The 56,075-nt window shown below is 60.9% G+C and carries 52 protein-coding genes, 1 tRNA gene and 1 other RNA gene (1 of these 54 only partly in view); 31 read left to right on the top strand and 23 right to left on the bottom strand.

The genetic code is table 11. The features are described 5' to 3' along the window. On the bottom strand, positions 1-649 hold the 5' portion of the coding sequence (locus WDN02_RS01350) for a hypothetical protein (RefSeq protein ID WP_337291797.1). It extends 236 nt beyond the left edge of the window; the window shows 649 of its 885 coding nt (coding positions 1-649); the start codon lies at positions 647-649; its stop codon lies beyond the left edge, outside the window. A 22-nt stretch (positions 650-671) separates the two neighbouring features. Beyond that, the gene (locus WDN02_RS01345; RefSeq protein WP_337291796.1) at positions 672-1,454 is read right to left on the bottom strand and encodes an SDR family NAD(P)-dependent oxidoreductase; all 783 of its coding nucleotides are present in this window, start codon (positions 1,452-1,454) and stop codon (positions 672-674) included. Positions 1,455-1,666: 212 nt separating this feature from the next. Between WDN02_RS01345 and WDN02_RS01340 the strand changes: the two genes are divergently transcribed. The 4 genes from WDN02_RS01340 (at position 1,667) to WDN02_RS01325 (ending at position 7,791) form a co-directional block, all read left to right on the top strand. Then, a complete protein-coding gene (locus WDN02_RS01340; protein ID WP_337291795.1) occupies positions 1,667-2,878 on the top strand; it encodes an FAD-dependent monooxygenase in 1,212 nt (403 codons plus the stop codon). 74 nt (positions 2,879-2,952) lie between these two features. Further along, positions 2,953-4,242: an MFS transporter gene (locus tag WDN02_RS01335; protein ID WP_337291794.1), complete on the top strand. Its 1,290-nt coding sequence runs from the start codon at positions 2,953-2,955 to the stop codon at positions 4,240-4,242. Between the two features lie 207 nt (positions 4,243-4,449). Further along, complete coding sequence (locus tag WDN02_RS01330; protein ID WP_337291793.1) at positions 4,450-6,144, top strand: carboxylesterase family protein; 1,695 nt, start codon at positions 4,450-4,452, stop codon at positions 6,142-6,144. A gap of 189 nt (positions 6,145-6,333) precedes the next feature. Next, entirely contained in the window at positions 6,334-7,791 is a 1,458-nt protein-coding gene (locus WDN02_RS01325; RefSeq protein WP_337291792.1) for a carbohydrate porin, read from the top strand. Positions 7,792-7,973: 182 nt separating this feature from the next. On the opposite strand, the gene WDN02_RS01320 is transcribed toward WDN02_RS01325, so the two are convergent. Together WDN02_RS01320 and WDN02_RS01315 are read right to left on the bottom strand one after the other, a co-directional pair. Further along, a complete protein-coding gene (locus WDN02_RS01320) occupies positions 7,974-9,629 on the bottom strand; it encodes a choline dehydrogenase (protein WP_337291791.1) in 1,656 nt (551 codons plus the stop codon). Positions 9,630-9,647: 18 nt separating this feature from the next. Continuing rightward, a complete protein-coding gene (locus tag WDN02_RS01315; RefSeq protein WP_337291790.1) occupies positions 9,648-10,910 on the bottom strand; it encodes an MFS transporter in 1,263 nt (420 codons plus the stop codon). Positions 10,911-11,070: 160 nt separating this feature from the next. Between WDN02_RS01315 and WDN02_RS01310 the strand changes: the two genes are divergently transcribed. After that, complete coding sequence (locus WDN02_RS01310) at positions 11,071-12,561, top strand: aldehyde dehydrogenase family protein (RefSeq protein WP_337291789.1); 1,491 nt, start codon at positions 11,071-11,073, stop codon at positions 12,559-12,561. Positions 12,562-12,637: 76 nt separating this feature from the next. On the opposite strand, the gene WDN02_RS01305 is transcribed toward WDN02_RS01310, so the two are convergent. From WDN02_RS01305 to WDN02_RS01290, 4 genes are read right to left on the bottom strand one after another with little or no spacing between them, the layout of a single operon-like run. Then, complete coding sequence (locus WDN02_RS01305) at positions 12,638-13,888, bottom strand: MFS transporter (protein WP_337291788.1); 1,251 nt, start codon at positions 13,886-13,888, stop codon at positions 12,638-12,640. A gap of 22 nt (positions 13,889-13,910) precedes the next feature. Further along, complete coding sequence (locus WDN02_RS01300; RefSeq protein WP_337291787.1) at positions 13,911-14,924, bottom strand: ABC transporter substrate-binding protein; 1,014 nt, start codon at positions 14,922-14,924, stop codon at positions 13,911-13,913. Between the two features lie 26 nt (positions 14,925-14,950). Then, complete coding sequence (locus WDN02_RS01295) at positions 14,951-15,820, bottom strand: polysaccharide deacetylase family protein (protein ID WP_337291786.1); 870 nt, start codon at positions 15,818-15,820, stop codon at positions 14,951-14,953. Between the two features lies 1 nt (position 15,821). Beyond that, positions 15,822-16,529 (bottom strand): fumarylacetoacetate hydrolase family protein, encoded by a 708-nt coding sequence (locus tag WDN02_RS01290; protein WP_337291785.1) that lies wholly within the window; start codon positions 16,527-16,529, stop codon positions 15,822-15,824. A 133-nt stretch (positions 16,530-16,662) separates the two neighbouring features. On the opposite strand from WDN02_RS01290, the gene WDN02_RS01285 reads away from it, so the two are divergent. After that, positions 16,663-17,415: a GntR family transcriptional regulator gene (locus WDN02_RS01285; protein ID WP_337291784.1), complete on the top strand. Its 753-nt coding sequence runs from the start codon at positions 16,663-16,665 to the stop codon at positions 17,413-17,415. A 102-nt stretch (positions 17,416-17,517) separates the two neighbouring features. Here the strand turns inward: WDN02_RS01285 and WDN02_RS01280 are convergent, their stop codons facing one another. The 3 genes from WDN02_RS01280 to WDN02_RS01270 form a co-directional block, all read right to left on the bottom strand. Then, positions 17,518-18,465: an ABC transporter substrate-binding protein gene (locus WDN02_RS01280; RefSeq protein ID WP_337291783.1), complete on the bottom strand. Its 948-nt coding sequence runs from the start codon at positions 18,463-18,465 to the stop codon at positions 17,518-17,520. Positions 18,466-18,513: 48 nt separating this feature from the next. Beyond that, entirely contained in the window at positions 18,514-19,776 is a 1,263-nt protein-coding gene (locus tag WDN02_RS01275) for an MFS transporter (RefSeq protein ID WP_337291782.1), read from the bottom strand. Between the two features lie 99 nt (positions 19,777-19,875). Further along, positions 19,876-23,502, bottom strand: a complete 3,627-nt coding sequence (locus WDN02_RS01270) for a hydantoinase B/oxoprolinase family protein (protein ID WP_337291781.1) — start codon at positions 23,500-23,502, stop codon at positions 19,876-19,878. A gap of 127 nt (positions 23,503-23,629) precedes the next feature. Between WDN02_RS01270 and WDN02_RS01265 the strand changes: the two genes are divergently transcribed. The 3 genes from WDN02_RS01265 to WDN02_RS01255 are packed head-to-tail and all read left to right on the top strand — an operon-like array spanning position 23,630 to position 26,293. Then, on the top strand, positions 23,630-24,169 hold the full coding sequence (locus WDN02_RS01265) for a winged helix DNA-binding protein (RefSeq protein WP_337291780.1): 540 nt from the start codon (positions 23,630-23,632) through the stop codon (positions 24,167-24,169). A 52-nt stretch (positions 24,170-24,221) separates the two neighbouring features. After that, positions 24,222-25,937, top strand: coding sequence for an FAD-binding protein (locus WDN02_RS01260; protein WP_337291779.1), 1,716 nt, complete (start codon positions 24,222-24,224; stop codon positions 25,935-25,937). Continuing rightward, a complete protein-coding gene (locus WDN02_RS01255) occupies positions 25,934-26,293 on the top strand; it encodes a 2Fe-2S iron-sulfur cluster-binding protein (protein WP_337291778.1) in 360 nt (119 codons plus the stop codon). Before WDN02_RS01260 ends, WDN02_RS01255 begins: the two co-directional genes overlap by 4 nt. A 111-nt stretch (positions 26,294-26,404) precedes the next feature. Here WDN02_RS01255 and WDN02_RS01250 read toward each other — a convergent pair. Next, positions 26,405-26,489 (bottom strand) — tRNA-Leu (locus WDN02_RS01250). Positions 26,490-26,644: 155 nt separating this feature from the next. Between WDN02_RS01250 and WDN02_RS01245 the strand changes: the two genes are divergently transcribed. The 3 genes from WDN02_RS01245 (at position 26,645) to WDN02_RS01235 (ending at position 30,668) form a co-directional block, all read left to right on the top strand. After that, positions 26,645-27,655, top strand: coding sequence for a complex I NDUFA9 subunit family protein (locus WDN02_RS01245; RefSeq protein ID WP_337291777.1), 1,011 nt, complete (start codon positions 26,645-26,647; stop codon positions 27,653-27,655). 194 nt (positions 27,656-27,849) lie between these two features. Continuing rightward, on the top strand, positions 27,850-30,282 hold the full coding sequence (gene pheT, locus WDN02_RS01240; protein ID WP_337291776.1) for a phenylalanine--tRNA ligase subunit beta: 2,433 nt from the start codon (positions 27,850-27,852) through the stop codon (positions 30,280-30,282). Next, positions 30,279-30,668 (top strand): hypothetical protein, encoded by a 390-nt coding sequence (locus WDN02_RS01235; RefSeq protein WP_337291775.1) that lies wholly within the window; start codon positions 30,279-30,281, stop codon positions 30,666-30,668. The genes pheT and WDN02_RS01235 overlap by 4 nt, the downstream gene beginning before the upstream one ends. Positions 30,669-30,786: 118 nt before the next feature. Here WDN02_RS01235 and WDN02_RS01230 read toward each other — a convergent pair whose 3' ends face one another. Further along, a complete protein-coding gene (locus WDN02_RS01230; RefSeq protein WP_337291774.1) occupies positions 30,787-31,287 on the bottom strand; it encodes a GNAT family N-acetyltransferase in 501 nt (166 codons plus the stop codon). 29 nt (positions 31,288-31,316) lie between these two features. Here WDN02_RS01230 and recF point away from each other — a divergent pair, with 29 nt between their 5' ends. After that, the gene (gene recF, locus WDN02_RS01225; RefSeq protein WP_337291773.1) at positions 31,317-32,483 is read left to right on the top strand and encodes a DNA replication/repair protein RecF; all 1,167 of its coding nucleotides are present in this window, start codon (positions 31,317-31,319) and stop codon (positions 32,481-32,483) included. An 83-nt stretch (positions 32,484-32,566) separates the two neighbouring features. Here recF and mutM read toward each other — a convergent pair whose 3' ends face one another. Further along, positions 32,567-33,448: a bifunctional DNA-formamidopyrimidine glycosylase/DNA-(apurinic or apyrimidinic site) lyase gene (gene mutM, locus WDN02_RS01220; RefSeq protein ID WP_337291772.1), complete on the bottom strand. Its 882-nt coding sequence runs from the start codon at positions 33,446-33,448 to the stop codon at positions 32,567-32,569. 44 nt (positions 33,449-33,492) lie between these two features. Beyond that, positions 33,493-33,951, bottom strand: a complete 459-nt coding sequence (locus WDN02_RS01215) for a CHRD domain-containing protein (RefSeq protein WP_337291771.1) — start codon at positions 33,949-33,951, stop codon at positions 33,493-33,495. A gap of 167 nt (positions 33,952-34,118) precedes the next feature. Between WDN02_RS01215 and ubiE the strand changes: the two genes are divergently transcribed. From ubiE to WDN02_RS01175, 8 genes are all read left to right on the top strand, one after another. Beyond that, a complete protein-coding gene (gene ubiE, locus WDN02_RS01210) occupies positions 34,119-34,880 on the top strand; it encodes a bifunctional demethylmenaquinone methyltransferase/2-methoxy-6-polyprenyl-1,4-benzoquinol methylase UbiE (protein WP_337291770.1) in 762 nt (253 codons plus the stop codon). Continuing rightward, a complete protein-coding gene (gene ubiB, locus WDN02_RS01205) occupies positions 34,877-36,451 on the top strand; it encodes a 2-polyprenylphenol 6-hydroxylase (protein ID WP_337291769.1) in 1,575 nt (524 codons plus the stop codon). The genes ubiE and ubiB overlap by 4 nt, the downstream gene beginning before the upstream one ends. A gap of 18 nt (positions 36,452-36,469) precedes the next feature. Further along, on the top strand, positions 36,470-37,717 hold the full coding sequence (coaBC, locus tag WDN02_RS01200; protein ID WP_337291768.1) for a bifunctional phosphopantothenoylcysteine decarboxylase/phosphopantothenate--cysteine ligase CoaBC: 1,248 nt from the start codon (positions 36,470-36,472) through the stop codon (positions 37,715-37,717). Beyond that, on the top strand, positions 37,710-38,195 hold the full coding sequence (dut, locus tag WDN02_RS01195) for a dUTP diphosphatase (RefSeq protein ID WP_337291767.1): 486 nt from the start codon (positions 37,710-37,712) through the stop codon (positions 38,193-38,195). Before coaBC ends, dut begins: the two co-directional genes overlap by 8 nt. After that, complete coding sequence (locus tag WDN02_RS01190) at positions 38,192-38,635, top strand: Rrf2 family transcriptional regulator (RefSeq protein ID WP_337291766.1); 444 nt, start codon at positions 38,192-38,194, stop codon at positions 38,633-38,635. The genes dut and WDN02_RS01190 overlap by 4 nt, the downstream gene beginning before the upstream one ends. Before the next feature lie 117 nt (positions 38,636-38,752). Further along, a complete protein-coding gene (locus tag WDN02_RS01185; RefSeq protein WP_337291765.1) occupies positions 38,753-39,388 on the top strand; it encodes a peroxiredoxin in 636 nt (211 codons plus the stop codon). Between the two features lie 99 nt (positions 39,389-39,487). Beyond that, positions 39,488-40,477: a cysteine synthase A gene (gene cysK, locus WDN02_RS01180; protein ID WP_337291764.1), complete on the top strand. Its 990-nt coding sequence runs from the start codon at positions 39,488-39,490 to the stop codon at positions 40,475-40,477. Between the two features lie 195 nt (positions 40,478-40,672). Then, positions 40,673-41,674 (top strand): adenosine kinase, encoded by a 1,002-nt coding sequence (locus tag WDN02_RS01175; protein WP_337291763.1) that lies wholly within the window; start codon positions 40,673-40,675, stop codon positions 41,672-41,674. On the opposite strand, the gene coaA is transcribed toward WDN02_RS01175, so the two are convergent. From coaA to hisB, 7 genes are all read right to left on the bottom strand, one after another. Continuing rightward, complete coding sequence (coaA, locus tag WDN02_RS01170; RefSeq protein ID WP_337291762.1) at positions 41,671-42,648, bottom strand: type I pantothenate kinase; 978 nt, start codon at positions 42,646-42,648, stop codon at positions 41,671-41,673. The two genes, WDN02_RS01175 and coaA, sit on opposite strands and share 4 nt — an antisense overlap. 86 nt (positions 42,649-42,734) lie before the next feature. Continuing rightward, the gene (locus tag WDN02_RS01165) at positions 42,735-43,055 is read right to left on the bottom strand and encodes a phosphoribosyl-ATP diphosphatase (protein ID WP_337291761.1); all 321 of its coding nucleotides are present in this window, start codon (positions 43,053-43,055) and stop codon (positions 42,735-42,737) included. Between the two features lie 7 nt (positions 43,056-43,062). After that, positions 43,063-43,848, bottom strand: a complete 786-nt coding sequence (gene hisF / locus WDN02_RS01160; protein ID WP_337291760.1) for an imidazole glycerol phosphate synthase subunit HisF — start codon at positions 43,846-43,848, stop codon at positions 43,063-43,065. Further along, positions 43,841-44,593, bottom strand: a complete 753-nt coding sequence (gene hisA / locus WDN02_RS01155) for a 1-(5-phosphoribosyl)-5-[(5-phosphoribosylamino)methylideneamino]imidazole-4-carboxamide isomerase (protein WP_337291759.1) — start codon at positions 44,591-44,593, stop codon at positions 43,841-43,843. The genes hisF and hisA overlap by 8 nt, the downstream gene beginning before the upstream one ends. Further along, entirely contained in the window at positions 44,581-45,231 is a 651-nt protein-coding gene (hisH, locus tag WDN02_RS01150) for an imidazole glycerol phosphate synthase subunit HisH (RefSeq protein ID WP_337291758.1), read from the bottom strand. The genes hisA and hisH overlap by 13 nt, the downstream gene beginning before the upstream one ends. After that, positions 45,228-45,734, bottom strand: a complete 507-nt coding sequence (locus tag WDN02_RS01145) for a DUF2628 domain-containing protein (protein WP_337291757.1) — start codon at positions 45,732-45,734, stop codon at positions 45,228-45,230. Before WDN02_RS01145 ends, hisH begins: the two co-directional genes overlap by 4 nt. 122 nt (positions 45,735-45,856) lie before the next feature. Continuing rightward, complete coding sequence (gene hisB, locus WDN02_RS01140) at positions 45,857-46,450, bottom strand: imidazoleglycerol-phosphate dehydratase HisB (protein ID WP_337291756.1); 594 nt, start codon at positions 46,448-46,450, stop codon at positions 45,857-45,859. A gap of 226 nt (positions 46,451-46,676) precedes the next feature. Between hisB and hslV the strand changes: the two genes are divergently transcribed. The 5 genes from hslV to WDN02_RS01115 all read left to right on the top strand — a co-directional run bounded on the left by hslV (position 46,677) and on the right by WDN02_RS01115 (position 51,983). Then, on the top strand, positions 46,677-47,243 hold the full coding sequence (gene hslV / locus WDN02_RS01135) for an ATP-dependent protease subunit HslV (RefSeq protein ID WP_337291755.1): 567 nt from the start codon (positions 46,677-46,679) through the stop codon (positions 47,241-47,243). Continuing rightward, positions 47,240-48,385 carry a hypothetical protein gene (locus tag WDN02_RS01130; RefSeq protein ID WP_337291754.1) on the top strand — a complete coding sequence of 382 codons (1,146 nt, stop codon included), beginning with the start codon at positions 47,240-47,242 and terminating at the stop codon, positions 48,383-48,385. Before hslV ends, WDN02_RS01130 begins: the two co-directional genes overlap by 4 nt. Next, on the top strand, positions 48,382-49,683 hold the full coding sequence (hslU, locus tag WDN02_RS01125; RefSeq protein WP_337291753.1) for an ATP-dependent protease ATPase subunit HslU: 1,302 nt from the start codon (positions 48,382-48,384) through the stop codon (positions 49,681-49,683). The genes WDN02_RS01130 and hslU overlap by 4 nt, the downstream gene beginning before the upstream one ends. 105 nt (positions 49,684-49,788) lie before the next feature. Continuing rightward, positions 49,789-50,823, top strand: a complete 1,035-nt coding sequence (trpS, locus tag WDN02_RS01120) for a tryptophan--tRNA ligase (RefSeq protein WP_337291752.1) — start codon at positions 49,789-49,791, stop codon at positions 50,821-50,823. Positions 50,824-50,903: 80 nt separating this feature from the next. Beyond that, positions 50,904-51,983 (top strand): energy transducer TonB, encoded by a 1,080-nt coding sequence (locus tag WDN02_RS01115; protein WP_337291751.1) that lies wholly within the window; start codon positions 50,904-50,906, stop codon positions 51,981-51,983. An 85-nt stretch (positions 51,984-52,068) separates the two neighbouring features. Here WDN02_RS01115 and WDN02_RS01110 read toward each other — a convergent pair whose 3' ends face one another. After that, positions 52,069-52,908, bottom strand: coding sequence for an alpha/beta hydrolase (locus WDN02_RS01110; protein WP_337291750.1), 840 nt, complete (start codon positions 52,906-52,908; stop codon positions 52,069-52,071). A 146-nt stretch (positions 52,909-53,054) separates the two neighbouring features. Here WDN02_RS01110 and WDN02_RS01105 point away from each other — a divergent pair, with 146 nt between their 5' ends. From WDN02_RS01105 to ssrS, 5 genes are all read left to right on the top strand, one after another. After that, complete coding sequence (locus WDN02_RS01105) at positions 53,055-54,266, top strand: glycosyltransferase family 4 protein (RefSeq protein ID WP_337291749.1); 1,212 nt, start codon at positions 53,055-53,057, stop codon at positions 54,264-54,266. A gap of 213 nt (positions 54,267-54,479) precedes the next feature. Continuing rightward, positions 54,480-55,007, top strand: a complete 528-nt coding sequence (gene infC, locus WDN02_RS01100; RefSeq protein ID WP_337291748.1) for a translation initiation factor IF-3 — start codon at positions 54,480-54,482, stop codon at positions 55,005-55,007. Positions 55,008-55,192: 185 nt separating this feature from the next. After that, complete coding sequence (rpmI, locus tag WDN02_RS01095) at positions 55,193-55,393, top strand: 50S ribosomal protein L35 (RefSeq protein WP_337291747.1); 201 nt, start codon at positions 55,193-55,195, stop codon at positions 55,391-55,393. Between the two features lie 103 nt (positions 55,394-55,496). Then, positions 55,497-55,862 carry a 50S ribosomal protein L20 gene (rplT, locus tag WDN02_RS01090; protein WP_337291746.1) on the top strand — a complete coding sequence of 122 codons (366 nt, stop codon included), beginning with the start codon at positions 55,497-55,499 and terminating at the stop codon, positions 55,860-55,862. Positions 55,863-55,917: 55 nt separating this feature from the next. Then, a non-coding RNA gene (gene ssrS / locus WDN02_RS01085) (6S RNA) lies at positions 55,918-56,070 on the top strand. Positions 56,071-56,075: the final 5 nt, after the last annotated feature.

Here is a 56,075-nt window from a genome sequence, read left to right as displayed (position 1 = left end):
CGCCGGTGGCATGGCGCTCGATGGCGTAGATGATGCTGTCGTTCAGATCCTGCGTATAAGGCATAGCAAACAAGCGAGCGCCGGATGTCATCATCTCGCATGGTATGTCGTCAACATTCCAATCGAACGTATATTCGATGCCGTGCGCGGCGAGATGATCCGCCGTTGTGAGACTTTGGCGTAGGCCGGGGCCGAGCCAGCCACGCGGCCGTTTACCCGTGAAAGCTTCGATCTTGTCGAGAACAGCGCAAATGAGCCCAGACTCATCGGCCTCACCCTGGATCGCCTTCTGGTACATGCCGTGGGCGATGAACTCCCACCCAGCCGTGCGAACGGCCTCGGCGCACTCGGGGTAAATGTCGATCACGCCCGCATTGATGCTCGCGCCGACGGGAATCCTGCGGCTGGAAAATTCGTCGATCAAGCGCTTCATGCCGAGGCGCATTCCATATTCCGCCCAGCAGAAGTTCGGAATGTCGGGGATATGATCGATCCCTTGCGGCGGCGTTACGATCGTCCGCGGCATTTTCCCGCCGAAGAGCCAAGCTTCGATGTTGACGATGAATTGGACGATTAACCGCTTGCCGCGTAGGAGCGGCAGGTTCGCTTGGACCGAACCGAGCTGGTAGGGGATACGCGGGTTTGACATCAAGGCTCCTTGACCGTTTGCGTCATGCCAAGGCACGCGTCGCGCCGCCGTCGATCGTGAGCGACGTGCCGAGCGCAGCTGTAGCAAGGGGCGAACAGAGAAAGACGACGTAGCGCGCGATTTCTTCCGGCTCGTTCAGGACGCCGCGCGGAATAGCGGCGATATGGCCGGCTTCCACGTCCGCAACGCTGCGGCCGCTGTTTGCGGCGGCTTTGGCCATCAAGCCATTCCAGCGGCCGGTGCGCGTCGGGCCGGGATTCACGGCATTGACAACGACACCCTTCGCCGCGACCTCATCGGCGAGGCCTTTGGTGAGCGCGAGGAGCGCCGCATTGGCCGAGGAGCCGGGCAGAAAACGTGCGCCTGGCTGGCGGCCATTGTTGCCGACGATCGTGACGATATTGCCTGAGCCCCGCGCAACCATATGCGGCAGAATCGCGCGCAACATGCGCACGGTGCCCATGAATTTCAGGTTGAAAGCATCGTTCCAGACCTGATCGTCAAGCTCCCAGAAAAGGCCTCCCTGCGCGGCACCGACACTGTTGACGAGAATGTCGGGAACACCGGCTTGCGTGAAAAGATCGTTCGCGACGCGGGCGGCGGCCTCAGGCTCAGACAGATCGGCGCGAAATGTAAGCGGGTTTTCCATGCCGGGCTCTGCACGCAGCGCCGCGAGTCGCGCTTCGTCCCGGCCAACGATGGCGACGCGGCACCCCTCGATGGTCAAGAGGCGCGCAACGGCGCGGCCAATCCCCGCGCTGCCGCCTGTGACCAGGGCAAGCTTACCTTGTAGCTGCAGATCCAAATTCTTTCCTTGTTGAAAAGGAGGCCGGTACTGGACCGGCCTCCGGAGGCAAATGAAAAGCGTGACGGGCTTTTCGACGCGAACGATAGATTGGTTTCCACGCTTCAGCGAGCACGCGACGGCTCTATCTGTTATGCCAAAATGGACATCGACAGTCCTCGCCGTCTCAGTCAGGCTACGCGGGAAATGCTTATTTTCCGCGGAACAAGGCGTTGACTCGCCAATTCAAACTTGTCGTCGTCGGCGCCGGGCCCGTCGGCGTCGTCGCGGCTCTCGCCGCCGCACAGGCGGGCTTCGACGTTACGATTTTTGAAAGCGCGCTCGAAGTTGATCGTAGTCCGCGCGCGGCAACGACGCATCCATCCACCCTTGAAATGATCCATCGGCTGGGCCTGCTGGATCGCTTTCTCGCCGAAGGGCTCGTGGCGCGTGATTTCCAGTTCTGGGATCGCGAGAGTCATTCTCTGGTCGCGACATTCGATCACGCCGTATTACGTGACGACACGCCGTTTCCTTTCGCTGTGCAGACGGAGCAGCACAAGCTCGCGCACATGGGCCTTGATGCCTTACGGAGTTTTGGCTGCGCGATACATTTCGGTACACGCGTCACCTCGTGCGTGCAAAATGCCGATCGTGTCACGTTGGAGGTCGAGACTGACGGCGAACGCGCTACGGTCGACGCCGATTGGGTGATTGCCGCCGACGGCGGCCGCAGCACCATGCGGAAAAATCTCGGCATCGAGTTCGAGGGTTATACCTGGCCGGAGCGCTTTATCGTTCTCACCGTGCTCGACGATATGCAAAAGCACATGAAATGCTGCTATCGCAATTACCTAGCTGGAGAAGGCGAGTGGGTCAGCATCTTCAAGGTCGCGGGCGACGACGGGCAAGGGCGCTGGCGCGTCGTGTCACCGACGCGGCCGGACGAGACTGACGAGGAAGCGCTGTCGGATGCTGCCGTCGCATGGCGGCTTGAGCGCGCCTACCCGCTTGACCGGCCGTATCAGCTCATCCATCGTAATCTTTACCGCGTGCATCAGCGGGTGGCGGCGACGTTTCGGGCCGGGCGCATCCTGCTCGCGGGCGATGCGGCGCATGTCAACAATCCGCTTGGCGGATTAGGGCTCAACTTTGGCATTCATGACGCGATGGATGCTGTGGTTGCGCTCGCCGCCGTCGCCATGCATGGCGCGGATGAGGCGCTGCTCGATAATTACGCACAACGCCGCCGTGCGTTGAATATCGAATATGTCCAGCAGCAGACAATCGCCAATAAAAAGCGCCTCGAGCCCAAGTCGCCGGAGGCGCGACGGGCGGATTTCGACGAGCTGCGTGCGACCGCCGAGGACCGGGTGCGCGCCCGCGCGTTTCTGTTGCGATCATCTTTGATCAGCAGTGTCCGGGAAGCACGGGCAATGGCCTGATTCTTGATTGTAGATCGTCAGACATTCATACAAACGGCTAGTTCCTAGCCGTACTGACGTGAAAGGGTTCGGTTATGACGGAGTTCGCCGTGCGAGGTGAGGGCGATCTGAACAAAAAAAGCGCGGGGCCGTCGGGGCTGGTGCAAAGAGTTGCGCATTCGCCCTTGCGCTGGGTTATCGCGGTCGTCCTGCTCGTTTCGGTCATCACTGGCTTTTTTGATCGGATCAGCGTCGCGGTTCTGTTTACGGACCACGGATTCAATGCCGCGATGGGTACGGACTTTCATCCGGCGGCTCTCGGCATGCTGATGACGGCCTTTCTGTTGGCCTATGCGCTTTCTTCGATCTTTTTGAGTTTCGGCGGCGACCTTTTCGGGCCGCGCCGGACGCTCGGCTTTGCATCGGGCGTCTGGGGCGTGTTGATGTTCATCATGGGTGCCTGCGGTTCGTATGGCAGTATGATTTTCTATCGCGTGTTGCTCGGCCTCAGCGAAGGACCGCAGTTCTCTTTGATTTCGAAGACCGTCCAGCGCTGGTTTCCGCGGCATGAGCAGGCGCGGGCCAATGCGCTCTGGATGGTTGGAAGTCCGATCGGGTCTGCGATCGGCTTTCCTTTGACTATCTGGCTCGTCTCGAATTACGGCTGGCGCGCCTCGTTCTATGTGCTTGGCGCATTCAACTTTTTGCTGGTCATGCCGCTGATCCTTGGCGTGGTGAAGGATAACCCGCCGGTGGCGAACGATGCGCCGGTCGAAGTTAAGCGCAGCGCCGTCCGTCTCGCCGATGTGCGCCTTTTGCTTGCCGACAAAAAGGTCTGGATGCTGACCGGCTTTGGCACGGGTCTGCTGACCTATCTCTGGGGCCTGAATAGCTGGCTGCCGACCTATCTGCAGCGCGTCCGTCATTTCGATCTGCATCATATGGGGATTTACTCGGCGCTTCCGTTCATCCTCATGTTTTTCGCAGAGCTGATTGGCGGATATATCGCCGACCGGACAGGCAAATATGCGCTCTTGAGCAGTTCCGGCCTGTTTGCGGCTGGTGTCCTGATGTATATCGCGACGCAGGTGGAGCAGCCGCAGCTCGCGGCGGTGATTATTGCATTCAGCGCTGCGGCCTGGGGCTTCGGCATTCCTACGCAATATGCACTGGCGCTGCGTGTACTTCCGGTAGGCACGACGTCGACGGGTATCGGCATCATCAACGGTATTGGCAATCTTGTCGGCGCCTGCGCCCCGGCAGTGATCGGCTTCATCGTTGCGGGGACGGGCAGCTACAAAGCCGGCCTGCTTGTGATCGTCGTCGCAAGTGTGCTCGGATCCCTGGCGCTTTTGCCGATGTTGCGTTTCAAGCCCGCGACGTGAACGCGGCGCGCGCCTGCGATTTCCGGAATTCGAGGACTTGAATCCGAAATGGCCCAGGGCGCGTCCAACGCACCCTGGGCTTTTTTGACAAAGTTCACGCATGATCCGCGTGAGGGTTGTCTGACACCAAGACAATGTACGTGCGTGGATGAGTGGCACTGGCAGTCGAAGACACCAGCATTCGGCTTTTTAGACACGAGGGACGAAATGACGGGGATCAGCCTATTTCTTCAGCGGTCGGCCATTGCGGCGATGTTGATTGTTTGTGTCGCCGCAGAGACAAGAGCGCGTGCCTCCGCCGCCAGCGACTCCGAACAACATGATCTCGGCCCTATAGTTCAAACCAAGCAGGGGCGTGTTCAGGGACTCACGAAGGGCGGCCTCGCCGAATTTTTCGGCATTCCGTATGCGGCGCCGCCGATCGGAAACCTGCGTTGGCGGCCGCCGGTCGTGCATGCGCCCTGGACTGGCGTTATCAAAGCGACCGCCTTTGGACCGACTTGCGCGCAGATCGAGAATTCGCCGTTTTCCGGCCCGACATCGACGAGCGAAGATTGTCTTTACATCAATATTTTTGCGCCGGCGGGAGCGTCGCATAAAAAATTACCGGTAATTCTCTGGAGCTATGGCGGCGGTGACTTTGAAGGAGAAAGCAACGACTACGATGGAAGCAAGCTCGCGCTTCAAGGGCATACTGTCGTCGTCACCTTCAATTATCGCCTCAACCTTTTCGGCTTTCTGGCTCATCCGGCGCTTGACCATGAAGGTCATTTATTCGGCAATTACGGCATCCTCGATAATCAATTTGCGCTGCGCTGGGTGCACGACAATATCGCGGCCTTTGGCGGCGACGCGGCAAATATAACGATTGCTGGTCAATCAGCTGGCGCTACAAACGTTGGCGCCGAGGTTCTTTCGCCGCTCGATAAGGGTCTTTTCACGCACGCGATCCTGCAAAGTGGCGCGATGCCGACCTTGACGCCTTTGTCTTTTGCCGAAGCGAAGGGCATCGCGTTCGCGGTCGCCGCCGGATGCGGCGCTGGCGTAACGCCAGCCGTTGCACAATGTCTGCGCAAACTTCCGACCGCGAAAATCCTCTCCTTCGCGCATCCGCCTTTCGTGGCCAACAATATCGCCGATGGCACGATCTTGCCGAAGGTGGTTATCGACGCCTTTGAAAGTGGTAAGTTCAACCATGTGCCGCTGATGATCGGCAACGTTGAAAATGAAGGCGCTTATTTTGTCGCGTTTCCTGAATACAGCGAAATGCCGCGGAAGCCACTGACCGAAGCGCAGTTTCAAACGTATCTAAAAACCACCTATGGCGGCAATGCCGGCCCTGGCTACTCACCGCCTGCCTATCCGGTTGGCACGATCGCGGCGGTGAATGCACACTATCCGCTCAGCGCCTATCCAAGTCCGGAATTGCAATGGAGCGCGGTCGAAACAGACGGTGGCCGTTTGAATTTATCGGCCTGCAAACTGCGGCACGTCGCAAATATTCTGGCGACGCAAACGCCGGTCTATACGTATGAATTTCGCGACCAGACCGCGCCATCCTATTGGCCGCCACTGCCGGGATTCAAATTCCTCGCCTATCACACCGGCGACATTCAATATTACTGGCCGCTTTATCACGGTGGCCGTCTCGGCCAATCGCATCCCTTGACTGGCGCGCAGCAAAGACTTGCCGATGCACTCGTCAATGCGTGGGCAAATTTTGCGCAAACCGGCAACCCAAATAGGCAGGGCGCGAAGCCGTGGCCGCGTTATACGCCGAACGGACTTTATCTCGACGAAGATATTGGCGGCTTTTCGACGTTCAGCGACGCAAAATTCGCGACGAAGCACCAGTGTCCCTTTTGGGACAAGGTGATCGTTTACCGGTCGACGGCTCAGTAATCGTAGGCCGAGTGCTAAAATGCTCCTCCTGGAAGCTAACGAAGATTTGTCATGCGCTAAGCTGTCGCATATAAGGGTTATGTTGATTGTCAGACAACATGACAATTTTGGCATGAGTCGTGCGTGATAGTCACCCGGTTGAAGAAAAAAACCAGAATCTATGTATTTTACGTGATCTGAGGGGGTTAAATGAAAGCGATCTGCTCACATTTTCAGCGGCTTGCGGTCCTCGTGCCGCTGGTCGTCTGTGCCGCGGGGGGTGTGTCGCAACAGGCACTCGCAGGCCAGTCTGACAAAGGCACAAGCGCGTCGCCGCTCGGCATTCCACCCGGTCCGCCTACGGCTTATCCGGACTCCGGCGTGCCAGAGGGCTATTTCTTCAATCTGCGTCCGTATGGAAAGCCGGTCGGCGATTATTTGGCCGACAAAGGCATTTATCTGACGGGCCGCACCTTGCAGCAGGGCATCGGCCTTACAAACGGCGGCCTCAGGACGGGTACGATCTTCGAAGGGTTCAACCTCTTCGGCGTCGATCTGGATATGGGCAAGATCGCCGGTATTAAGGGCGGATCGTTCCATTTCCAGATGAATGAATTATCCGGCCTTCCGTTCACGAATCGCACGGGCAGCTTCTATGTTTACAACCGCGCCTTCGCGTTGCAGGCCGGTGTCCGCCTGAACGAATTCTCGTACGAGCAGAACTTCGGCGGGCTTGTCGACATCCGCGCCGGTCGCGTGCCAGTTGGAACGGAGTTCGACACCGAACGCGTCTATTGCGAATTTATTTACGCGATGTGCGCGCTTCCCGCCGGCTATGCCTTCACGAAGGGCTATCCGGCCTATGACACCGCGTCCTGGGCTGGCATCGCGCAGGTGAAGCTCCCGCAGCACTTTTACTTCCATGCGGGCATTTTCGCGGATCAGCCAAACCTCGCGACGATTGGCCATTGGGGTTGGCCGGGTGAAGATTGGTCGACAGATAAGATTCGCGGCGCGACCATTCCGGTCCAGATTGGTTATCGCACGACGTTCAAGGATGATCCCTATCCGAAGTCGTATGCCGTGGGCGGCTATTACGATACCGGCGATTATGTCGATCCGATCGACAATGCTGCCGGTCAAAACAGGTTGACCGCCGGCGGTGCGCCGCGTCTCGATCACGGCAAGAGCGGCATCTGGTTGCAGGCCGAACAGGCGGTCTGGCGCCCGGATATGGCGACCAATCGTGCTCTGACCTTGTTCGCGGGTGGCAATATTCAGACGAGCGGCGAGGCCAATATTACCAACGCCTATTTTGCCGGCCTCTCGTTCAACGGTCCTTTCGCCGGCCGGCCTTACGATACGGTCAACTTCATGGGTGAAGCGATCAATATGAGCGGCGCCTATACGAACTTTGTCGATACGACTCTGAACCTGGAACGCATGCCCGGAAACTACAATCCGCATGAAGCTTTCATCGAGCTCAATTACGGCATCGCGCTGGCGCCCGGCATGGTTCTGAAGCCGAATTTCGAATACGTTTGGAATCCGGATCAGGTCAACACGCGTCCGGTCTCAACTCTCCACCATGACACGATCATCGGCGTCGCCTTCTCGGCGTTCCTGCCGGAGACGCTGGGTATGCCGCGGCTTGGCGGTGGCGGCTAATCAAACAACACATCATACTTGAAACGCGGCCGTCCTTGCCTCCAGTCCGCGTTTCTTTGAGGGAAGAAGGGCGCAGCTCAGTAAGCTGCGCCCTTCTTTTTTATGCTGACGTGCAAATGCAATTGGCGAGAGTGTGCTTGCCGCGAGGCGAGGCCTCGCAGTCGAACTTGCCGGGTTAGCTTCTAGCGGTTGAGAGTCGCGGCGGGAAGGATCGGCCGGCCTGCAATGAAGTCGGCAGCTTTTTCAGCGATCATGATGACAGCCGCATTGATATTGGCGCCGATCATGTCCGGCATGACGGAGGCGTCGACGACCCGCAGACCTTCCGTGCCAAAAACCTTCATTTCCCGATCGACCACCGCGAGCGGATCGCCAGCGGGTCCCATACGGCAGGTGCAGGCCGGGTGATGCACCGTGATCGAGGTCTGGCGGATATAGGCCTCGATCTCCGCGACGCTCTTGACCGAAGATCCGGGCGCAATCTCCGCTGCGAGATAAGGTTTCAGCGCGGGTTGACTGGCAACGTCGCGCGCCATCCGAACGATATCGGCGATCTTCTTCACGTCGATATCGTGGGCGAAAAAGTTCTGGCTGATACGCGGCGCTTGGCTGGGGTCGGCGGAGGCGAGTTCGACCTTACCGCGGCTCTCCGGCCGCAGCGCGACAACGCGTGCGGCAAAGCCATCCTGATAAGGTGGTGAAAAGGGTGCCAGATAAGGGCGCGCACTGAAAGGCGCCGCGTTGAAAAGAATCTGTACATCAGGCATCGGCTCTTGTGCACTGGTGCGCAGGAAGGCCATGGCGCCCGTGGGCAAGTCGCTCGCGATACCCTGGCCACGAAAATAGGCATTGCCGAGAGCAAATCCGATCCGATCGAGACGCATCGCCTTGCGAAGCGGCCCCGGCTCGCGCCGCCGATAGAAGACACCGACCGACATCTGGTCTTGCAGATTGGCACCGACGCCAGGCAGATCGATCACCGGCGAAATATTGTGACCGCGCAACGCGTCGGCGTTGCCAATTCCTGAAAGCATCAGAAGCTGCGGCGTGTTGATGACACCGCCGGAAAGGATGACTTCGCGCCGCGCGCGGACCGTCTTGATCTCATCGCCTTGTCGATAGACGAGGCCGACGGCGCGCGTTCCCTCCATGACGATACGATGCGCGAGGGCATGAACTTCGACGCTGAGATTCGGACGACGCAGGGTCGGGTGGAGGTAAGCGACGGCCGCGCTGCAACGGCGGCCATTGCGGATCGTCAACTGACCGCGCGAAAAGCCCTCCTGCTCGGCGCCGTTGTAATCTGGATTGAAGGGAAAGCCCGCTTCCGTACCGGCCGCGATATAGGCGTCGACGAGCGTGTCCTTGTAGCGACTGTTCTGTGTCGCCACGGGCCCATTGCCGCCGCGATAGAAATCCTCGCCGCCTTCCCAGGATTCTTGTCGCCGGAAATAGGGCAGGACTTTTTCGTAGGACCATTCCGGAAGACCATTTGCGGCCCAGCGCGCATAGTCGCCCTTATGGCCGCGCACATAAGCCATTGCATTGATCGACGACGAGCCACCGATCACCCGCCCGCGTATGCATTCGAGGGCGCGGCCGTTCACCTCTGGCTGAGGCTCGACGGAATAATTCCAGTCGTGCAGTCGGTTGAGAAGAATTCGCCCCCAACCAAGCGGAATGTGAATCCAGGGATCGCGATCCCACCCGCCTGCTTCGAGAAGAAGGACGGTGACGTCGCGATCCTCGGTCAGCCGGTTGGCGAGGACGCATCCCGCCGAACCCGCGCCGACGATGACATAATCGTATTCGCCGCGGCTATCTTTCGATTTTGACAAGAATGATGGCCCGCTGCGTCAGTGACGCCGCAACAGCGGGATCATGGTAAAGGACAGGATCACGCAGGCGAAGGTGATGACGAGAAGGCCGCCTGCGTAATTACCGGACTTGCCGATGACCATGCCCATCAGAACGGGCGTCAACGCACCGAAGATGTTGGCAAGACCGGCATAGATGCCAAAGCCCATGGCCGTGACCTTGGGCGGAATGACTTCGGTGCCCATCGCGAACAATGTCGGGACGGTGAGACCCCAGGATCCGGCGCTCAGCGCAATCAGCAGCGCCGAGCTGGTCGGGCTTGCAACGATGCTCGCCGCATAGACGAGCAGGCCCGCACCAATCATGCCGACCATGCAAAGCCAGGCCTTGATCCGCCATTTGTCGCCGAGCCAGCCGCCGAGAAAATAGCCGCCGATCATCAGCAGGAAGGGCAGGGACGAAAACACGCTCGAATGTTTGATATCGAAGTGCCGCGCGACTTGCAGGTAGGTGGGCAGCCAGCTGTTGAGGCCCCACAGATAGACCATGGCGCTGCAATCATAGAGCGCGAGCAGCCAGAACAATTTGTTGGAGACAAGCAACCGGATGGCTTCCCCAAACGGCATGGCTTCGGCGTCGGAGATCGCGGTCTTCGCGGCCTGCGGCTTGTCGCGCACGAGAAACCATGCGGCCGGCAGAACGACGAGGATGTTCAGCGCCGCGAGAACATAGAACGAAGCGCGCCAGCCATAATTGGCAACGAGCAGGATGACGAGCGGAAAACCGATCATCGAGCCGAGCGGCGCACCGATACCCCAGATCGCCGAAGCGAGGCCGCGCTCGTGGGGAGGAAACCATTGCTTGACGGCCACATTCGTGGAGCCAAATTGCGGACCTTCCGTGAGGCCGATCAGCACGCGCCCAGTCAGCATCATAGCGTAAGACGCTGCACCACCCATGATCGCCATGATCACGCCGAGCAGCAGCGCAATAACCGACAAGGTCCGCCGCGGGCCGAAAACATCGGACGTGAAGCTGAGGATGAGTGCCGAAACGCCATAGGCGACGACAAAGCCGGTCATCAACAGGCCGAGCATCGCGGGATTATTGCCGACGCCGATCGCGTGTTTGAAATCCGGGTTAGTGAAGAGGACGGCAATATTGATGCGGTCGAAGAATGCGGCAGTGACCGCGATTAGAAGCACGACGACCATAACCCAGCGATATGCCGCGCTTTGCACGCCAGCGGTCGGTGCCGGCGCTGCCACCTGAGAGGGCCCTGTTACTGCTGAATCCGACATCACATATTCCTCTTAGGGGGAGCCTGGCTCCGTCGTAGACCTTGAACAATAATGTCCGATTGTAATACAATATTCATGCCTGCCAAGAGCGTGGCATATAAATGGCTGAATGGGAATTGCATGCGCGCCGTGCGGGGTGACAGGCAGAAGGAGACGGTGCGTGAGCAAAGGAATTGAACAGCGTGAACAAAGCTCTCACGTTGATTTCACAGCATATCTGCCTAAGCATCGCGGACTTTTCTATGGCGGTGAATGGCATGAACCGTGCGGGGGCTATTTAGAAACATTCAATCCTGCGACCGGCGAAAGTCTTGGACAGGCGGCCGAAGCCAATGAGGCCGATGTCGATGCAGCCGTCGAGGCCGCGCACCGTGCCTTTGCGACATGGCGGCGTGTCGCGCCGCGCGAACGCGGAGCGATCCTAAAGAAAATCGCGCAGGTTTTGAGGACCAATGCGGAAGAACTCGCGACGCTTGATGCTCTAAATTGCGGCAACCCAGTCCGTGAATTAATCAACGACGTTCAAAAAGGCGCCAGCCAGATTGAGTATTTCGCTGGCCTCGCACTGGAAGTGAAAGGCGAGATCCTTCCGACAATTCCAGACCTTGTGAATATGACTGTGCGTGAGCCCTATGGCGTCTGTGCGCGCATCGTCGCATACAATCATCCCTTGATGTTTGCGGCTCAGAGGATCGGCGCGCCGCTCGTCACGGGGAACACCATCATCCTGAAGCCGCCGCCGCAGGCCCCATTGTCTGCCTATCGTTTGATGGAATTGCTGGATGGAATCGTGCCGCCGGGCGTCCTGAATATGGTGTCGGGTGGGCGCACCTGCGGCGCGGCGCTTGCCACACATAAGAAAACCCCCGTCGTGTCGTTGGTCGGCAGCGTCGAAAGCGGCAAGGCCTGCAACAGCGCCGCCGCGCCTTACCTGAAAAAGGTCATCCTCGAACTTGGCGGCAAGAACGCGATGATCGTCTATCCCGACGCCGATATTGCGAAAGCTATCGACGGCGCAGTGCGGGGAATGAATTTTTCCTGGTGCGGACAATCCTGCGGTTCGACGTCGCGCCTCTTCCTGCACGACTCGATTCATGACGCGGTGGTTGCCGGCATTGTGGAAAAGGCGAAAACCTACAAGCCCGGCAATCCTGTCGATCCGCAAACGACGATGGGGACGCTTATTTCCAAAGCGCATCTCGATCGTGTCCTGCATTATATCGAGCTCGGTATTTCGGAAGGCGCGACGCTTGCTTTGGGCGGCGACCGGCCGAGCGATCCGGCTTTGGCTGCGGGTCATTTCGTCAATCCGACGATCTTCATCAACGTCGATACCTCGATGCAAATCGCACGCGAAGAAATATTCGGCCCGGTTCTCTCCGTCCTGCGCTGGAGTGACGAGGCCAAAATGCTCGAAGACGTGAATGATGTGGATTATGGGCTGACGGCGGCGATCTATACGAAAGATCTCGCGACGGTGCACCGCACGGCGGCAGCGGTGGAAGCGGGTTATATCTGGGTCAATAATTCCGCCACGCATTATCTCGGCGCGCCGTTCGGAGGCTATAAACTTTCCGGAATCGGGCGCGAGGAATACAGCGGCGAGATTGAATCCTTCACGCAGCTGAAGAATATCAGCATCACGCTTTAGGACGCGGGCGGGTAAGAATGCGCGGGCCATCACCGCGCACGATTGCTGATGTCGAGTCGCTCGCTTGGCGATACCACTAAGCCGAGCGTCTGCTCCCGAGACATGTCGCGAGCAGCGCGCCCGCAAGGCACAGGCATACGATCTGCAAATCGGCGGCGCGCGTCCACCCGAGCCAGGTTGCCAAGGCGCCGAAAACATAGCCAGCGACTGACGATGACGCATAAAGCGTTGTCACGAAAATTCCGGAGCTCCGCCCCGCCAACCGGGGGGCGACAGCTTTGACATGATAGGCGGCAAGATTGACATAGACGGTGCCGCTGACGATCAGTCCCCAGAGAAACGATAGCCCGGCCTGTACGGCGAAATTCGACGGCCCGTGAAAAAGGCCGAAGCCGATTGGGCCACCGCCGAGGAACGCCACGGGAAGCAGAACGCGCGCTGCCAGACGATCGCCGATCGCACCGCCGGCGACGGACGCAAGGACGCCGAAGCCAAAGAAGGCCATGACATTGCCAGCGGCTTGCGGCGAATAGCCGAGATGCGTCCGCAGAAAACTCGGATACATCCCGAGATAACCGTAGATGATCAATCCACCGATAAGACTCAGGACGCTCAGTAAAATCGTGTGCCGGTTCAGCAGGGTTTCAGAGCCCTGGCCGACATGGGCGCCCTCGGTCGACGCGCTGACGGTTGCTTCACTCAGCCAGGGACGAACGAAGATCGCGATCAGCGCAATGGCGATAAAGCCCAAAGCGCCAAAGGCAAACATCGGCGCGTGCCAGCTATGATACGAGGCGAGGATCGCGCCTCCCAGTGCCGGGCCGATGATGGCGCCGATGCCGAAAGATGTGTTCACGGCGCCGACGGCAAGCGAGCGATGTTTGGCAAAGTAACTTCCCGCGATGGCTAGCAGCGCCGTGAGCTGCATGGCTTCGCCGATGCCGGTCAGGCCACGGCAAAACATCATGGTCCAAAAGCCCGGCGCCAACGCCGTCAGGACAGTCGCCGCCGAAAAGATCACGATGCCGATCTGCACGGTCGCGCGTCGCGACAGATGCGCCATCAGCCAGCCGGTCGGCAGCCCGGCGCAGGCCATCCCGAATGTGAAGACCGTCGAAAGCAGGCCGCCGCTTGAAAGCGAAAACCCATATTGGTGCCGAACGTCGTTCAGCAAAAGCGGGAAGATCTGCCGGTCCATCGCATTAAGCGAATAGGTGGCAAGAAGGAGGACGAACATACCGACGCCCGCGATCCGCACGGCATTCACGCCCGCGCCGGAGTCAACGCGGTTATCTGGGACATAATCGATCATCTGATCCGTCGGCATGATGGCACTCTCTCAGTGGCTTCTATTTCGCGAGGGCTTTCATGGCATCTGCCCAATAGCTGGCGTCGTAATAGCGAGAGGGGTCGTCAAGTTTCGGGCCGCTGCCATAGGTGCTGCGCAGGCGCAGCACGGTCTGCAGTCCGTCCATGTTCACCCTGGCGTTCCGGAAAAATCCGGCCTTGGGGTCAAGCAATTCGCCATAGGTCTGCTCGGCGAGCTTTTCCGGCATATTCGGCAGGTTGGTGCGCAGAATGCGGATCGCTTCGTCGCGGTTGCCGGGCTTGTAGAGCCAGTCGATCGCCGCTGCGTATGCGCGGATATAGCCCAGCACCTCTTGGCGATGAGCAGTGGCCCAGGCGCGTTTGGTTGCGGCGACATTGCCCTGATAAGGCCCGATCACCTGCGTCGCCCACGACAATTGATGGAAGCCTTTGTCCTTGGCGAGGATATCGAAGGGTGTCGAGAGAAGCGTGGCGGCGCCGCTGTTCTTTTGCATCGCCGCCCAGCGTTGCACCATGCCGCCGGCCGGGACGACCCGATAGTCCGTGCGCTTGAAGCCGGCGCGTCGCAGCATGTCATAAAGAACGAAGGCGTATCCGGTGCTGCGCGCATCCACCAAAAGCGTTTTGCCGCGCAGTTCGCCAATGGATTTGATTTCCGGAACGCTGACCAGGCTGAGGAAGCCGCTGTCGCTTCCCATGAAGCCGAAAAAGTCCGGTTGTTTACCGACCGACTTGTCGCCCTCGCCTTCAACATAGGCGACGATGTTATCGACAGCCGTCATGGCAATATCGAACTTACCGGATGCAAGGCCCGACATTTGTGCGACCGAGCCCGTGGTCGGCTGCGCCGCGACTTCAAGCCCTTGCTGGGTGAAGAAACCTTTGTCGCGGGCGACGAACAGTGGCCAGTTGAAGCCGCCGGGGAAGACGTTGACCGTCAGTTTTTCGAGCGGTGCGTTGGCAGAACTTGCCGAATCGAGGCCCGCGAAGAGAAGCCCGATTGCGATCGCGCAGGCAGATAGACTTTTGCTCATCAGATATGGTCTCGTACTTATGAGAGTCAGGCGCTTTGGCCGGTGTACCAATCGAGGATTTGCTCGCCCGTCCACCAGGCGACATCGGGCTTGCCGGCGATATGCTGCAACGCTTCGCGGAAGTAACGCAGCCGATGCGGCGCGCCCATGATGTAAGGATGTACGACCAGCGCCATGACACGCGCGCTATCCTTGGAATCGGCATAGATCTGCTCGAATTGATCGATGGCGCGGTCGCGGTATTCGGAGGCTTTGTGATGCTGGATCAGCATCATCGCCACGTCGTTGCACTCCTGCGTATAGGGTACGTTGACGAGCGGACCATGCGCGGTGCGCAGCACGACGGGTTGGTCATCCAAGACCCAGTCGCAGACGTAATCATAGCCCATTTTCTTGAGGAGATCGGGCGTATTCCACGTTTCGGTCAGCCCCGGCCCAAGCCAGCCGCGTGGCGGCCGCCCGGTGAAAGCCTTGATCGCGTCCGTTGTCTTGCGGATATCTTCGCTTTCGTCGTCGACCTTCTGCATATTTTTCTGCGTAAAGCCGTGGCCGATAAACTCCCATTTGCGATCGAGCGCGGCACGCGCGATCGCCTCATAGGCGTTGATCGCCGACCCGTTGATCGCAAGCACGGCCGGAATTTTGAGATCGTCAAAAACCTCCAGCATGCGCCAGAATCCGACGCGATTACCGTATTCGTGCCATGCCCAATTCGGGATATCGGGGGAGGGCGATCCGCCGGCAGGCGGCGTCAGCACCGTGCGCGGCATCGTTTCACGCGCGTTCCATTCCTCCACGTTTACGATGACCCAGACGATCAGACGCTTGCCATCGGGGAGGTGAAGCGGCTTGCGGCCGGCGATAGGAGCGTAATCGATACGTTCGGTGGGCAGCACCTCAAACCTCCTTCGACGTGATCGTAACGGACAGCGACCCGAGGCCCGCGATCGTCGCCTCGATCCGATCGTTGATTTGCACGGGGCCGACGCCGGCCGGCGTGCCGGTGAAAATGAGGTCGCCCGGCTCGAGCCGATATTGCTTGGACAGATTCGCGATGATCTCGGGCACGTTCCAGATCATCTGCTTCAGATCGGCTTGCTGATGCGGGATGCCATTCACCGAAAGGCTGATTGCGCCAGAAGCGATGTCGCCGACATCTTCCTTTGGGAAGAGCGGGCCGCACGGCGCCGAATGATCGAAAGACTTCCCCGGCTCCCAGGGAAGCTGGCGCTCGCGCGCTTCGCGTTGCAGATCGCGCCGCGTCATGTCGATGCCGATTGCGTAGCCGTAGACATGTTTCAGGGCGTCGTTCAGGGGAATGGATGCGCCGGCGGTTCCAATGGCGACGACGAGTTCGACCTCATATTGAAAGTCTGTGGTGGCCGGCGGGTAAGGCACATTGCCGCCATCGAAGACCAGCGCATCGGCCGGCTTTTGAAAGAAAAATGGGGGATCACGCTCGTCGCCCTCCTTCATCTCGCGAATGTGCGAGACATAATTGCGGCCGACGCAGTAAAGGCGCCGGATCGGGAATCGGGACGTGGCGCCAGCGACCGGCAGGGCGGCGATTTGGGGTGTGAACAGATAGGCCTCTTCGGCGAGCATCTTTCCTCTCGATTGGCTTGGTGATCGCAAACTGAATACACATTGGCATTATTTGTGCCAATGTGTGTACACTTTAGCTTGATTGGTCGGCGATTGGATCGGCCGCGGCCATCGAGATATGACAGGGACGGAAATGTCAGCCTCAAGCAACGTCGTGGATATGAGCCAGGCAACTGATGCTGCCGGCGGCGGCGCCGTCGCACAAAGAAAGCGCACCGGCGCTCTGACGGAAACGATCCGCAGCGCGTTGCTGGACGGAAACCTCGGTAAGGGGCGGATCAATGAGGTCCATCTCGCGAACACTTTGGGCGTGTCCCGGACCCCGGTGCGCGCCGCGCTGCAGATGCTGACCGGAGAGGGGCTTCTCGACCATGCGCCGAATCGTGGCTTCGCGGTTCGCTCGTTCAGCCTGGACGAGATTGGCGATGCCTTCGAAGTGCGGGCTCTCAACGAGGGATTGGCCTGTCGCCTCGCGGCGGAGCGTGGTCTTACGCTGGCCCAGGGCGATACGATCCGCGAAGTCCTCGGCCGTGGCGATAGATTGCTCGCGGGACATGTCGATCTGGTCGAATGTCGGCGTGGCTATGCGGAGGTCAATACTCAGTTTCACGCGACGCTGCTGGAGGCCGCCGGTTCGAGGCTGATCGTCGATGTCCTGAAGCTGTGCAATCGGGTTCCGCAGACCACGACGCATAATGTCATGGCCTTCAATCTGGACGACGTGCGGCAACGCCACGCAGAACACCACGCTATTTATAAAGCAGTGGCCTTACGCGAGCCGCAGAGCGCACAGGCACAGATGCGCGAGCATATCCTGCATGTGAAGAACTCATTGGTGAGATCGGCGCTTGCCGAGCGCATCGCGTCGGCGCGAGCGGGCGAGTAGAATCTTCGCGCGGCTGACGATTCCGATTTTGGATTTCGCTCCGGCTGCGGAAAAGCAGCTTATCGTCAGGAAATAGACCAGCGATGGTCGGCCTCCAGACTACTAAGTCTGCAGCCCCGCTTCGCCCCAGAGATGCGAGAACGGCATCGCAACGATGTCTTCGCGAGAAGGCGTGCCTTTGAGGAGGCCGCAAGCTTGCGAGAAACGGATGATTCCGTCGATTGTCTGAGGCGAAATCTCCGCTGAATAATAGGCAAGGTCACGGGTCACGACGGCTTCGATGTATTCCGCTTCGGCTGTCGGGAATAGCTTCCGTCCGACCACACTCGCCAAGCTGATATCGGCCCGCAGCATATGTTGCGCACGCACGATCGCGCGCACGGCGCGTCCGACGAGATCAGGCTCCGCGACAATTAGGCGGTCGCTCGCCGCGACTGCGGGGAAGGTATAGTGAAAAGCGACTGATGGACCGAGGCCGCGCCGGACATCGAGAATGATATCGCCCTTGCCGCTTCGCACCGCATATTCGGCGCCAAGGCCATTAGCCCAAAATCCGTCGATTGATCCTTCATCCAGCGCTTGCGCCGCCGCGATGCCAAATGAGACCCCTGGATCGTTCGCGCGTGGCACCGGCACGATATCCACTTTATCGCGCACGAGATCGAGGCCTGAATCGATGCAAAGCTGACGAAGCGCGAGATCGACCATCGGCGCGGCCCCGATCCGGCGACCCTTGATCGCATTCACGTCTCCGGGCGTCGCCTTGAGATCGGCGCGTAATACGAGCAGCCAATATGTTCCTTGCGCGAGCGCGGCGAGCAACTTGACGCCATGCCATTCCGGAAACGCCGAGAGCAGGGCATGCGCGGGCGCGGCGACGAGGTCAACCATTCCATCTCGAAGCGCGGCGAAGGCTTTTGGACTGGGAAAAATGTGATCGAGCCGACTGTCGAGGCCTTCGTCGCGAAAACAGCCGAGCTCGATCGCGGCAAGCGCCGGAAAGTAGGAGTTCGAGACCAGGTCCGGGACTGCGATGCGTATCGTCTTCATCAAAGTGGGCCGCGAATTGAAGAGGAGCGCAAAATCGTCGTCGGCCGTTTACGCGGGGAGGGGACGCCCCTTTGTTTCCGGCAGGAAGAATATGGCGACGATCCCGATGAGGAAGATACTTGAGGCGATGGTCGCCGCAATGCCGTAGCCGCCGAAAAAAGCGATCAGGCTCGACGACAAAATCGGTCCCAGCATCGCGAGAAACCGCGCTGAATTGAAGATAATGCTAATCGCGCTCGAGCGAATGCGGGTCGGGAAAAGCTCTGGCGGGTGAACGGCGTACCATCCGTAAATGCCGCCGGTGAAGAAACCATTCGGGATCTGCAGCAGCACAAAAAGCGGCGCGCCCTTTACGAGCAGGAACACGACGGGCGTGATGAGAATTGATCCGGCAAGAAAGAAAACCAGCGTCCACCGCCGGCCCCAAGATTCGGCCAGCCATCCAAAACTGACACAGCCAAAAATCTCGCCAATCGCAAAGAGCAGCCCGGCCCAGCCTGCGTAGCTCACGGCCTCACGCGGATTATGCACGAGCACGGCGACATAGGTCGGCACCCACGAAGAGATCGCCCAGAAAGCGACGGTGATCGAGCTCGAAATGATGACAGCGATAATCAAGGTGCGGAGATAGGCGCGGAGCGTAACCGCAGAACTCGCGTTGCTCGTTGCGCGCGTCCACGGCTCGGATTCGGGAATCGCGCGCCCGGTGATGACGACGAAAATCGCCGGGGCAATGCCGACGATATAGAGCCAGCGCCAGGAGCCGCCGAACGCGCCGCCGATGATCAACCAGAGAACCGAGGCGATGACGAAGCCGCATGAAAACGCCGCTTGCAAAACGCCCGCGGCGCGTGTCCGCAGTTTTTCCGGCCAGACTTCTTGCAGCAATGATGCACCGACGCCCCATTCCGCGCCAAGGCCAATGCCAGTGAGAAACCGGGTCAGCGCGAGGATTTGCCAGGAATGCGCGAGAGCGCTTGTTCCGGTGAAAATGCTGTAGAGGACGACCGCGCCGATCATCGTTGCGCGGCGGCCGATGCGATCGCCAATCAATCCGCCGAGGACACCGCCGACGGCCCAGCCAAAGAGCGTAAGCGAGATCAGATAAGCGGCAAAATGCGAGAGATTATGCAGTTCGCTGCGTGGGAGGAGTTCATGCAGAGACGGGCCTATCGTTAAAAGCAGCGCATAGGTCTCGTAACCATCGAACATCCAGAGCACCATCGTGATCGCAAGCACAAACCAGTGCTGGCGCGTCAGGCTGTCCGGGTGCGAGGTGTTCACGGCCGTGGCGCGTATTGTCTTCTGCATGTTGTCTGCTTGTCTTACGTTCTTAATATTTGATTATCTGATTTAGTCTATAATATGTGTGCAAAATATTCACAAGGTGGCGTCAGAAGTCGGGCGTGATTATTCGTCGGCGCCGAAACCGCCGCCGCCGGGTGTTTCAATCGCGATGACGTCGCCTGCGCCAACTTCTACTCGCGCCGTCGAGGCTAGTTCCGTGCGGCTGCCGTCGGCGCGTTCAACCCATTGTCGACCTGACAGACCGTCGGCCCCGCCACTGAGGCCGAATGGCGCGACCTTGCGGCGTGAGGTGACAAGCGAGGCAATCATCGGTTCGAGGAAGGCAATCTTTCGCACGGCGCCATCGCCGCCATGCCATCTGCCCTTGCCGCCGGAGCCGCGCCGGATTGAAAAATCGACGAGCCGAACGGGATAGCGCAATTCGAGAATTTCGGGATCGGTCATCCGCGTATTGGTCATATGGACCTGAACCGCCGAGGCGCCATCGAAACCTTCGCCGCCCGGTGTCATTCCGGCGCCGGCACCGCCGCAGATCGTCTCGTAATATTGGTAGGTTTTGTTGCCGAAGAGAAAGTTATTCATCGTGCCCTGGCTCGACGCGAGGACGCCAAGCGCGCCAAAGAGCACATTGCAGACTGCCTGGCTTACCTCCGTGTTGCCGGCGACGACTGCCGCTCCCGGCGCAGGGGACAGGAATGTATCCGGCGGAATAACGATGTGCAGAGGCTTCAGACAACCTTCGTTGAGCGGAATGTCCTCACCCACGAGACAACGGAAAACATAGAGAACAACAGCGCGCGTCACGGCGGGCGGCGCGTTGAAATTGTCGCCTTGCTGCGGCCCCGTTCCGGTGAAATCGATCACGGCCGATCGCTCATTCCGGTCGACCGAGATCTTCACCCGCAAAGGTGCTCCGTTATCCAGTCTGTCGCTGAATTCGCAATCGCGGAGACGTGTGAGTGCTTTACGAACCTGTTCCTCGGCATTGTCCATGACATGCCGCATATAGGCCGCGACAATGTCCCAGCCCCATTCGGAGACGACCCGGTTCAACTCCTGGACGCTTGTCTCATTCGCCGCGACCTGTGCCTTGATATCCGCGATATTCACATCGGGATTGCGTGCCGGATAGCGCGCGCCGGTCAGCAACGCGCGAAATTTGGCTTCGCGGAATTCACCGCGGTCGAGCAGGAGGAAATCATCGATGATGACGCCTTCTTCTTCAAGCGTATGTGACTCGGGCGGTGTCGAGCCCGGCGTCAGGCCGCCGATATCGGCGTGATGTCCGCGGCTGCCGACGAAGAAGAGAATGGATTTTCCCACGCTGTCGAAGACGGGTGTGATGACGGTGATATCGGGCAGATGCGTCCCGCCATTGAAGGGATTGTTCAGCGCGATCACATCGCCGGGGCGCAATGTCGCGCCCCGCCGCCGCAGCACGGTGCGCACGCTTTCGCCCATCGCGCCAAGGTGGACTGGAACATGCGGCGCATTCGCGACTAGATTTCCCTCTGCATCGAAGATCGCGCAGGAGAAATCCAACCGCTCCTTGATGTTGACGCTTCGCGACGTGTTCTGGAGAACGCTGCCGGCGTGCTCCGCGATATTCATGAAGATGTTGTTGAACAATTCGAGTAGCACGGGGTCGGCCTGCGCGGCCTTTGCATCCGTGTTGCCGGCCCTCGTGCGCGTCCTGTGACGCCGCAGCTCGATATTGTTGTGTTCCGTGATCAGCAAGGCCCAATCCGGTTCGACGACGGTTGTCGCCGCGGATTCGCGAATGAGCGCTGGACCTTTGAGTTCGTCGCCGGCGCGCAGGTCCGCGCGTTCGTACACCGGCGCATTATATGCGCGGCCGCCGCTCCATATTTCCACATGGCCGATGGTTTCGAGCAGTGTGCCTGTGGCACGGCCATCGAAGTGTACGGCGATTGCGGTCTCGCCGGGGTAGGTCGCCTCGACCAGAATTGTTTCCGCAATCAGCGGGCGATCCGGCGTCGTAAAACCGAACTGACAAAGATGCGAATCGCTGAAAGATGCGATCACATCGGCATAGTCGGTCAGCGGCACAAGCAACGCCGCGTCGGTGCCCTGATACTTCACATGCAGCTTGCGGGCGACAAGGACCTTGCCGACATCGACATCCTGCTCGGCGAGTTCCCTGATCGCAGCCTGCTCCAACGCACCGGCGCGCTCCGCAAGCGTTGCAATGCTGGTCGGCGTCAAGGTCAGTTCGACCGATTGTTCCCGCATCACGGTCTGATCGGCGAGACCTATTCCGTAGGCCGATAAAACACCCGCGAACGGGTGGATGAAGACTTTATCGATGCCGAGCTCGTCGGCAACGAGACAAGCGTGCTGGCCACCCGCGCCGCCGAAGCAATGCAGCGCGAAGCGGCCGACGTCGTGGCCTTTTTCAACGGAAATATGTTTGATGGCATTGGCCATATTGGCGACGGCGATCCGCACGAAGCCTTCTGCTACATCGCGCGGATCGCGCCGGACACCCGTCGACGCGCTGACGTGTTCGGCAAGTTCGTCGAAGCCGATGCGCACGATGTTCGCATCGAGCGGCTCGTCTCCGTCTGGGCCGAAAATCGCGGGGAAATATTTTGGCTGTATCTTGCCCAGGCAGATGTTCGCGTCCGTGATGGTCAAAGGGCCGCCGCGCCGGTAGCTCGCCGGTCCCGGATTGGCGCCCGCGGAATCCGGCCCGACACGGAAACGCGCGCCATCGAAATGGAGGATCGAGCCGCCGCCCGCTGCGACAGTATGGATCGCCATCATCGGCGCGCGAATACGGACGCCCGCGACCTGTGTGTCGAACGTGCGTTGAAACGCGTCGGCATAAAGCGCGACATCGGTCGACGTACCGCCCATATCGAAACCGATGATGTTCTTGAGACCGGCTGTGGCCGCTGTCCGCGCGGCGCCGACAATGCCGCCAGCCGGCCCGGACAGCACGGCATCCTTGCCCTGAAAACGCGACGCGTCGATCAGGCCGCCATTCGATTGAATGAAGTAGAGCTTTACATTGCCAAGTTCGGCCGCAACGCTATCGACATAGCGGCGCAAGACAGGCGAGAGATAGGCATCGACGACAGTTGTATCGCCGCGCGGGATAAGGCGCAGCAATGGGCTGACCTCATGGCTCGCCGAGACCTGCGTAAATCCAGCCAAGCGCGCCAGCGCTGCGATCCGGCGTTCGTGATCGGGATATTTCCACGCGTGCAGAAAGACGATCGCGCAGGCGGAAAAGCCTTCTGCGCGCGCCGCGCGCAACGCGCTCAAGGCAGAAGCTTCATCGAGCGGTTCGATTTCGGCGCCATCGCGATCAACGCGGCCAGCGATCTCGATCACCGTCTTGTAAAGAACCGACGGCCGAACAACATTGAGATCGAACAAACGCGGCCTTGTCTGGTCGCCGATCGCCAGCGCATCCTTGAAACCACGATTGACGAGGAGCAGCGTCGGCTCGCCCTTACGCTCGAGGAGGGCATTGGTCGCGACCGTGGTGCCAATCTTGACGGTCTCAATCAGTCCGTCGGGAATGCTGTCGCCGAGAGCAAGACCGAGCAATTGTTTGATACCCGCCACGGCGGCATCGGAATAGCGTGCAGGGTCTTCGCTGAGAAGCTTATGGGTGACGAGCGTTCCGTCAGGCCTACGGGCGACGATGTCTGTAAAGGTGCCGCCGCGATCGACCCAGAATTGCCAGCCGGCCCGCATCGCCTACCTTATCCCTCAAAACGATCTCGCATGAAGAATGAGTTACCGATGTTTTGTCAACATAGAATATATTTCTTCTTGAAAAATTATCAGCAAAATATGACGTTGCTGGAAACGGAACCGCCGCATGACCGATGACCGCAATGAAATGCTGCGCGAGAAGCTCAATCAGCCGATCGTGTCCTCCGCCCATCTGGCTGCCGGCGCGTCGCCCGCGCTATCGGAATTCGAATTCGGCTTGATTCTGGCCGTCCACGCCTTCGAGCGTTGGATCGTGGGCTGCATGGCGGCCTCAGGCGTCCCAAATCTCTCGAAGATCGAAGTTTTGATCTTACATTTCGTTCGGCATCGCGACCGGCCCAAACGTTTCTCGGATATTGCCCGCATTCTGGATATCGAAGAAACGCATGTCGTCGCTTATGCAGTGCGCAAGCTTGAAACTGCAAAGCTTGTTGCGACCAAGCGCGACGGCAAGGAAAAGCTGGTCTCGGTGACGCGTCAAGGCATCGAGGTTTGTAGCCGTTACGGGGCGGTTCGCGAGCAATTGCTGGTGAAGCCGCTGCGGTCGTCCGGTCCGTCGGAAGACGTGCTGTCGGATTTGGGCGAGAAGCTTCGCGCGCTCTCTGGCTATTACGATCAGGCGGCGCGATCGGCGGCGACGGTCTGATTGCCGCGCGGCGTGTCGTGAGTGCGAGCGCCGAAATTCAAGGAGTTTCAAAATGAGTTTGCCGAAGGCGGCCACCCACCTCGCCACCGATGTCCTTGTGATCGGTTCGGGCGCGGCCGGCATGGCGGCAGCGCTTGCCGCGTCTCGCGAAGGCGCGCGCGTTCTGCTGGCCGATCGCAGCCTCATTGGCCGTAGCGGTGCGACAATCATGGCGCAGATGACTGTGGCCGTGGCGCTTGGCGAGGAAACACCCGACGATTGGGAAGCGCATTTTGCGGATACAATGAAGGCCGGCCGCGGCCTGTGCGATGCTAATCTGGCGCGGCTGGTTTGCGAGCGCGGGCCGGCAGCCATCCGTCAGCTCGATGCCTGGAATGTCGGCTGGGCGCGCGGAGCGGACGGGCATCTGCGCCAGACGCAGGCGCCCGGTCACGATCGGCCGCGCTGTGTGTATGTAGATTTCCTTTCGACAGGGCCGGCGGTTGCAAAGACGTTGCGCGCTCAGGTTCTGAAAAATTCGCAGATTGTTCGCGTGGGCGATCTCTGTATTACGGACCTTATTCAGACCGACGGCGCTGTCAGCGGCGCGGTTGCTTTTTCGATGGCTGATGGCCGTGCCGTTTCGATCGCTGCCGCGGCCATTGTTCTGGCGACCGGCGGGGTCACACGGATTTATCGCCGCAACAGCGCCTCCGCCAATATGGGCGGTGATGGTCATGCCCTCGCGCTGCGCGCGGGCGTGGAACTGATGGACATGGAGTTCGTGCAGTTTTTTCCGATCGGCCATCTCGCGCCACGGCTCGTCGGGATGGACCCGATCATGTGGGACCCGTTCCGTTACAAACTCGGCGGCCAGTTGCTGAACGGCGAGATGAAGGAATTCATGAGCCATTACGACGATGCGCAGGAGAACGGCCGCTACGTCGTGACGCGCGATAAGGCGACTTACGCAATTCTCAAGGAAGTGGAAGCAGGACGCGGCACGCCCGCCGGGGGCGCCTATCTCAGCTTTCAGCATATCCCGGAAGAGAAATTGCGAGAGGCCTTTGGCCCCGTCATTGACCGGCTGGCTGACAACGGTATCGATCTCACCAAAATGCCGGTCGAGGTCGCGCCGATCGCGCATTATCACATGGGCGGTGTGCGCGTGGATGAAGCGTTGGAGACACGCGTCGGCAACTTGTTTGCTGCAGGCGAACTGGTCGCCGGCGCGAACGGCGCCAATCGTCTGTCGGGCAATGCGATCACCGAAGCGCTGGTGTTTGGCGAAATCGCGGGGCAGGGCGCCGCGCAGCGGGCATTGTCGGAAGCCAGAACCGTCTGGCATCCCGCGGCGGCCAGCGCAGCGCTTGAACTTGTAGAAGCCGTATCCGGCGAAACAGATTTCAACGCAACGCACGCCATTGCCGATTTGCAGGACGTCATGGCCGATCTTGTCGGGCCGTTCCGCACGCGACAGGGTCTCGAGGTCGCGCTCGAAAAGGTCGCCGAGCTGAAAGACGCATCGGGCGATCAGCCGCCCGGTCATTCCAAGCCCTACAATTCGGCGCGGCTCGACTGGTTCGACCTGCGCTCGATGCTGAGTGTCGCTGAGGCGATCATCCGTACGGCACTGTCGCGCGAAGAAAGTCGCGGCGGTCACCAGCGTGAAGATTTTCCCGGCATGGATGAACGCTGGGCTTTTCATCAGACGGTCGCGCTGGGGCACGACGGTCTTATTCTCGGCCGGGCACCGGTCCATGCCGAAGCCCTTGTGGAGATAGTATGATGGAAACTGCGAAACTCATTGTCGAGCGTGGCGGAGCGGGGACAGAGGGGTCGGTCAGCACCTACGAGGTCCCTTATACGCACGGGCAATCCGTACTCGACGGACTCCGCTATATCCGTACCTACCTCGATCCGACATTGGCGATCCGCTATTCATGTACGAATGCGAATACGTGCAAGGAATGTATGATCGTTATCGACGGCAAGGTTGCATACGCTTGTACCGCGCGCCTTAAGCCGTGCGACATGATCCTGAAGCCGCTTCCGACGAAACAGCATCTGCGCGATCTTGTGACCGAAATCGCGCCGCCCGATGAGCGCCTCGTAAATGCAATTGCGAAAAGCGGTGACGCCTAAATCTTCCACAGGAAGCCTAATTGGGACCGGGAATTCAAGGAAGATCGCCTTGTTTTTTGCCGGTGAGATACCGAAAGCAATCTCTGCTATATATTACAACAGCTTAGAAGCTGGTGCCCTGGAGAGGACTCGAACCTCCACGGCTTTCACCACTGGTACCTGAAACCAGCGCGTCTACCAATTCCGCCACCAGGGCATGCGGTCCCATCCCATAGGGGCCAGTTCGGCCCCTTGTCAATCGGCGCCCCGCCGCAAGTGCGAAAAAGGCGATTTCCAGACTCCTGCGCCCTATACAGATTTGCCCCGGCTGGATTAAAAATGCGGCCAGCAAGCGCCACGAGGGTCTCAGCGATGAACGAAGCTTTGCGACGTGCCGACCGGCTGGTGACGGTCTTTGGCGGTGCCGGATTCTTGGGCCGGCATGTCGTCCGTGCCTTGGCCAAAGATGGCTGGCTCGTTCGCGTCGCGGTGCGCCGGCCGGACCTGGCCTTCCATCTTCAGCCCTCCGGCAACGTTGGCCAGATCACCGCAGTCCAGGCCAATCTGTGTTATCCCGACTCGATTGCAGCCGCCCTGCGCAATGCCGATGCGGCGGTCAATCTCGTCGGCATTCTGCGCGAGCAGGGGCGCCAGACGTTCGATGCGATCCACCGCGAGGGCGCAGCCAATATCGCCGCTGCGGTTCGCGATGCAGGTATTGAACATTTCGTCCACGTATCTGCGCTCGGCGCCGACCCGAGTTCCGCGTCGGCTTATGGCCGCAGCAAAGCGGCCGGCGAAGCGGCGGTGCAGGCGGCGCTGCCCGGCGCGATTATCTTGCGGCCGTCCGTCGTGTTCGGGCCGGAAGATCATTTCTTCAATCGTTTCGCGGCGCTCGCACGTCTCTCGCCCGTCATGCCGCTGATCGGCGGCGGCGTCACCAAGCTGCAGCCGGTCTATGCCGGCGATGTCGCCAAGGCGGTGGCCGCCGGCGTCAAGGGTAGTGCGGCGGCGGGGACCATTTACGAACTCGGCGGCCCCGAAGTGCGCACGCTGCGCGAGATCATCGAATTCATCCTCGCCGAGACCGAGCGCAAGCGTTTCCTTATGCCGCTGCCTTTTGGTCCGGCGCGCGGCTTCGGCGGCATAAGTGAGTTGGTGGCGAAATTGACATTGGGCCTGATGCCCGAAGACTTTGTGCTGACGACGGATCAGGTCGAATTGCTGCAGCAGGACAATGTGGTCTCGGCAACGGCCGCGGCCGAGCGGCGGACCTTGAACGGCCTCGGCATCGCCGCCGAATCCTACGAGGCGCTGGTGCCGACCTATCTCACGCGCTATCGCAAGACCGGCCAGTTCGGCACCAACGATGCCTTCGGCTAAGACATTGTTTCAGCGCGTTTTCTTTGCGCGAACCGGCGTCCGATTCGGTTGAAAACGCCCTGAATTTTTATTTGGAGCAGATGCGAAGCGTCGCGTCGTGCTCGAAGGCTGGAATTCGCCGCCTTCTGTCTCTATACCGGCGACGCCGTGGGCGCCGAAGGCGTGGCCCGCGGGTGCCCGCAACCGGACTCTCAATGAAATTCACCTTAAGCTGGCTCAAGCAGCACCTCGATACCAACGCCGATCTCGCGACTATCGTCGACACTTTGACCAAAGTCGGCCTTGAGGTCGAACATGTCCACGATCCAGCCGCGGCACTGAAGGATTTCGTCATCGCCGAAGTTCTGGAAGCGCATCCGCATCCGAACGCGGATCGGCTGCGCCTGTGCTTCGTCGAGATTGGCAGCGGCAAGCCGGTGCAGGTCGTCTGCGGCGCGCCCAATGCGCGTGCTGGCATGAAGACGGTCTTCGCGCCGCCCGGTGCCTATATTCCGGCCAAAGGCATCACGCTCAGCAAAGGCGTGATCCGCGGCGTCGAATCTGCCGGCATGCTGTGTTCGGGGGCCGAGCTCGAAGTCTCGACCGATCAGGAAGGCATTCTCGATCTCCCGGCGGATGCGCCTGTCGGCACCACCTACGCCAAATGGGCGGGGCTTGATAATCCACTGATCGAGATCAATCTGACGCCCAACAGACCAGACGCCGCAGGCGTGCTCGGCATCGCGCGCGATCTCGATGCAGCCGGGATCGGCCAATTGCAAATGCCGCCCGTCGAACCGATTGCTGGCAGCTTTCCCTGCCCTGTGAAGGTCAGCCTCGATCTTGCCGAAGCCGATCATCATCTCGCACCGGCCTTCGCGTTGCGGCTTGTGCGGGGCGTCAAGAACGGCCCCAGCCCCGATTGGCTGCAAAAGCAATTGCGCGCCATCGGGCTTCGGCCGATCAACGCGCTTGTCGACATCACCAACTTTCTGACGATCGACAGGGCGCGGCCGCTGCATGTCTTCGACGCGTCAAAAGTCGCGGGCGATTTGCATGTACGCCGCGCCAAAACGGGCGAGAGCTTCCTCGCGCTCGACGGCAAAACCTATAACCTTGATGAAAACGCGATCGTCATCGCCGATGCCAACGGCGTCGAATCGCTCGCCGGCATCATGGGTGGCGAAGCGACGGGCTGTACCGAGGCGACGACCGACGTTCTGATCGAATCCGCGCTGTGGGACCCGGTCAACATTGCCCGCACCGGCCGCCGCCTCGCCATCAATTCGGACGCGCGCTATCGTTTCGAGCGTGGCGTCGATCCGGCGTCCGTGCTGCCAGGGCTCGACCGCGCGACGCAATTCGTGCTCGAATTTTGCGGTGGCGAAGCGTCCGACATCGTTCTGGCCGGACAAATTCCAGACGCGCAAAAACGCGTGACGTTTCCCTGGAGCGAAGTGCGCCGTCTCGCTGGGGTTGATCTGTCGCCGTCGGAGATGGCGTCGATCCTCGAACATCTCGGGTTTCGTCCCGCGAGCCTGCCCGGCAACAGCGATCTCGTCATCATCGACGTTCCGTCGTGGCGACCTGACATTGAAGGCAAGGCCGATATCGTCGAGGAAATCCTGCGCATCGCAGGCCTCGACAGAATCGCTGCGCAACCCTTGGCGCGCGAGGACGAGCATATTTCATCTGCGATTTTGACGCCGTTGCAAAAACGCGTGCGTAGCGTCAAACGCGCGCTTGCTGCTAATGGGCTGACCGAGGCGATCAACTGGTCCTTCATCGGACACGAGGCGGCACGAGCGTTCGGCGGGGGCGACGAATCTCTTGTGCTCGCCAATCCGATCGCCGCCGATCTTTCCGACATGCGGCCGAGTCTTTTGCCGGGCCTCATCGCGGCGTCGAAGCGTAACGCGGCGCGTGGCTTCGGCGATGTGGCTTTGTTTGAAGTCGGCCCTATCTTCAGAGGCACGGCGCCCGAGGATCAAAAGACTATGGTCGCCGGTCTGCGGCGCGGTCGCGCGCGCGTTGCAGGGCGCGGACGGCACTGGGCTGATGGCGCGTCGGATGCCGATATTTTCGACGCGAAGACCGATGCTCTGGCTTTGCTCGCCGCGCTTGGCGTTCCGCAAGGTGGTTTGCAGATCGGTACGAATGCGCCGCCTTGGTTTCACCCAGGCCGGTCGGGCACATTGCAATTCGGGCCCAAAAATATCGTCGGCTCTTTCGGCCAGCTGCATCCGCGCGTGCTCGAAGCGCTCGATGTCGATGCAACCCTTGTCGGTTTTGAAATCGAACTCGACGAGATTCCCTTGCCCAAGGCCAAGGCAACGAAAACCAAGCCGAAGCTTGAGCTGTCGGATCTTATGCCGGTCGAGCGGGATTTCGCCTTTTTAGCCGAGCGTCATATTAAGGCGGCCGATTTCGTACGGGCCATACAATCGGCGGATCGCAATCTTATTACCGGCGTCACTTTGTTCGATATCTACGAGGGCGCCGAGATTCCGCCCGGGAAAAAGTCCGTCGCTATTGCGGTCACTCTGCAGCCGCGCGATAAGACCTTAACGGATGCCGAGATCGACGCCGTCGCCAGCAGGATCATCGCTGAAGTTCAAAATAAAACCGGAGCGACGCTCAGAGGATGAAGATTTTTCGACGCGCTGCGCCGATTCTCGGCTTGCTGAGTTTCGGTTTGTCCGCTGCGCCGCTCGCCGCTGCGCCCCGTACCATCAACGATTGCGAGAAAATTCAGGCCGCTGACGCCTATAACCAATGCCTCGCCTCTTTCGGACCGGTCGCCCATATGCACGGGATGTCATCGGGACCTGATGCTGGCGGCGACGAGGGCGGCGATGCGGGTGGTGAAACCGGCGAGGCGCCCGTCCGGCATCATGGGCATCGGGCCAGTGGCAGCCATAATGGCCGTGTTTATATGGAGCTTGATGCCCCCGCCAGTTCCGCGCCTGTTGCGCATACGCACAGACATTGGACGCATTGGCATTCCCATCGCGGGCATCGGCACCATCACTAGACCGCTTTCAGGAAAAGTGGACACCGGTTTTCCGCCCGAAAGCGGTCTAATATTTGAAGTGGAGCGTTTTCATAACGCGAACCGGTATCCACTTCGCGTGGAAACGCTCTAGGTCGCTTCACGCGAGGCCTGGCCAGTGCATGCGCCAGGTGGCAAGCCCGGATACTGGATTAGCCCCGGGTTCGCCGCGCAGAAATCCGGCATTTTCGTAAAATCGCAAGGCGCGCAGATTGTCGGCATTGACGTCGAGCGCCAAACCGTCTGGGCACAGACGCTGCGCTTCGCCGATCAAAAGCCGGCCGACGCCGGTGCCGAATAAAGGCGGCGCGATAGCGATCTGTTCGAGATAGGCGCGGTCGAGATCGAGCAGGCAAAAACCGGCGAGGGTGCTTTCCGCGTCATAGGCGCAGATTGTCGTTCCGCCGTGCGCCTCGATATCCTTGACGCAGGTCACGAGCCAGGCGCGCCGCGCGGGAAAATCGATTTGCGGCATGACCGCCAGCCAAGCGGCGACCCAGAGATCGGCGAGCGGCGCGAGATCAGTGCCGCGCGGCCCGAGCCGATAATCCTGCGCCTCGCTTGAATTCTTGTGGCTCACTGTCACAACCTGCGCTTCCAAGGCTCCGCATCTGCTTTAGATGAATGTACATGAACGACGCCCGAGCAATCGTTAAGGAGCCGTCCGCCCGGCCTGCCGCGACCAGGCTCGTGCTCGCCGATTTTCGCTCCTATCCGGCGCTCGATCTTCATCTGACGCCGGGCCTTGTCGTGCTGACAGGCGAAAACGGTGCCGGAAAAACCAATTTGATGGAGGCGATTTCGCTGCTGTCTCCGGGCCGTGGTTTGCGCCGGGCGGAACTTGGCGAATGCGCCCGCGCCGGGGGGAACGGTACCTTTGCCGTATCGGTGGAAATTACGACGCGCGACGAGGATAAGCTTCAACTCGGGACGGGAACCGAGATTCAGCCCGATGGTGGAATTGTGCGCCGCTACCGGCTGAACCGCGAGCCGGTGACGTCGATCCGATCTTTTGCCGATTATATTCGCATCGTCTGGCTAACGCCGGCGATGGACGGTCTGTTTTCCGGGTCGGCCGGCGAACGGCGTCGATTTCTGGATCGCCTTGTTCTGGCGCTCGATGGTGAACACGGCGGCCGCGTCAGTGCGCTCGAACGCGCATTACGCAATCGCAATCGCCTGCTCGAAAATGGATCGCGCGACTGGCAATGGCTGGATGCGGCGGAGCGTGAGGTCGCCGAACTTGCCGTTGCGGTCGCGGCAGCGCGGGTCGAGACGGTTGCGCACCTCATGCAGGTGATCCTGCAGGACAAGGATACGGATTCGCCTTTTCCCTTCGCCGAATTGACGTTGAAAGGCGATGTCGAGGATCTTGTCGCGACACGGCCGGCGATCGAGGCCGAAGATATTTACCGCGACGTGCTGCGCCAGAATCGTGCGCGCGACGCCGCCGCAGGGCGCACGCTCATTGGCCCGCATGCGGCCGACCTGCTCGTCGTCCACGGCCCGAAACAGGCGGATGCGGCACGCTCCTCGACCGGTGAGCAGAAAGCACTGCTGGTCGGCATTGTTCTCGCCCACGCGCGGCTCGTTGCAGTGCTCAGCGGCATCCGTCCCATCGTCCTGCTTGATGAAATCGCCGCGCATCTCGATGCGTCGCGCCGCGCGGCGCTTTATGACAGGCTCGTCGCACTTGGATCGCAAGTGTTCATGACCGGCGCGGATCGCGCCGCTTTTGCCGGGCTTGAAGATCGCGCGCAATTTTTGCGGGTAACACCGGGGCACGTGGAGGCTTGAGCGTCACCTCGAGCGAAGCGATGCAATCCAGTAGATGGACCGCTTTCTGGATTGCTTCGTCGCCTTGCTCCTCGCAATAACGGCTACTTCTGGCAGGTATTGCAATAGAAGCTGGCGCGGCCGGATTGAACGATGCGCTTGATCGTGCCGCCGCAACCGGGGCGCGGGCAGGGCGCTGCTGCGCGATCATAGACGCGGAAACTATGCTGGAAATAGCCGAGGTCGCCATTGGCCTGGCGATGATCGCGCAGCGACGAGCCGCCGGCCGCAATCGCTTCGTCCAAAACTTCGTGAATGGCTTTCGCCAGAAGATCGGCGCTTGCGGTTGGTGTGCCGTTCTTGCGCGTCAATGTGCCTGCGGCACGGCGCGGCGAAAGCCCGGCGCGATGCAGCGCCTCGCTGACATAGATATTGCCCAGGCCGGCGACCAGACTCTGATCGAGCAGCGCGGCTTTCAGCGGCGCCTTTTTGCCCGCGAAAAGACGTGCCAGCGTGGCGCCATCGAGATCATCGCCCAAAGGCTCGATGCCGACGTCGCGGAAAAGCGGATGCGCAGCAACGAGATCGCTCTTGATCAGCAGCATGAAACCAAAACGGCGTGGATCGTTGTAGGTGATCCGCTTGCCGTTCGAGAGATGGAAGACGACGTGATCGTGTGCGTCGTCCTTGCCGCGCGAATTGTGGAAAAGCCCCGGCGTGCTTTCGTCCGCACTGTCAGCGATACGAAACGAGCCGGACATGCCGAGATGCATGACAAGCGCCTCGCCGTCATCGAGATCGGCGAGGAGATATTTGGCGCGCCGCCGCAGCGCCGTCACACGGCGGCCCGTCAGGCGGCCGGCAAAGTCCGGTGGAAAGGGAAAGCGCAAATCGGCGCGTCTTTGCTCGACAAGATCAAAGTGCGCGCCGACGAGGGCCGGGGCGAGGCCCCGGCGGACAGTTTCGACTTCCGGAAGTTCAGGCATGAGTCCTTTATGCCGTCTCCCGACGGTAGAAGATAAAGAAAATGCTAGCCCGGTTCGGCCTTCGAGACCTGGCCGCGGATTTCACCCTTCGGATTGGCCTGGGTGTGGATGTTGAAATAGACGTTGCCGTCGAGCAGATCTTTTTCCTGCGCCGGCGTCAGCGTGGCTGAGCCTTGCAGCGGGCTCGGGCCGATCGTGACGGGGACTTCGACCGGTGCGTCCTTCCCCGGAGCCGCAGGTCCGTGGAAATGCGCGGCGACGGCAGTGCCTGTAAGGCCCGAATAGGTCACGGTCCATGCCAGCTTTTTGGTCGTCGTGTCATATGTCGCAGTCACACTGCCGGTGCCTTTCGTCGAATTGGACGGCACCTCGCTGGCCCCACTGAGGCTCGCGATCAAATTGTAAGTCTCGGCCCAAGCCGGCGAAAGGCCGAGCAACGTCACAGCGGCGGCCGTGACGAAGAGATTGCGATGACGCGTGACACGCGTGAAGAAACGGCTCATGTGGATCTCCCTCACGCCTCGCCGGGGAAATTAAGCATGCCTCCGCTCAAGTTTGACGGCGGCAGGCGAAACCGGGCAATAGAGGCGCGACGCACAGATAGGCGCGCGCCTTCGCCTTCGCCAGCTTCAGCGGGGCTCAGGGCGGCGATCTGACCGAAATGTGAGCGATGGCCGAGGACAATTTGGAAAATACCCATTTCGGCTTTTCGACCGTGCCGCTGCCGGACAAGCAGCGGCACGTCGATGAGGTGTTTCACAACGTCGCGGCGCGTTACGATCTGATGAACGATCTGATGTCGGCGGGCCTGCACCGGTTGTGGAAGGATCAGCTCGCCGCCCAGGTACACCCGTCGAAGACGCGGCCGTTCCGCCATCTCGACGTTGCGGGCGGTACCGGCGATATCGGCTTCCGGATCGCCAAGGCCGGCGGCTCGCAAACGCAGGTGACGCTGCTCGACATCAACCCCGACATGCTCGCAGTCGGCCGGGCGCGCGCCGAGAAGAAGAGCTTCGCCGACAGGCTTACCTTCGTCGAGGCCAATGCGGAATCGCTGCCGTTTCCAGACGATGATTTCGACGCCTATACGATCGCTTTCGGCATCCGCAACGTGCCGCGCATCGATGTTGCGCTCAAAGAGGCTTATCGCGTGCTGCGCCGGGGCGGCCATTTTCTCTGCCTCGAATTTTCGCAGGTCGATATCGAGGCGCTCGACCGGGTCTACGAGGCCTATTCATTCCGCGCCATTCCGGCGATCGGCAAGCTTGTGACGGGCGATTCCGAAGCCTACCGCTATCTCGTCGAGTCGATCCGCAAGTTTCCGTCGGCTGAGGATTTCCGCACGATGATCGAGCAGGCCGGGTTCGCCCGCGCCAGCTTCACGAAGCTCAGCGGCGGCATTGTCGCCATCCATTCAGGCTGGAAGCTTTGATCTTTTCCATCGGGCATCCTCTGCGTATCGCCCGGGCCGGTTTCGTGCTCTCGCGGGCGGGCCTGTTTCGCGATGTCGATATTGCGGCGCTGCCGCCCGCTGCCCGGTTGCCGTTCGGCCTCGCCAAATCGCTCGCCAAACGCGCGACCGGACCGGACCTTCTGCCGGCGGCGATCAGCCGGCTCGGACCGTCTTACGTCAAGCTCGGGCAGTTTCTTGCGACCCGGCCGGACGTTGTCGGCGTTGAGGTCGCGCGTCGGCTCGAAGCCCTGCAAGACCATATGGCGCCGTTTGGCCAAGAGGAAGCGGTCAAGGTTATCGAGGGTGCGTTCAACCGCAAGATCGACGAGATTTTCATCGCCTTTGGTCCCCCCGTCGCCGCAGCTTCGATCGCGCAGGTGCATCGCGCGCGCGTGCGCGACAAGCGCGGCGAGCGCGATGTTGCGGTCAAAGTCATCCGCCCCGGAATCGAGCGGCGATTTCGCCGTGATCTGTCCGACATGTATTACGCGGCGCGGATCGGCGAACATTGGTTTCCCGATACCAAACGGCTGAAGTCGGTCGAAGTCGTCGATATTCTTGCCCGCACCGTGAAGATGGAAATGGACTTCCGTCTCGAGGCCGCCGCGGCATCGGAATTCGCCGAGAATACCGAGAAGGAAAACGACTTCCGCGTCCCGCGCGTCGATTGGGACCGCACGGAGAAAGAAGTTCTCACCGCGGAATGGATCGATGGCATTTCGCTGTCGGATACGGAGGCGCTCGCGGCGTCCGGCTTCGATTTGACCGATCTCGGCCGCACAGTCATCCAGTCGTTCCTGCGCCATGCCGTGCGTGACGGTTTCTTCCACGCCGACATGCATCAGGGCAATCTCTTCGTCGATCGCGAGGGCCGCCTCACTGCGGTTGATTTCGGCATTATGGGCCGGCTCGGCCTTAAGGAACGCCGCTTCCTTGCCGAGATCATCTACGGCTTCATCACCCGCAATTATCAGCGCGTCGCGGAAGTACATTTCGAAGCGGGCTATGTGCCGGGCTATCACAGGGTCGAGGATTTCGCCCAGGCGATCCGCGCCATCGGCGAACCGATCCATGCCCGCACCGCCGATGAGATTTCGATGGCGCGGGTGCTGACGCTGCTGTTCGAGATCACCGCGCTGTTCGACATGACGACGCGGACCGAACTCGTGATGTTGCAGAAGACGATGGTCGTCGTCGAGGGCGTGGCGCGGCGGCTCGATCCGAAGCTTGATATGTGGTCGACGGCGGAGCCCGTCGTCGGCGGCTGGCTGCGCGAAAATCTCGGACCCATCGGCCGGATCGGGGACGCAAAACGCGGCATCGACGCGCTGGCGCAATTCGCCGCCAATCTGCCCGCGGTTTTGCTGCAGACCGAGAAGATCATCACCCAGATCGAGAGCATGTCCGAAGAGGGGTTTGAACTTTCGGAGGGCGTGCTCGCCAAGATCGGCGAAGCGCAGGCGCGCGGTGCGCGGCTCGGCCATATCGCGCTTTGGGCTCTGGTGATTATATTGGGTGTCTTTCTGCTACGTTTCGGCTGGCATCATTGACGGTTTGGAGACAAAGGCGTGCTCGACGGCAAGCGGGTCCTGCTCGTCATCGGCGGCGGTATCGCCGCCTATAAAGTCCTGGAATTGATCCGCCGTCTGCGCGAGCGGGGCGCAGACTTGCACGTCGTCATGACCAAAGCCGCCAAAGAGTTCGTCACGCCGCTTTCGGTCGCAAGCCTTTCTGGAGGCAAGGTCTTCGACGATCTGTTTTCGCTGACCGACGAGACCGAAATCGGCCATATCCAGCTTTCCCGCGCCGCCGATCTCGTCGTCGTCGCCCCTGCGACGGCCGATCTTCTCGCCAAGATGGCACAGGGTCTGGCCGACGATCTCGCATCGACGCTGCTGCTGGCGACCGATAAGAAAATTCTCGTCGCGCCCGCGATGAATGTCCGCATGTGGCTGCATCCCGCGACCCAACGCAATATCGCCATTCTGCGCCAGGACGGCGTGCTGTTCGTCGGCCCCGACGACGGCGATATGGCCTGCGGCGAATATGGCCCCGGGCGGATGAGCGAGCCGGCAGCGATTCTCGCGGCGATCACCACTGTGCTGAATGGCGAGACGCAAATTCCCTTGCCGCCGGGCATCGGACGGTTGGCGCAAGAAAAGCCGCTGGCCGGGCGCCGCGTCGTTGTCACATCCGGGCCGACGCAGGAGCCAATCGATCCGGTCCGCTATATCGGCAACCGTTCGTCCGGCAAGCAGGGCCATGCCATTGCCGCGGCTGCCGCGAGGGCAGGCGCCGAAGTGTTGCTGGTCAGCGGCCCCGTCGCGCTGCCCGATCCGCCGGGCGTCATCACCGCGCACGTCGAGACGGCGGCGCAGATGCTGGCTGCCGTTGAGACGGCACTCCCAGCCGATATTTTCATCGCCACGGCGGCGGTCGCCGATTGGCGTGCCGAAGCCGCGCCGCAGAAGGTGAAGAAGTCCGCCGCCCCGCCGCAATTCGTCTTCACCGAAAATCCCGACATTCTGGCGATCGTCGCGCAGCGTAAATCCGTGCGTCCACGTGTCGTTGTCGGCTTTGCCGCCGAGACCGAAAACCTGCTCGTTCATGCGCGTGAGAAATTGCAGCGCAAGAAGTGCGATCTCATCGTCGCCAACGATGTCGGCGCGGATGGCGCGATGGGCAAGGATGAAAATGAGGTGACGCTCGTCTCTGCCGCCGAGACCGAGCCATGGCCGAAAATGCGCAAGGACGAAATCGCCGCTAAACTCATCCGGCATCTGGCAAACATACTGAAGGCAGGCCGCGATGGTTGACGAAAAAGCGCCCCGCGTCGCAATCCGATTGTTGCCGCACGGCGAAGGCCTGCCGCTGCCGGCCTATCACAGCGCCGGTGCGGCGGGCGCCGATCTCTGCGCGGCGATCGCAGAGGACGAGAGAATCATTATCGAGCCCGGGACGCGCCATCTCGTCCCGACGGGTCTCGTCTTGCAATTGCCGGAGGGCTACGAAGGCCAGGTGCGGCCGCGCTCCGGCGTCGCGCTGCATCGTGGCGTCACGGTCCTGAATTCGCCGGGCACGATCGATTCGGATTATCGCGGCGAAGTCAGCGTGCTTCTAATAAATCTTGGTTCCGAGCCTTTCGAAATTATACGCGGCGCGCGCATCGCCCAGCTTGTCGTCGCCCCGGTGACGCGCGTGGCCTTTGTCGAAGCGGTGGATCTGACCGCGACGGCGCGCGGCGCCGGCGGCTACGGTTCGACCGGGCTTGGCGCGCCGGGAGACAATTCATGATGCTTCTGGACCGGCGCAGTGTCCTGGCGCTTGCCGCGGTCGTCGATATCGCGATTCATGCACGCCCGCAGCCGGTGGCGGCGAAGCAGCTTGCCGGGCGGCTCGATCTGCCGCCGCGCCATCTCGAAACATTGCTGCAAACTCTCGTGCGCGCCGACATCCTCAAAGGGGTGCGGGGGCCGCGCGGCGGCTACGAACTTGCGCGCGAGCGCCGCCGCATCACGGCGGCGGAAATTGTCCGCGCGGTTCAAAGCGAAGCCGAGGACGATGAGAAACCGGAAAACACTTTCATCCAAAATATCATCTCGCCGGTCGTCACCCGCGCCGGCGAGGCCTTTTTGACGGCTCTGGAGCAGGTCACGATCGACGACATTTGCGGGCAGGTGGCCGAGACGAAGACGAGCGCCGAACAGGCCGCGAAATCGGATTTTACAATCTAGTTTAGTATATAATTTTTATGTACTTCCGGCGCTGCGGGATTGGTGTTATTTCTCGGCCGAGACAACCTAATCCGCCAGCCGGATGGGCGGCGGACAGCGTTTTTGGAGAAGTAGCTTATGGCCCTGCAGCTTGGCGACATCGCTCCTGACTTCGAGGCGGAGACGACCGAAGGCCCGATCAAGTTCCATGACTATATCGATGGCTCCTGGGCTGTTTTGTTCTCGCATCCGAAGAATTTCACGCCGATCTGCACGACTGAACTTGGCTATACGGCGAAACTGAAGCCTGAATTCGATAAGCGCGGCGTCAAGGTAATCGGCCTGAGCGTTGATCCTTTGAAGGACCACGCGAAATGGGCCGACGACATCAGAGAGACGCAGGGCTACGCTCTGAATTTCCCGCTGATCGCCGATCCCGAGCGTAAGGTCGCCAACATCTATGGGATGATTCATCCCAACGCGAGCGATACGCTCACCGTTCGCTCCGTCTTCGTGATCGGCCCGGACAAGAAGATCAAATTGAGTCTGACCTATCCGGCCAGCACCGGCCGCAACTTCGATGAAATCCTGCGGGTGATCGATTCGCTGCAACTGACCGCCAAGCATCAGGTTGCGACGCCCGTGAACTGGAAAGCTGGCGAGGATGTGATTATCGTTCCCGCAGTTTCCGACGAAGACGCGAAGAAGAAATATCCCGGCGGCTGGAAGGCTCCACGTCCCTATCTGAGGATTGTTCCGGCGCCGCAGACCTGAAATAGCGGCCGGTCCGCCGCAACAACGCGGATGTTCTCGCTTTCAGATGAATTTGATATCTGTTTCGGCAGCCCCGATGTTCGGGCAAGGAGTAAAACCATGGCGCAAGCCGCAGTGAAGGAAGCCGCGGGCGTAGCGCATACGCCGGGACGCGGCCGCATTTATGATTCGATCGTCGAGACCGTCGGCGACACGCCGCTCGTGCGTCTCGATAAGATTGCCAAGGAAAAAGGCATCAAGGCCAATCTTCTGGCGAAACTCGAATTCTTCAATCCGATCAGCAGCGTCAAGGACAGGATTGGCGTCGCGATGATCGCGGCCGCCGAGGCCGAAGGCAAGATTTCGCCGGAGCGCTCCGTCATTGTCGAGCCGACCTCCGGCAACACCGGCATCGCGCTCGCGTTCGTCGCCGCTGCGAAGGGCTATCGGCTGATCCTCGTCATGCCGGAATCGATGTCGATCGAGCGCCGCAAGATGCTCGCCCTGCTAGGGGCTGAACTCGTGCTGACGCCGGCGCCGCAAGGCATGAAAGGCGCGATCGCCAAGGCGCAGGAAATTTCCAACGCCACGCCCGGCGCCTTCACGCCGCAGCAATTCGAAAATCCCGCCAATCCGGACATTCATCGCCGCACGACGGCTGAGGAAATCTGGAATGACACACATGGCGAAGTTGACGTTTTCGTTTCCGCGGTCGGCACCGGCGGCACGCTCACCGGCGTTGCGGAAGTCCTGAAGGCCCGCAAACCCAGCGTGCGTATCGTCGCGGTCGAGCCCGAGGATTCCGCTGTGCTCTCGGGCGGCCAGCCCGGCCCGCACAAAATTCAGGGCATCGGTGCCGGGTTTGTGCCGCCGATCCTCGATCGCAAGCTGATCGATGAAGTCGTGACAGTCGGCAATCAGACATCGTTCGACACCGCGCGTCTCGTCGCGCGGCTGGAGGGCATTCCGGTCGGCATCTCGTCCGGCGCGGCGGTGGCCGCCGCCGTCGAAGTTGGGGCGCGCAGCGAATTCGCCGGCAAGAACATCGTCATCATCATTCCGTCCTTCGCCGAACGCTATCTTTCGACGGCTCTATTCGACGGGCTGTGAGGCTCAGATTTTCGCGTGAGACTCAAGCCGCGCTTGCCGCGGCTTGATCTTTCGGCGCGGCGATGCGAAACGCTCGCATCTAGAGCCCGGTCTGATGAATTAGACCGGGCTCTAGTTTTTGCTTTGACGCGTTTTCTTCACGCGAACCGGTTCCACTTCGCTTGAAAACGCTATCGCGAGAGTCTCATCCTTCCAATGACCGAACCCAGCCTCGATATTCTCGGCATCGGCAATGCCATCGTCGATGTCATCGCGCCCTGCGATGATTCTTTTCTTGCCGCGCACAGCCTCAACAAAGGCGGTATGACGTTGATCGATGAGGCGACGGCGGAAAAACTCTACGACGCGATGGGCCAGACCATCGTCGTCTCCGGCGGGTCAGCGGCCAATACGATCATCGGCGCGGCAGCGCTCGGCGCCCGCGCGGGCTTCATTGGCAAAGTGAAGCAGGATTCGCTCGGCCAGATGTTCGCGCACGACATCCGCGCCGCGAAAGTCGCCTTCGGGACGAAGTCCGCAACCGACGGCGCCGCCAGCGCCCGTTGCCTTATCTTGGTGACGCCCGACGGCCAGCGCACGATGAACACCTTCCTCGGCGCTTGCCAGGCCTTGAGCGAAGCCGATATCGATCCCGCCCAGGTCGCGGCGGCCCAGATTACCTATCTTGAAGGCTATCTCTGGGATCCACCGGCGGCAAAGACGGCCTTTGCGAAAGCCGCGGAGATCGCGCATGGCGCTGGGCGCAAAGTCGCGCTCAGCCTGTCGGATTCGTTTTGCGTCGATCGTTACCGCGACGAATTCCTGCATTTGATCCGCTCGCGCGCCATCGACATTCTCTTCGCCAATGAGAGCGAGTTGCATTCGCTCTATCAGACGGCGGACTTCAAGACCGCGGTGGCACAATTGCGCGAGGAAGACATTCTGGCGGCGGTAACGCGCAGCGAAAAGGGCGCTCTCGTCGTCACGCGGGAAGAGACGCAGTCGGTCAATGCATTTCCGATCGAAAATCTCGTCGATACGACCGGCGCCGGCGATCTTTTCGCGGCGGGCTTCCTTGTCGGTCTGTCGCGGGAGCAAACGCTCGCCGATTGCGCCCGGCTTGGCGCGCTCGCGGCGGCGGAAGTGATCCAGCATTATGGCGCCAGGCCGCAGGCCGATCTCAAAGTGCTCGCGACGGAGAACGGTTTGCTGGATTAAAGCTTCCTGAGTTCCACCGTCTGGATCGAATGGCTGGCGTCTTTGGTGAGCACGAGGCTGGCGCGGGCGCGCGTCGGCAGGATGTTTTCGTGCAGATTGCGCAGATTGATGCGCGTCCAGATATCGCGCGCCATCGCTTCCGCCTCGGCGTTCGTCTGATCGGCATATTTGCGGAAATATGACCGCGGATCGCGAAACGCGGTCTGCCGCAGCCGTTGGAAGCGCTCGACGTACCATTGCTCGAGAACATCTTCATCGGCGTCGAGATAGACGGAGAAATCGAAATAATCCGAGACGAAGGCCGTGCCGCGTCCGTCTTTCGGCGGCCGTCCCGGCTGCAAGACGTTGAGACCTTCGACGATCAAAATATCGGGCCGGTCAACCGTCACGAATTCGTCCGGCATGATGTCGTAGGTCAGATGCGAATAGACGGGGGCGTGGACATTGCTGGTGCCGGCCTTCACGTCAGACAAAAAGTTGAGCAGCGCCATCCCGTCGTAGCTTTCGGGAAAGCCCTTCTTGTCCATCAGGCCTTCCGCCGCGAGAACGGCGTTTGGGTAGAGGAAACCGTCGGTTGTAACGAGCTGAACCTTGGGCGTGTTCGGCCAGCGCGACAGAAGCGCCTGCATGACGCGCGCGAGCGTCGATTTGCCGGCGGCGACGGAGCCCGCGACGCCGATAATGTAAGGCACCTTGCCGCCGTCAGAGCCAAGAAAGCGCTGCGTCGCTTTATAAAGCCCCTGGGTCGCGGCGACATAAAGCGCCAGCAGGCGGGAGAGCGGCAGGTAGATTTCGATAACTTCTTCGAGCGAGAGCGGTTCGCTGAGCGAGCGCAGCCTGTTCAGGTCCTCGACCGTCAGCGTCAGCGGCGTATCGGCGCGCAACGAAGCCCACTCGCTTCGCGTGAAGCGGTGATAGGGGGAAAGAATTGCCGGCGGCTGCGTGACGCGCTCGTCCATAAATCTCCCGGCCATGCCGGGCCCCCGTGCGAGGCTTCGAGCATATTAGACGACAAATTATTTTTTTAAACCGGCCAAAAGGGCAATTGATTCGGCCTATTTCAGTCTTTCCGCGCGGCTTTTTCCTCGTGCCCCGATTGGCGGGTGCGACGTTCGAGCTCCGCCACAACGTCGTCCAGCGCTACGCCGCGCGTCTGCAGGACAACGAGCAGGTGGTAGAGCAGATCAGCGCTTTCATTGACGAGCGCCTTCGGCTCGCCCTCGACAGCGGCGATCACGGTCTCGACGGCTTCCTCACCAAGCTTTTTCGCCGCGCGGGCAGGGCCCGCCTGCAGCAGCGACTTGGTATAGGAGTCTTTTGCATCCGCATTCGCACGCTGGGCGATGATCGCGGCGAGGTCGGCGAGGGTGAACTGGCTCATTCTGTCCTCACGCCGCTGCGGCCACGTCGACGCCGTCGAGGCGAACCGCGACGCCGTGTTTCGCCATATAGCTTTTGGCTTCCGCGATGCTGAATTCGCCGAAATGGAAAATCGAGGCGGCAAGCGCCGCGCTGGCGCCCCCGTCGCGTATCCCTTCGACGAGATGGCTGAGCGCACCGACGCCGCCAGAGGCAATGACCGGCACATTCACAGCATCGACGACAGTGCGTGTCAGAGCGACATCGAAGCCGGATTTGGTGCCGTCGCGGTCCATCGAGGTGAGCAGGATTTCACCGGCGCCGAGGCTTACGACCTCGCGCGCATAATCGATCGCGTCGAGGCCGGTCGGCTTGCGGCCGCCATGCGTGAAGATTTCCCAGCGCCCCGGCGAAACTTGTTTTGCATCAATTGCGACGACGATGCACTGGCTGCCGAATTTCTCCGCGCCAGCGCGTACAAATTCGCGGTTCTGCACCGCGGCGGTATTGATCGCGACCTTATCGGCGCCGGCGAGCAGGAGGTTGCGGATATCCTCGACCGCGCGCACGCCGCCGCCGACGGTCAGCGGCATGAAGCAGGCTTCCGCTGTGCGCCGGACGACATCGAGCAGCGTGCCGCGGTTCTCGTGGCTTGCAGTGATGTCGAGGAAGCAGAGTTCGTCGGCGCCGGCCGCATCATAGGCGATGGCACAGGCGACAGGATCGCCCGCGTCACGCAGATCGACGAAATTGACGCCCTTGACGACGCGGCCGTCCTTCACATCGAGGCAGGGGATGAGGCGGGCTTTAAGCAAGGCTCTTCTCCGAGCCACGAACCAGCGCCAGCGCCTCTCGCGGATCGAGCCGCCCGTCATACAGCGCGCGGCCTGTAATCGCGCCTTCGAGCTTGGCGCAATCAGGCTCCAGCAAGCGTTCGACATCCGCCAGCGAGGCAAGGCCACCAGACGCGATGAGCGGGATCGAGATTGCATCGGCGAGCGCGAGCGTCGATTCCACGTTCAAACCCTTCAAGGCTCCATCACGCGAAATATCCGTATAGATGATCGCTGCGACACCGGCATCTTCGAAGCGGCGGCCGAGTTCGATCACATCCATTTCCGTCGCTTCCGCCCAACCCGCGACCGCGACCTTGCCGTCGCGCGCATCGATGCCGACAGCGATCTGGCCGGGGAAGCGGCGCGCCGCGTCCCGCACGAAATCCGGATCGCGCACGGCCGCCGTGCCGATGATGACGCGGGCAATGCCTTTGCTGAGCCAACCCTCGACCGTGCGCAGATCGCGGATGCCGCCGCCGAGCTGCACCGGCATTTTCACGCGGGCGAGAATGGAATCCACAGCGCTCGCATTCATAGGCTTGCCGGCAAAGGCACCGTCGAGATCGACGACATGCAGATAGATGAAGCCCTGCCGCTCGAAGGCCTCGGCCTGCGCCGCAGGGTCTTCGTTGAACACCGTCGCCTTGTCCATGTCGCCATAAAGCAGACGGACGCATTCGCCGTTCTTAAGATCGATTGCGGGAAACAGGATCACGGCTGCCACCGGAGGAAATTGGCGATCAAGGCGAGGCCCAGCTTCTGGCTTTTCTCAGGATGAAATTGCGTGCCGACAATATTGTCGCGCCCGACGATCGCGACGACAGGGCCGCCGTAATCGGTCGAAGCGACGATCTCGTCCTTCGGCACATTCGTAAAGGCAAACGAGTGGACGAAATAAGCGTGCAGCCCGTCCGGCCCGGTGGGAATATTGGCAAGTAGGGGATGCGCTTTTTCCGCCGCGAGCGTGTTCCAGCCCATGTGCGGGATTTTGAGGTTCGCATCAGACGGTTCGATCGCGGCGACATCGCCGCAGATCCAGCCGAGGCCGTCCGTAGTTTCGTATTCGAGGCCTCGCGTGGCCATCAATTGCATGCCGACGCAAATGCCGAGGAACGGCTGCCCGTCCTTGCGCACGCGTTCGTCGAGCGCCTCGATCATGCCGGGGACCGCGTCGAGCCCACGTCGGCAATCGGCGAAAGCGCCGACGCCCGGCAGGACGATATGGTCGGCGCGGCGCACATCCTCAGGATCGCCCGTGACTTTGATCTCAGCATTCAGGCCCGCTTCGCGCGCGGCGCGTTCAAACGCCTTGTGCGCCGAGTGCAGATTGCCGGAGCCATAATCGATGATCGCGACATTCATCGCGCATCCTCCGGATGCGGAAACAAGCCAACGACTTCATGAGGTGGTGGCGCGAACGCCGGTGCCGCATCGCTGATTTTCGGCGTTGGCACCGGTGGCGGAATCGCGCGCAAGGCGCGGCCGAAATAGCTGCGCTCGGCATCGCTGCGCCGAAGGCCGGCGGCAATATCGGTGAGGCGGAAGCCGCGCCGCGCGAGTTCCCAGCGCCGCAGGCTGTTGCCCTCAAGCCCGAGCAGAAATTCGAGCAGCAGTCCTATCCAGAAGATCGATCCACCGCTGAGCACCTTCGGTGCTTCGATCGTCAGCAGAAAATAGATCGCGAACCACGCGACCAGAGCGATCCAGAGTCTATTCCAGGCGAGCCAGAACGGCCCAAGGAAAAACGCCGCGTGCGAAAACCCCTCGCGGACGAAGACCGCGTCCGGCAAAGCCGCGTATTTCTCGGCGTCGGACTGGAGTGCCCGTCGGCCGAAATCGGGAACGTAAACCGTGTAGACGGCCATTTCCTCTGTGATTCCTATCCGTTGTCTCGCCGTCATTCCGCGCGAAGCGAACAGCGCAATTGTCTCTTTTCAATCGCAGCGGATTGATCCGAAAACCGCTTCGTTCTTTTCGGTCCGATGCTCTAGCCCGCCAGCGACCCTTTGGTCGAGGGGATTTCACGGCTACGGCGCGGGTCGATCGCGACTGCCGCCCGCAGCGCCCGCGCCAGCCCTTTGAAGGCGGACTCGGCGATATGGTGGTTATTCTCGCCATATAGGGTTTCGACGTGGAGATTCATCCCGGCGTTGGTCGCCAGCGCCTGAAAGAATTCGCGCACAAGCTCCGTATCGAACTCGCCGATCTTCTGACGCGAGAACGTTGTCTTGAAAACAAGGTATGGACGCCCGGAGAGATCGATCGCGACCCGCGTCAACGTCTCGTCCATCGGCTGGAGCGCCTCACCGAAGCGGATGATGCCGCGTGCGTCACCGAGCGCCTGACGGATCGCCTGGCCGAGCGCGATCCCGGTATCCTCGACCGTGTGGTGCTGGTCGATATGCAGATCGCCCTGCGCCGCAACATCGATATCGATCAGGGAATGGCGGGCCACCTGTTCGAGCATGTGGTCGAAAAAGCCCACGCCGGTCGAGATATTGGCATGGCCCGTCCCGTCGAGATCGACGCGGACTTCGAGGGCGGTTTCCTTGGTCTTCCGGGCAATCGCAGCTTTGCGCATGGGAAATTCGGGTCTTCTGTCCAGGGAATGCGGCGCCGGACAATAGAACATATTTAGGCAAAGAGAAAACCAAAGCCGCGCCGGCGAGGCGGAAGCCCCTGATATGCTTTATTTTTTGGCTTGAATGCGTGCCCGGCGTGCCGGCCGCGCCCTTGCCAGCCGCGCGGCAAATTCATAGATGGGTGCGAGCTTTGCCACGCGCCGCGCCAGCTTTTTGAAAGAGACGATGTCCGAACGATCTCCCCGCAATGAATCCTGGCACGGTACGACCATCATCATGGTGCGCAAGGGCGGCCAGACCGTCATCGGCGGCGATGGGCAAGTCACGATCGGCCAGACGATCATCAAGGGCAATGCCAAGAAGGTCCGCCGCCTCGCCAAGGGCGAGGTGATCGGCGGCTTCGCCGGCGCAACGGCTGACGCGTTCACCCTGTTCGAACGGCTTGAGGCCAAGCTCGAACAATATCCCGGCCAATTGGTGCGCGCCTGCGTCGAACTGGCCAAGGATTGGCGGACCGACCGTTATCTGCGCCGGCTCGAAGCCATGATGCTGGTCGCCGACAAGACGGCGGGTCTGGTTCTGACCGGCAATGGCGACGTGCTGGAGCCCGAGGCGACGCTGGACGGCAGCGTCATGGGCATTGGCTCGGGCGGCAATTATGCGCTTGCCGCCGGCCGCGCGCTGCTCTCGACGGAGACCGATGCAGAGACGATTGCCCGCCGGGCGCTCGATATTGCCGCCGACATCTGCGTCTATACCAATCGGAATGTCGTCATCGAGAGCCTGCCGTGATCTCTGAGACGGCGCTCGATCTTGCCGTTCAACGCGACGTGCTGAGCGCCGCGCAGGCGGAAGAATTGCGCACGCTCGCCCGCGCCGAGGCCGCCCGCGTCGCTCTGCCGCCGCCACCGCCGATGCCTCCGCCAATAACGGTATCAGTGGCCGCTGCAGCCCCCGACGCGAATGCCGTGGACGACGAGAGCCTGCGTTTCATCACAAGCTTCGCGGATATATTCGTGACGCTCGGTATCGCGCTGTTCTGTTGGGCGGCGGCGGACATCACAGCGCATTATGCCGGCGACACGGCGAAATGGGGCGTTGTCGCCGTGCTCGCATGGGGGCTGGCGGAATTCTTCACGCGGCGACGTCGCATGGCGTTGCCGAGCATCGTTCTGCTGCTGCTCTTTACCGTCGCCGTCTTCAAATTCGTTCTCGGGCTTGTGACGCCGGACGATGCCGGATCCTATCTCGTCCGCCGCTTCGAACATTTCGAGGGCTGGGCCAATATCGACGCGCGCTCCGCGCTGATCGCCGGATTGGCGACGGCGGCGTTCGCGGCGCTTCATTATTGGCGGTTCCGCGTTCCGATCACGATTGCCGCCGGTGCAGCCGCGCTCTGCATCGCATTCGTTGCGTCGGTCCATTGGATCGATCCGGCGCTCGAATTGAATATCTATAATGGTCTGCTGCTGCTTTGCGGGATCGGCGTTTTCGCGCTCGCCATGTATTTCGATATGTCCGACCCGACCCGGCAGACACGGCGCACGGATATCGCCTTTTGGCTGCATCTTCTCGCCGCGCCGCTGATCGTTCATCCGCTGATCGCTGCGTTCCGGCAGGGTGCGGTTCTGGATACGCAGACGTCACTGATTGTTCTTGGCATTTTCCTTGTCTTCGGCATCATCTCGCTGGTGATCGACCGGCGCGCCTTGCTTGTCTCCGGCCTCGCCTATGCGGGTATCGCGCTCAGCGCGCTGCTTCGCGAAACCGGGTTTGCCGGCATCGCCGGATTGACAAGCGCGACGCTGCTCGCCCTTGGCCTCTTCATCCTGCTGCTCAGCGCCGGCTGGCAGCCGCTGCGCAATGCGATCCTGCGGCTTCTCCCTTCGACCCTGACACAGCGCCTCCCTCATCCATGCACACGGCTCACATGACCGACTTTTCTCCCCGCGAAATCGTTTCCGAACTCGACCGCTTCATCGTCGGCCAGAAACAGGCAAAGCGTGCTGTCGCGATTGCTCTGCGCAATCGCTGGCGGCGGCTGCATCTCGAAGGCACGATGCGCGACGAGGTGATGCCTAAGAACATTTTGATGATCGGGCCGACCGGCTGCGGCAAGACGGAAATCTCGCGCCGACTGGCCAAGCTCGCCAATGCGCCTTTCCTCAAGGTCGAGGCGACGAAATTCACTGAAGTCGGTTATGTCGGCCGCGATGTCGAGCAGATCATCCGCGACCTGCTCGAAATCGCCATCGCACAGGTGAAACAGGGCAAGCGCAAGTCCCTGCAGGCGCGTGCCCATCTCGCCGCGGAAGAGCGGCTGCTCGACGCGCTCGTGGGCGCACACGCTTCGCCAGCGACGCGCGATTCCTTCCGCAAGAAATTGCGCGATGGCGAATTAGGCGAGAAGGAAGTCGAACTCGAACTTTCGCAGCCGTCGTCCAATATGCCGATGTTCGAACTGCCGAACATGCCGGGCGCCTCGATCGGCGCGATTTCGATCGGCGATATTTTCGGCAAAAGCAAACCATCGAAGCCGCGCCGCCTTTTGGTCAACGATGCTTTTGAGCCGCTCATCAACGAGGAGAGCGACAAGATGATGGATCAGGACCAGATCGTCCAGGACGCGATCCGCGAGGTCGAGAACAACGGCATCGTCTTCCTCGATGAGATCGACAAGATTTGCGCGCGGGAAGGGCGCGGCGGTGCCGATGTGTCGCGCGAGGGTGTGCAGCGCGATCTGCTGCCGCTGATCGAAGGCACGACCGTTTCGACCAAGCACGGCGCGGTCAAGACCGATCATGTGCTCTTCATCGCCTCGGGCGCGTTCCACATCGCCAAGCCTTCGGACCTTTTGCCGGAATTGCAGGGCCGCCTGCCGATCCGCGTCGAACTCTCGCCGCTCGACGAGGAGGATTTCCGCCGCATCCTGGTTGAGACCGAGGTGAGCCTCATCAAGCAATATGAGGCTTTGCTGAAGACGGAAGGTGTCGAGCTGGTTTTCACGCCGGACGGCGTCAATGCGATCGCCAAGATCGCCGTGCAGGTGAATTCGAGCGTCGAGAATATCGGCGCCCGGCGGCTGCAAACGGTGATGGAGCGGGTGCTCGACGAAGTCAGTTATTCGGCGCCGGACCGCTCCGGCGAGCGGATCGAGATCAACGGGGATTTTGTCGAGAAGAACATCGGCGATCTCGCCCGCAACAGCGATCTGAGCCGCTTTATTCTCTGAAATCCTCGGTTCCGAGGCCGAAATCCCGGCTTTGCTTTACCGGGCGCGGGGCGCTATCACCGGCGCCTCAAAGAACCAGACTGGCCCTCGCGGACCCCAAGAAACATGGCAAACTTCCCCGAACGCGTTTTCTCCGGTGTGCAGCCGACCGGCAATTTGCACCTCGGCAATTATCTCGGCGCGATCACCAAATTCGTCGCCCTGCAGAAAACGCATCAATGCCTCTATTGCGTGGTCGATCTGCACGCGATCACCTTGCCGCAGGACCCGGCTGAGCTGAAAGCCAGCATCCGCAAGGTTACGGCTGCCTATCTGGCCGCGGGCATCGACGCCAAGCAGCAGATCGTCTTCAACCAGAGCCAGGTCGCCGCGCATGCCGAACTCGCCTGGATTTTGAATTGCGTGGCCCGCCTCGGCTGGCTCAACCGCATGACCCAGTTCAAGGAGAAGGCCGGCAAGGATCGCGAGAACGTCTCAGTCGGGCTCTATGATTATCCGGTGCTGATGGCGGCCGATATTCTCGCCTATCAGGCGACGCATGTTCCGGTCGGCGAGGACCAGAAACAGCATTTGGAACTGGCGCGCGACATCGCGCAGAAGTTCAATCTCGATTTTGCCGAGTCGATTGCCGCGCATGGGCATAACGACGCGTTTTTTCCGCTGCCGGAGCCGCTGATCCAGGGTCCGGCAACCAGGGTGATGAGCCTGCGCGATGGCACCAAGAAGATGTCGAAGTCCGATCCGTCGGATTATTCGCGCATCAATCTCGACGACGATGCCGATCTGATCGCGCAGAAAGTTCGCAAGGCCAAGACCGACCCCGAGGCGCTGCCGAGCGAAACGGGCGGTCTCGCCGGGCGCCCGGAGCTCGACAATCTCGTCGGCATTTTCGCCGCCGTGAACGACGAGACCAAGGGGCAGGTGCTGCAGACCTTTGGCGGCGCGAATTTCTCGACGTTCAAATCGGCGCTGGTTGATCTGCTCGTCGCCAAGCTCGCCCCGATCGGTGCTGAAATGGCGCGCCTCTCCAAAGATGAAACGTTCATCGATGGCGTTCTTGCCGACGGCTCGGCGCGGGCGCGGGCGATTGCGGCGCCGGTTATCACCGCGGTCAAGGACATCGTCGGCTTCGTGCGCTAAACGGCGTACGGATAAGGGATTTTGTCCGGCTACGCTCTTGGGCTAGGCTTGACCGGGTAATATGATCCGAGAGTTGGGGCTTGGCCGAGAATTCGCGCGCCATATCCGAGCCCGTGCTGATCTCGTTTGGACAGCAAGGTGAAAGTTTCGATGCCGGACACCGGCTGGCCGATGGCGTGCCGGTGGGGCTGCGTCTCACCCAAAATCGCGCGCGCTTTCCGGCTTTTCTGGCAGGCAGTCTTGCCCTGCATCTCGCCGTGCTTGCGGCGCTGATCTGGACCGAACACGCCCCCCCGCTCAAGCCGAACACGCAACAGGAAATCCCAGTCGAACTGGTCACCGACCCTTCGAAAGACGCATCCAGCGCGACGAAAGGCAAAGCCAAGCCGCCTGGCGGCCCCGTCGAGGTCAAACCGGGGCCAGCGGGCAAACCCGTGCCGAAACCTGCCGCGCCATCCAAGCCCCAGGCCCCGAAACCTGAGGCTGCAAAACCTGCGGCCCCCAAACCGCCAGCGCCAGCAGCTAAACCTCCAGAATCTGCGCCCAAACCGCTGGCCCCCAAGCCACCGGAACCTAAGCCGGCATCGCCCCCAGCCGCGCAAAAGCTACCGCCGGCGCCGAAGCCAGTTGCACCGAAGCCGCCGCCACCTCCGGCTCCAGAGGCCGCAAAGCCGCCGCCACAACCTGCGCCCAAACCGCCGACACCCATACCTGTGCCCGTGACACCACCTGCGACGCCTCCCCAACCAACCACGCCCGCGGCTAAACCACCGCATGCACCGACAGGTCCGGTCGGAACGCCCGAAGGGCAGCCGCAAGGCCTGATGCAGGATAATTCCCGCGCCGTCGCCGTGCCGCAGCCGTCCGACGATGGCGATGACATTGTGAGCTATCAGACGCTCGTCTTCGGGATGCTGGAATTGAAAAAGGAATTTCCCGAAGACGCGAAACGGCGCGGCGTCTTTGGTACGGCGCAGATCTATTTCGAACTGAACGACGACGGCAGCGTAAAGAACGAGAAGTTGCTGAAATCGAGCGGTGATGCGGCGCTTGACGTCGAAAGCCTCGCGCTCGTGCAGCGCGCGGCGCCGTTTCCGAAGCCGCCGAATGGTGCGCAAAAAGTCTTTGCCGCAGACATCACCTTTCCGCCGCCGAAATAAGTTCCACGTCATTGCGAGCGAAGCGAAGCAATCCAGCCTGAATTTCTGGATTGCTTCGCCGCTTTCGCGCCTCGCAATGACGATACTATTCGAGCTTCAATTCTCCTTGCGGGGGAATTCCGGCGACGGAATCGATTGCTTGCGCGAGCAGCGTCAGGTCGGACGGGCGTGAGAAACGATGGTCGGCATCCTTGACCAAAGTCAGCACCACCGGATCGCCGGCGAGGTGTTCAACCAGCAGCGACGCATGGGTCCACGGGACATCGACATCCTTCATCCCTTGCAAAATGTGCACGGGGCAATGGGTGCGAATGGTCCCGCCAAGAACGAGATGCTTGCGGCCTTCCTCGATCAATTCGCGCGTGATCGGATAGGTCCAATCCGAATAAGACGACGGCAGGAAGCAGCGCCCTTTCTTTTCGATCTCCTCGCGCAAATCCGGCGGGAGATGATCCCAGATCAAGCGTTCGGTCATGTCGGCTGCCGGCGCGATGAGCACCAGGCCTGCGAGGCGCTTGGCATCGCCGCTCGCTGCCAGCGCCTGTGCACAGAGCAGCGCCAGCCAACCGCCCATCGAGGAGCCGACGAGGATTTGCGGTCCATCGCTTTCCGCGCGGATGATTGCTAGGGATTCTTCGAGCCACGCGCCGATTGTGCCGGTCTCGAATTCGCCGTCGGATTCGCCATGCCCGGAATAGTCGAAGCGCAGATAGGCGCGCCTGGCCTTCGCGGCATAATCATCCAGGAAACTCGCCTTGGTTGCGCGCATGTTCGACAGGAAGCCGCCGAGCCAGACGAGGCCGGGCAGGGCGGAATTGGCACCCGCGCGGCGCAGAAAGGCGATTCGGCGCGGCGCTGACGGGGTGCCGACCTCAAGGACCTGTGGACGAAGCCCGGCGGCATCGGTCTCGGTTTGGTTCTGCATCGCCTCTGCCTCTATCCTCGCGACATGAATCGCCCGCTTAGAACATCGGGCCGAAAAGTGCGATGCGGTTTTCGGATAAATCCGATGCAGTCTGGAAGAGCAACATCCGGAAGGACTCCGCAAGGACGGAGACCATGTCGAGCGTGATGACAGATCGCGTGAATACGGCGTGGTCGGGGCGTGGTCCGCATCCGCTGGCAGGCCGAACGATTCTGCAAATCGTGCCGCACCTCGATAGGGGGGGCGGTGGAAGCGCGACGATCGAGATTGCCGAGGCGCTCGCGAGTGTCGGCGCGCGGGCGGCGGTGGCCTGCGCGGGCGGCCGGCTCGTCCCTGAGCTGCAAGCCAAGGGCGGCGTCTGGCTGCCATTTCCGGCACAGACAAAAAACCCGCTGGCAATGGCGCTCAACCAGAGAAAACTGGCGGAACTCATCTGGCGCGAGGGCGTCGCGCTCGTCCATGCCCGTTCGCGCGCCCCAGCCTGGGTCGCCTATGGCGCGACACGGCGCACCCGCACGCCATTCGTCACGACATTTCTGGGCGTCGAGTCTGGCCTCGGTGCGTTCAAACGCAATTACAATGCGGTGATGGCAAAGGGCGACATCGTGATCGCCAATTCGGCGTTCACGGCCCGCCATATCGCCGAGCTTTATCCGGCCGCCGCGGCGCGAATCCGCATCGTCGAGCCCGGCATCGCGCTTAACCAGTTCAATCCGTCGATGGTCGATTCGGGCCGCGTGCTGAGCCTGCGGCGTGCATGGAACGTCACGACCGAGGAACGGATCGTGCTGCTGCCGGCACGGCTTTCGCCCCGCAAGGGACATCTCGTGCTCATCGAAGCGGCGCGACTGCTCACGGCGGCCGGGCTCATAGGGGTCAAATTCATCCTTGCGGGCGAGGAGCAAGGCCGCGGCGCCTATGTCAAAGAGATCGACGCGGCGATCGCCAAGGCGGGACTCGGCAGCCTCGTCGTGCGCACCGGCCATTGCGATGACATGCCGGCGGCCCTGCTCGCCGCGGCGGTGGTCGCGGTGCCGTCCACCGAGCCGGAGGCTTTGGGCCGGGTTGCGGCGGAGGCGCAGGCGATGGGAACGCCCGTCGTCGTTTCGGATATCGGCGCGCTGGGCGACATCATCGCGGCGCCACCGGACGTCGAGCTGGCCGCTCGCACCGGCTGGTGTGTGCCGCCGGGCGATGCACGCGCATTGGCCGCCGCCCTCTACGATGTTCTGACCTTGGGGGCGAGCGCCCGAGAGGGCTTGTCGCAGCGTGCCCGGTCCCGGGGCCTTGCCCGATTTTCGATCACACGGATGCAGGCCGAAACCCTGGCGGCCTATTCAGCATTGACGGGAGCCTGATTCGGCTGTGGCCAAATTGCCGTGTCATGGGCAGCGCGGCGGCATCGTTTTACTTGTTATTACGCGCGCCGCATTGACTTCGCGCCCTATTGCGCCGATTTTCACCTTGGGCCCGGTACGTTTGTGATGGTTGAGGCGCCGCAAAACTGCGGTTCTTGCCACAAGCGCCGGGTTCGATCATTAACATGAGGAGCTGACCCCATTCGCCGCCCAATGAAGAGCACCCAGGCCCCGCAGAAGGACGGGCCCCGCATTAACCGTGAAATTCGCGTCCGCGAAGTCCAGCTTATCGATGCCGAAGGTCAAAACCGCGGGATCGTCGAGATTTTGGAGGCGCAGAAATTAGCCGACGACGCAGGATTGGATCTCGTGGAGATCGTGCCGACGGCCAATCCGCCGGTCTGCAAAATTCTCGACTACGGCAAATTCCGCTTTCTTGAACAGAAGAAGGCCGCCGAGGCGCGTAAGAAGCAGAAGATCGTCGAGATCAAGGAGATCAAGCTGCGTCCGGGCATTGATGACCACGATTACGGGGTCAAGATGAAGTCGGTCATGCGTTTCTTCGAGGAAGGCGACAAGGTAAAGGTCACTTTGCGCTTCCGCGGCCGCGAGATGGCGCATCAGGAACTGGGTTACAGGCTGCTTGAGCGGGTTCGCAGCGAGACGCTGGCCTTCGCCAAGGTCGAGGCCGAGCCCTCGATGGAAGGCCGCCAGATGGTGATGGTCCTGGCGCCGAAATAGCCGCCTGCGGGTTGCCATTCGCGCCGCTTTGCGTTTATAAGCTCCGCTTCTCTGAACCGCCCGGCTGATAAGGGCTGCCGTGGCGGTTCATTCGCTCGTTCGGCAACGAACGGGAGCGGGATTTTCCTGCTCAAACAATAATTTGGCGGCTGCGCTCGGCGCATATCGCCTATGGAGACGAGCAAATGCCCAAGTTGAAGACGAAGTCCGGCGCCAAAAAGCGCTTCAAGCTGACCGGCACCGGCAAGGTGGTCTATGCCCATCGCGGCAAGCGCCACGGCATGATCAAGCGCACCAACAAGCAGATCCGCAATCTGCGCGGCACCAATGTGCTGTTCAAGAGCGACGGCGACAACGTGAAGAAGTACTTCCTGCCGAACGCCTAACGCATCATCTCGAAAAGTTGCAGACTTTTCGGACAAGATGATGTGCGGAAGACATTCGGCCTGTCGTCATAATCCTTGATTTCGTGAATTCCGGAGATGTTTCATGGCTCGCGTCAAACGCGGCGTCACCTCGCACGCCAAACATAAGAAGACCCTGAAGGCCGCCAAAGGTTTCTATGGCCGCCGTAAGAATACGATCCGCGCCGCCAAGGCCGCTGTCGATCGCTCGATGCAATATGCGACGCGCGACCGCAAAGTCCGCAAGCGCGAATTCCGCGCTTTGTGGATTCAGCGCCTCAACGCCGCGGTGCGTGAGTTCGGCCTGACCTATTCGCGCTTCATCAACGGCCTGTCGCTGGCTGGCATCGAGATGGACCGGAAGGTTCTGTCGGAGCTTGCGATCACCGAGCCGGTGGCGTTCAAGGCGATCGTCGAAGCCGTCAAGGCCGCGCTGCCGGCGCAGGCCTGATCCACGCTTAAATTTGCCTCTGGTATTCAGCCTCCGCCGGTCCTAGATTGGTTTGGCGGAGCTGCGGGGTGCGTGAGGATCTAATTCCCCGGGGCCTTATCGATCTCGACGGGAGCTGTCCCTGTCTTAGCCCGTGGGCTAGGGTACACGGCGCCCACCTACTTTGTAGGTACCCGGGATCGAATCCCACGGCCATCGTGGCCCCGCGCTTTT

It is taken from the genome of Methylovirgula sp., assembly GCF_037200945.1.
GTDB lineage: Bacteria > Pseudomonadota > Alphaproteobacteria > Rhizobiales > Beijerinckiaceae > Methylovirgula.
The sequence above is the reverse complement of the archived record's forward strand: the minus strand, read 5'-3'. Positions and strand labels throughout refer to the sequence as shown.

What these genes read in the sequence shown, in the direction of transcription:
- WDN02_RS01335 (WP_337291794.1), top strand. Translation starts at nt 2,953, where the DNA reads ATGACGGAGTTCGCCGTGCGAGGTGAGGGCGATCTGAACAAAAAAAGC.
- WDN02_RS01330 (WP_337291793.1), top strand. Translation starts at nt 4,450, where the DNA reads ATGACGGGGATCAGCCTATTTCTTCAGCGGTCGGCCATTGCGGCGATG.
- WDN02_RS01325 (WP_337291792.1), top strand. Translation starts at nt 6,334, where the DNA reads ATGAAAGCGATCTGCTCACATTTTCAGCGGCTTGCGGTCCTCGTGCCG.
- WDN02_RS01315 (WP_337291790.1), bottom strand. Translation starts at nt 10,910, where the DNA reads ATGTCGGATTCAGCAGTAACAGGGCCCTCTCAGGTGGCAGCGCCGGCA.
- WDN02_RS01305 (WP_337291788.1), bottom strand. Translation starts at nt 13,888, where the DNA reads ATGCCGACGGATCAGATGATCGATTATGTCCCAGATAACCGCGTTGAC.
- WDN02_RS01300 (WP_337291787.1), bottom strand. Translation starts at nt 14,924, where the DNA reads ATGAGCAAAAGTCTATCTGCCTGCGCGATCGCAATCGGGCTTCTCTTC.
- WDN02_RS01290 (WP_337291785.1), bottom strand. Translation starts at nt 16,529, where the DNA reads ATGCTCGCCGAAGAGGCCTATCTGTTCACACCCCAAATCGCCGCCCTG.
- WDN02_RS01285 (WP_337291784.1), top strand. Translation starts at nt 16,663, where the DNA reads ATGTCAGCCTCAAGCAACGTCGTGGATATGAGCCAGGCAACTGATGCT.
- WDN02_RS01280 (WP_337291783.1), bottom strand. Translation starts at nt 18,465, where the DNA reads ATGAAGACGATACGCATCGCAGTCCCGGACCTGGTCTCGAACTCCTAC.
- WDN02_RS01275 (WP_337291782.1), bottom strand. Translation starts at nt 19,776, where the DNA reads ATGCAGAAGACAATACGCGCCACGGCCGTGAACACCTCGCACCCGGAC.
- WDN02_RS01270 (WP_337291781.1), bottom strand. Translation starts at nt 23,502, where the DNA reads ATGCGGGCCGGCTGGCAATTCTGGGTCGATCGCGGCGGCACCTTTACA.
- WDN02_RS01265 (WP_337291780.1), top strand. Translation starts at nt 23,630, where the DNA reads ATGACCGATGACCGCAATGAAATGCTGCGCGAGAAGCTCAATCAGCCG.
- WDN02_RS01260 (WP_337291779.1), top strand. Translation starts at nt 24,222, where the DNA reads ATGAGTTTGCCGAAGGCGGCCACCCACCTCGCCACCGATGTCCTTGTG.
- WDN02_RS01255 (WP_337291778.1), top strand. Translation starts at nt 25,934, where the DNA reads ATGATGGAAACTGCGAAACTCATTGTCGAGCGTGGCGGAGCGGGGACA.
- WDN02_RS01245 (WP_337291777.1), top strand. Translation starts at nt 26,645, where the DNA reads ATGAACGAAGCTTTGCGACGTGCCGACCGGCTGGTGACGGTCTTTGGC.
- pheT (WP_337291776.1), top strand. Translation starts at nt 27,850, where the DNA reads ATGAAATTCACCTTAAGCTGGCTCAAGCAGCACCTCGATACCAACGCC.
- WDN02_RS01235 (WP_337291775.1), top strand. Translation starts at nt 30,279, where the DNA reads ATGAAGATTTTTCGACGCGCTGCGCCGATTCTCGGCTTGCTGAGTTTC.
- recF (WP_337291773.1), top strand. Translation starts at nt 31,317, where the DNA reads ATGAACGACGCCCGAGCAATCGTTAAGGAGCCGTCCGCCCGGCCTGCC.
- mutM (WP_337291772.1), bottom strand. Translation starts at nt 33,448, where the DNA reads ATGCCTGAACTTCCGGAAGTCGAAACTGTCCGCCGGGGCCTCGCCCCG.
- WDN02_RS01215 (WP_337291771.1), bottom strand. Translation starts at nt 33,951, where the DNA reads ATGAGCCGTTTCTTCACGCGTGTCACGCGTCATCGCAATCTCTTCGTC.
- ubiE (WP_337291770.1), top strand. Translation starts at nt 34,119, where the DNA reads ATGGCCGAGGACAATTTGGAAAATACCCATTTCGGCTTTTCGACCGTG.
- dut (WP_337291767.1), top strand. Translation starts at nt 37,710, where the DNA reads ATGGTTGACGAAAAAGCGCCCCGCGTCGCAATCCGATTGTTGCCGCAC.
- WDN02_RS01190 (WP_337291766.1), top strand. Translation starts at nt 38,192, where the DNA reads ATGATGCTTCTGGACCGGCGCAGTGTCCTGGCGCTTGCCGCGGTCGTC.
- WDN02_RS01185 (WP_337291765.1), top strand. Translation starts at nt 38,753, where the DNA reads ATGGCCCTGCAGCTTGGCGACATCGCTCCTGACTTCGAGGCGGAGACG.
- cysK (WP_337291764.1), top strand. Translation starts at nt 39,488, where the DNA reads ATGGCGCAAGCCGCAGTGAAGGAAGCCGCGGGCGTAGCGCATACGCCG.
- WDN02_RS01175 (WP_337291763.1), top strand. Translation starts at nt 40,673, where the DNA reads ATGACCGAACCCAGCCTCGATATTCTCGGCATCGGCAATGCCATCGTC.
- coaA (WP_337291762.1), bottom strand. Translation starts at nt 42,648, where the DNA reads ATGGCCGGGAGATTTATGGACGAGCGCGTCACGCAGCCGCCGGCAATT.
- WDN02_RS01165 (WP_337291761.1), bottom strand. Translation starts at nt 43,055, where the DNA reads ATGAGCCAGTTCACCCTCGCCGACCTCGCCGCGATCATCGCCCAGCGT.
- hisH (WP_337291758.1), bottom strand. Translation starts at nt 45,231, where the DNA reads ATGAATGTCGCGATCATCGATTATGGCTCCGGCAATCTGCACTCGGCG.
- WDN02_RS01145 (WP_337291757.1), bottom strand. Translation starts at nt 45,734, where the DNA reads ATGGCCGTCTACACGGTTTACGTTCCCGATTTCGGCCGACGGGCACTC.
- hisB (WP_337291756.1), bottom strand. Translation starts at nt 46,450, where the DNA reads ATGCGCAAAGCTGCGATTGCCCGGAAGACCAAGGAAACCGCCCTCGAA.
- hslV (WP_337291755.1), top strand. Translation starts at nt 46,677, where the DNA reads ATGTCCGAACGATCTCCCCGCAATGAATCCTGGCACGGTACGACCATC.
- hslU (WP_337291753.1), top strand. Translation starts at nt 48,382, where the DNA reads ATGACCGACTTTTCTCCCCGCGAAATCGTTTCCGAACTCGACCGCTTC.
- trpS (WP_337291752.1), top strand. Translation starts at nt 49,789, where the DNA reads ATGGCAAACTTCCCCGAACGCGTTTTCTCCGGTGTGCAGCCGACCGGC.
- WDN02_RS01110 (WP_337291750.1), bottom strand. Translation starts at nt 52,908, where the DNA reads ATGCAGAACCAAACCGAGACCGATGCCGCCGGGCTTCGTCCACAGGTC.
- WDN02_RS01105 (WP_337291749.1), top strand. Translation starts at nt 53,055, where the DNA reads ATGACAGATCGCGTGAATACGGCGTGGTCGGGGCGTGGTCCGCATCCG.
- infC (WP_337291748.1), top strand. Translation starts at nt 54,480, where the DNA reads ATGAAGAGCACCCAGGCCCCGCAGAAGGACGGGCCCCGCATTAACCGT.
- rpmI (WP_337291747.1), top strand. Translation starts at nt 55,193, where the DNA reads ATGCCCAAGTTGAAGACGAAGTCCGGCGCCAAAAAGCGCTTCAAGCTG.
- rplT (WP_337291746.1), top strand. Translation starts at nt 55,497, where the DNA reads ATGGCTCGCGTCAAACGCGGCGTCACCTCGCACGCCAAACATAAGAAG.